Origin of the sequence: Tissierella sp. (assembly GCF_032104385.1) — a bacterium.
Classification (GTDB): Bacteria; Bacillota; Clostridia; order Tissierellales; family Tissierellaceae; genus Tissierella.
The window spans coordinates 236,459-294,129 of sequence record NZ_DAMCHJ010000001.1 but is presented as its reverse complement, the minus strand read 5'-3'; the positions used below and the strand labels follow the sequence as shown (position 1 = coordinate 294,129).

The window sequence follows — 57,671 nt, the reverse complement described above, 5'->3', positions numbered from 1 at the left end:
CTTGAGTACTACTTACTAGTTCTGCATTGGTATTAAATACTGCATATTCCATTCTGGTTAAATTAGCCATAGTAGATACTATATTAGTTAAGCTGCTTTTTAAGATTTTTAAATTAATCATATCATTCACCAGCCATATCTAGCAATAAAATTGCCATATTTGTCAACGAAGACAAGTAAATTATATCACATTAACTCAATAAAACAATTGAAAAATTTCTAAAAATCTGAAAAAATAGGGAATATGGTAAAAGATATTTTTTATATAACATTTTGGCATGATTAATGCAAAGATATGATGATATAGGTAATATTTGATGAAAATTTATTTGTAAGGGGGAGAATTATGGATAATCCATTAAGTTTAGAGGGTAAAGTAGCAGTTATTTCAGGAGGAGCCTCTGGTATTGGGCTAGGAACAGGAAAATTATTAGCTGAATATGGTGCAAAAGTTATATTGCTTGATGTTAATCAGGAAAAAGGAGATATGGCAGCTAAAGAAATAAGAGATGAGGGTAATTTTGCTATCTTTAAAAAATGTGATGTAACCAATGATGAAAATTGTAAAAATACTATTAAATCAATAGAAGAAGAATTTAGCAGAATTGACATACTATTTAATAATGCAGGTGTTACTGTTAGAAAGACAGTAGTAGATTTAACAGAAAAAGAATGGGACTTTGTAATTGGTGTAGGGCTTAAAGGAACATATTTATTATCTAAATATACAATACCAATTATGGCTAAAAATGGAGGGGGAAGCATAATAAATACCGGTTCAGGCTGGGGACTAAAAGGTGGAGATAAGGCTGCTGTTTATTGTGCTGTAAAGGGTGGAATTGTAAATTTAACTCGAGCAATGGCAATTGACCATGGACCACAAAACATTAGAGTTAATTCTATAAATCCAGGGGATACAGACACAGCTATGCTAAGAGATGAAGGAAAGCAGCTTGGAGAAAAAGAGATAGATGCTTTCCTTGTGGAATCAGCTAAGGGTAGACCCCTAGAAAGATTGGGAACACCATTAGATATTGCAAAAGCAGTACTATTCTTATGCAGTGATTTGTCAACTTGGATTACTGGAGCCGCTTTAGTTGTAGACGGTGGCGGAATTGCATAATAAAATTTAGGAGGTAGAAGTATGACGATACGTGGATTTAAAAATCATCCCTATATTCCAAACTCAGATTCAGAAGTTCAAAGAGAAATGCTAGAAAAAATAGGTTTAAAATCTTTAGATGAATTACATGCTGAAGTACCACAGGAATTAAAATTAAAAAGACCTTTGAACTTGCCAAAACCTTTTGAGTCAGAGTATGAATTAAAAAGGGGTATAGATAAAATTTTAAGGAAGAATATATCATCAAAGGAATATTTAAACTTTCTAGGGGCAGGATGTTGGCAACATTATGTACCAGCAGTTTGTGATGAGATAAATAGCAGATCCGAATTTTTGACCGCTTATGCTGGAGAGCCATATAATGACCATGGTAGATTTCAGACATTGTTTGAATATGAATCCTTACTGGCTGAACTGCTTGACATGGATGTTGTAAATGTGCCCACTTTTGATTGGGCTCAAGGTGCTGCTACATCCCTTAGAATGTCATCTAGAATTACTGAAAGGTCAGAAGCTTTAGTTGTAGGCACTATAAGTGCTGACAGGTTAATGATAATAAAAAATTATTGTGATCCAGGAGTTAAAATTACTTTAATTGATTATGATAAAGAAACGGGAAAAATGGATTTAGAGGATTTAGAAAGAAAGATTTCTGATAATACTGCAGCAGTATATTTTGAAAATCCTTCATATTTAGGATTTATTGAAGATCAAGGAGCTGAAATTTCCAAGATAGCCCATGAAGCAGGTGCAATATCAGTAGTTGGTGTTGACCCAAGTAGTTTAGGAGTTATAGCACCACCATCATCCTATGGCGCAGATATTATATGTGGGGATCTTCAACCTTTAGGAATGCATATGAATTATGGTGGAGGACAATCAGGATTTATTTCTACTAGAGATGAAGAACGATTTGTAATGGAGTATCCATCTAGATTATTCGGTGTAGCTCCAACTATAAAAGAAGGAGAATATGGATTTGGAGATATAGCCTATGAAAGAACCTCCTTTGGGAATTTGAGAGAGAAGGGGAAGGAATACGTAGGTACACAGACTGCTTTACTTGGCATTACGGCAGGAGTTTATTTATCTTTAATGGGACCTAAAGGAATGGCTGAATTAGGACAAAATATTCTCCAAAAATCTTTATATACAATTGAAGAACTATCTAAAATTAAAGGTGTTAAAGGCTCAAGATTTAATAATATAGGGTTTAAAGAATTTGTAGTTGATTTCAATAATACTGGAAAAACCGTAAAAGAGATAAATAAAAAATTACTAGATGAAGGTATATTTGGTGGCAAGGATTTATCTGAAGAATTCCCTGAATTAGGTCAATCGGCTTTATACTGTGTTACTGAAGTTCATTTAAAGGAAGATATTGATACTTTAGTAAATGCTATTAGAAAAATCGTCGAAAGATAATCTATAGAAAGGATTGATTAAATGAAGAGGATAAATAGAAGCTCTAAGATTAGAGATTTTCATCAAGCGAAATGGAATGAGCCAATTATATTTGAATTAAGTCGTAAGGGTGAAAGGGGAGTATTGGTTCCTAAAGCAGAAGAAGCTATAGTTAATCAAGTAGGAGATGGATTGTCTAAGCTTCCTTTATCTATGAGAAGAAACGGATTGCCTAATTTGCCAGAAATAAATCAGAAAAGAGTTTTAATGCATTATTTAAGGCTTTCTCAGGAAACTTTAGGTGGAGATATAAATGTGGAGATTGGACAAGGAACTTGTACAGTAAAATATAATCCTAAGATTAATGATAAAATTGCTAATACTGAAAAAATGACAGCACTGCATCCTTTACAAGATGAAAGTACAGTTCAGGGCATATTAGAGATAATGTATAAAACGGATTTAATGATGAGGGAAATTTCTGGTATGGATTATTTTAGTTTCCAACCTGGAGGAGGTTCTCAAGCTACTATGACAATGGCTTCCATTGTTAGGATGTATCATAGATTAAGAGGAGAAGAAGAAAAAAGAGATGAAATAATAACTACTGTATATTCTCATCCTTCTGATGCGGCGGCTCCAGCTCTAAAAGGATATAAAATAATTACAATTATGGCTGACGAAAATGGACATCCTGATTATGAGGCTTTTAAGGCTGCAGTAAGTGACAGGACAGCTGCCTTTGTTGTAGCAAATCCTGAAGATACTGGTATATTCAATCCAAGAGTAAAGGAATTTACAGATTTAGTGACTAAGGCCGGAGGATTAAATTGCTATGATCAGGCTAATGCCAATGGACTTTTTGGTGTAGCTAGGGCAAAGGAAGCAGGATTTCATATGTGCTATTTTAATCTTCATAAATCCTTTGGAACACCACATGGATGTGGAGGGCCAGGCTCTGGTGCAATAGGGGTAGTAGAAAAATTAAAGCAATATTTACCAAAGCCATTAGTTGGCTATGATGGCAAAAAATACTTTTTAGATTATGATTTAAAGGATAGTATTGGAAAAGTGAAGGCTTTTTATGGTACACCGCAAGTTGTTCTTAAAGCATATGCTTGGATAATGAGTTTAGGAGCAGAAGGATTATATGAAGTTGCTAAGGTAGCATCTCTTAACAATGTTTATTTAATTAAAAGACTATTAGAGCATAAAGGAATAACAGTTCCCTATAAAATAGATACTCAAAGAGTTGAACAGGCTAGATATACTGTTGAGAAAATAACTGAGGATACAGGAATTACTTCTGCTGATATATCCCGTAGAGTAATGGATTTTGGCATGCATATATGGTCTAGTCATCATCCGTATTATATTCCAGAGCCAATTACTTTAGAGCCAACAGAAACACCTTCTAGGGAAGATTTAGATGAGTATGTAGATACGCTACATCATATATTTAATGAGGCTTATGAATCTCCAGAAATAATTCATAAAGCCCCTCACAATAGTACTATCCATCAAGTAGATGAATCAAGCCTTGATGATCCGGAAAAATGGTGTCCATCTTGGAGGGTTTATCTTAGAAAGACAAAAGAAGATTAATTAGGTACTGCATTATGAGAACTATTGGACTAATTATCAATCCTGTGTCTGGAATGGGTGGTAAAGTTGGCCTAAAGGGAACTGACGGTAGAGAAATTTTGGATAAAGCAATAAAGCTAGGGGCTGTGAAAGAAGCCCCTAGTAAAGCCGTTAAGGCTTTAAAAAAGCTAGAGCCCATTAAGGAAGAACTGTTGATACTAACTTCTTCTTTTGATATGGGAGAGAATCAATGTAAACTTTTAGGTTTTGATTATGAAATAATTCATAAATCCACCCAAAAAACTAATGCTTTAGATACTATAAAGGCAGCTAAATTAATGGAGAAAAGAGGTGTAGAATTAATTATTTTTGTAGGTGGAGATGGTACTGCTAGGAATATATATGAGGCTATAAATAATAGAGTAGTCGTACTTGGTATTCCCGCGGGAGTAAAAATTCATTCTCCAGTCTATGGAAATACACCAGAATCTGCTGGAGAATTAGCTTTATTATATCTAAAGGGTGATAATCTTAATGTAAAAGAAGAAGAGGTTATTGATATAGATGAGGAAGCTTTTAGAAATGATATAGTAAGAACTCAACTTTTTGGTTATCTGAAAATACCCTATAAAAAAGAATTATTGCAAAATAAAAAGGCTCCTACTCCTTTGATAGAGGAAGCAAGTCAAAAAGCTATTGCCTTAGATATTATAGATAATATGGAGGAAGAAATATATTATATTATAGGACCAGGTACAACTACTAGAGCTATTATGGAAACATTGAATCTCCCTAGCACTTTATTAGGTGTAGATATTGTTAAGGATAAAAAGGTAATTAAATTAGACTGTAATGAAGAAGATATATTAAATATTTTAGATGATAACAAAGGAAGGTTAATCATAACTCCAACAGGGGGGCAAGGATATCTTTTAGGAAGAGGTAATCAACAAATAAGCCCCAAGGTACTTAAAATAATTGGAAAAGATAATATTTTAATAATAGCTCCTAATTCTAAAATAGTTGATTTAAGAGGAAATCCTCTTTTAATCTATACAGGAGATGAAACAACTGATAAAAAATTAGCAGGATATTATAGAATTAAGGTTGGATACAAAATGGATATTATATATAAGGTTTCAGGAGTATATTGAAACCTTATTTTGTAAGAAGAACTTTCAGAAAATTGGGAAAATTGACAGAATATTAACAAACTTAAATTATAAGGAGGTAATATGATGGCAATTATTAAATTAACACCTATATTTTTATTAGCAGGTTTAATGATATCTGGTATGGATTTAGTTATGGCAGCACCTTTAGCTACAATTTATGCTGGATTCATAGCTGGATTTACTGAAAAACATAAATATGATGAAATAATGGAAAATGGTTTTAAAGCTGTAAAGGAAATGATTCTTGTATTTTTCATTTTAATGTTTGCATATGCAGTGGCAGAAACCTTTATGGCTACAGGAGTCGGGGCATCTATTATAATAATCTCTTTGAAACTTGGAGTTACCGCAAAGACTGTTGCAATAGTAGGATTTGTAGTTACATCACTTTTATCAATAGCTACTGGAACCTCTTGGGGAACCTTTGCATCTTGTGCTCCTGTATTTTTATGGCTCAATCATATAGTAGGAGGTCATGTCCTACTTACAGCAGCTGCCATAGCTGGAGGATCCTGTTTTGGAGATAATATTGGTTTGATTTCAGATACTACAGTTGTTAGTTCAGGATTACAAAAAGTTAATGTAACAGATAGAGTAAGACACCAAGGGGTATGGTCAGGATTAGTTCTTTTGATATCTGGATTAGTAATATATTTGGTTAGTATTTCAATGGGATTACCTAATACAGTAGGTAATGCTGCTGATGCCATTAATTCTATACCAGCAGAGGTATTTGAAAGATTAGCAGAAGTTAGACCTGCTGCAGTTACATTATTAGAGCAGGTAAAATCAGGAGTTCCTTATTTTATGGTCATACCTATGTTTCTTGTAATAGCTATAGCATTCAAGGGAGTTCCCACAATGATTTGTCTTGGTATAGGAATTATATCTGCATTAATTTTTGGATTAGCTGCCGGTACAGTAGGTTCCCTAAATGAATTTTTGGAATTAGTTCAGGCTGGATTTGAGTCAGCAGGCAGCTGGTCAGTTGTTATGATGCTTTGGATAGGTGCTTTTGGCGGTATTATGAGTAGTATTGGGGCTTTTGAACCAATATCTAATTTTGTACTTAAAATATCAAAATCAGTAAGACAACTAATGTTCTATAATGGTGTTCTCTGTATAATTGGTAATGCTGCTTTGGCTGATGAGATGGCGCAAATAGTAACTATTGGACCAATAATAAAAGAAATGACGGATAAAAATGTAGAGGCATCGGAAGAGGATATGTATAAACTTAGACTACGGAATTCAGCTTTTTCCGATGCAATGGGAGTATTTGGTTCTCAGCTTATTCCTTGGCATTGCTATATGGGATTTTATGTAGCAATATGTATGGCAGTTTATCCTTTGCAAGAAATTACGGCTTTGGATATTATTAAATATAACTATATGGCAATAATAGCTGTATTTTCAATGTTAATTCTTACATTGACAGGGCTTGATAGGTTTATTCCATTATTTAATATACCATCGGAACCGCAGGTAAATCTTAAAAAGAAGAAGCAAAAAGTAGAGTTGTAAACTTTCACAGATTAATTTATATTCATATTTAGTATATTTAAAAGACCTCTGAAAATTAAAATTTTCAGAGGTCTTTATGTATAATTCAATATTATTTTAAAATAATATTGACAAAGCAATTAAAGAAGAATAAAATATAACCACACCCCCCTGGTGGGGGGATAAGGAAAGGAATGATATAGTGACAGTTAAAAAAGTAAATATAGATATAGTCGGTATGACCTGTGCAGCTTGCTCTAATAGAGTAGAAAGAGTATTAGCAAAACAGGAGGGAGTATTATCTGTAGTAGTAAATTTATTGGCGAACAAGGCAAATATTGAATTTGATACGGATAAGATTAAGCCAGAAGATCTAGTTAAAGTTATAGAAAAAACAGGATATAATGTTCCATTATTGAAAACAACATTAATAGTTGAAGGAATGACTTGTGCAGCTTGTTCTTCTAGGGTGGAAAAGGTATTAAATAAGCAGGAGGGCGTAGTCAAGGCTACTGTAAATTTGTCTACTAATAAGGCTGTAGTAGAATATCCATCTGGTGTAATAGATGAGGATATTTTAGTTAAAATCATAGAAAAGGCAGGGTATAAGGCAGAGGTTGAGATAGAAAGAGATTTAGATAGGGAGAGAGAATTAAGGGAAAAGGAAATTAAATCTTTGAAAACTTCTTTTATCATTTCAGCAATGCTTAGTTTGCCTTTATTTTCAGCTATGTTCTTTCATATGGCTGGAATCCATACCATTTTAACTAATGGATGGTTTCAACTAATACTTGCAACTCCTGTACAATTTCTTATAGGTTATAGATTTTATAAAGGAGCATATAACTCTTTAAGAGGTGGAGGAGCTAATATGGATGTTTTAGTGTCAATGGGAACATCTTCAGCTTATTTTTATAGTATATATAATCTTATAACAGGAGTTCATGAATATTATTTTGAAGCCTCTGCAGTCATTATAACATTAATCCTTTTAGGAAAAACCTTTGAGGCAGTTGCAAAGGGGAAAACATCAGAAGCCATAAAGAAGTTGATGGGATTACAGCCAAAAACAGCTAGAATTATAAAAGATGGAGTAGAGATGGATATTTCCATAGAAAAGATGGAAATTGGTGATATTGTAGTAGTTAGACCGGGAGAAAGGATTCCAGTAGATGGCACCGTTGTTGAAGGAAATTCAGCTGTAGATGAATCTATGATTACGGGAGAAAGTATTCCTATAGATAAAACTGTAGATGATGAAGTAATAGGTGCTACTATTAACAAATTCGGTACATTTAAGTTTAGGGCAACTAAAATAGGTAAGGATACTGTATTATCTCAGATAATTAAACTTGTTGAAGATGCCCAAGGTTCAAAGGCACCAGTTCAAAGATTGGCAGATAAAATAGCTGGAATATTCGTTCCTGTAGTTGTAGTTATTGCCTTAATAACATTTTTAGGATTTTATTTTATAGGAGGAAATTTTAATATTGGACTTATAAATGCAGTTGCAGTTCTAGTTATAGCTTGTCCATGTGCATTGGGTTTAGCTACACCTACGGCTATTATGGTAGGCACAGGTAAAGGTGCTGAAAATGGAATACTAATTAAATCAGGAGAGCATCTAGAAAGAGCACATAAAATGGATACAATAGTATTTGATAAAACGGGTACAATAACTAAAGGTGAGCCAGAAGTAACAGATATTATTTCTTTTAATGATATAGATAGAGATGAAATACTTAGAATAGCTGCATCGGTTGAAAAAGCTTCGGAGCATCCTCTAGGTTGGTCTATAGTAAAAAAAGGTGAAGAAGAATTATTAAGACTATCAGAGCCAGAAAAATTTATGGCAATTCCAGGTAAGGGACTTAAAGCTACCTTTGAAGGAAAAGAAGTACTTGTTGGTAATAGAAAGTTAATGGCTGATAATAATATTTCTATAACAAATGGAGAAGAAATTCTACTAAAATTAGAGCAAGAAGGAAAAACTGCAATGTTATTGTCCTTAGATAATAGACTATCGGGTATAATAGCAGTAGCAGACAAAATAAAAGAAACATCAAGAGATGCCATAGAAGAGTTAAAAAATATGGGATTAGATATATATATGATAACAGGAGATAATGAAAGGACAGCAAAAGCAATAGCTAAGGAAGTAGGGATTATCAATGTATTGGCAGAAGTATTGCCTGAGAATAAAGCAGAAGTAGTAGAGGAGATTAAATCCAGAGGTAAAAATGTAGGAATGGTTGGAGATGGTATCAATGATGCTCCTGCCTTAGCAGCGGCAGATGTAGGGTTTGCCATAGGTACAGGGACAGATGTAGCTATGGAGGCTGCAGATATTACCCTTATGAGGGGAGATTTATCTAGTATAGTTACAGCCATAAGGCTTAGCCATAGAACTATGAGAACTATAAAGCAAAATCTGTTTTGGGCATTTTTTTATAATAGTATAGGAATACCCTTTGCAGCATTAGGGTTTTTAGATCCAATGATTGCAGGGGCGGCAATGGCATTTAGCTCAGTATCCGTAGTGACAAATTCACTAAGACTAAAGAAGTTCAATTAACAATTAAAACATTAATTGATTTTAATATTTTAAAATTGCGTAAGGGCTTTTAGTTATTATTGAAAATTGATTAAAATGAGGAGGAATAAAAATGAAAAAAACATTATTAGTAGAAGGCATGTCCTGTGGACATTGTGAGAAGGCGGTAAAAAATGCATTAAAAGAATTAAATGGAGTATTTAACGTAGAAGTTGACTTATCGTCAAAAAAGGTAGAAGTTGAAGGAGAAGGTTTAAATGATATTCTTATAAAAGGAGCTATAGAGGATGCAGGATATGATTTAATAGAAATAAGGTAGAAAGTAGTGATTAAATGAACGAAGGCAAAAAGAAGGCAGCAAATAAATTAAAGACGGCTAGAGGACAGATAGACGGCATAATAAAAATGATAGAAGAAGATAGGTATTGTGTAGATGTTTCTACACAAATCCTATCTGCCATAGGACTTCTAAAAAAGGCAAATATAGATGTGTTAAACGGTCATATAAGATCTTGTGTAACTACGGCAATTTTAGAAGGTGAAGAGCAAGGTGAGGAAAAGATAGAAGAAATAATAAATATTATAGATAAATATATAAAGTAAAAATATAGAAATAGCTTGTGAACAACAAGCTATTAAAATTTTCAAAACACAATTTACAAAATATTCCTAAAAAAAACATTGTGTATAGGTATTTTTTGCCGTATAATAGTAATATTATTGCTATTGGGAGTGAAGAAATGTGAAAAATGAAATAAATGAAATTAGGGAAAAATTGCATAAGGAGATGGAGCTTAAAGAAATTACTAAAAAAAGTATAATTGAAATCTCCGAAGAATTAGATAAGCTTATTGTTCAATATTATTTAGAAGAAGAGAAAAGATTACAATAATAATTATGCAATAATTATGGTTTAAATTTCCCTATAAATAGAATTGTGATTAAATCAAAGGTCAAAAATGGTCAAACCCATATAGATACTTTCAGCTATTTTCCAGCAAAGGATAAGATAAGTTTATAGATATCCTTTATTAAGGAAAGTTGTTCTTTAGAGCTACCCTTTAGTATATTAAATATTTCCTTTAGCTCGTCATCAATAGACTTTTTATAATTATTATCAAAAGCCTCCAAAATAAGCATATTTTCCATATAATGGCTATGGCCATATAGAAGATAATCTACGGATATATTCAGACTACTGGCGATATTTGCTAAAGTGTCTAAGCTCATCTTACGATCGCCCCTTTCAATCTGGCCAATATAAAATGATGATAGCCCAACTATCTCGGCAAATTTTTCTCTAGATATTCCTAGCTTTTCCCTTTCTAATCTAATTCTCAATCCGATGTCTTTGTAATTTAATGTCTTTTTAATTTCATTCATTTTTGCCACCTCAATTATACTGTATACATTTATTGGTCTTAACTAAATTGGCTATGGGCATATAAATATAATTGCCTATTTGCATAAAAGGGATTGTATTAAGCATAACGGATATTATATAATAAATACAATAAAATTTAGTGGGGGTAAAAAAATGAATATTAGAAAAAATGATATAGAAGAGTTAAGAGAGTTGTTACATAAAGCAATAAAAAATAATGAATATGGAGAAATATTAAAAATAAGCAAAGAACTTGATGAATTAATAATACAATATATTAAAAATGAAAATAGAATGAAAGAAGAAAATAGAATGAAAGAAGAAAATAGAATGAAAGAAGAAAATAGAATGAAAGAAAAATTTTATGATATATAATAATTTATATTATATTGATTTTATTTAATAAAATGGGTATAATTAAGCTGAAGGTCAAAGAAAGTCAAGGATAAAATCGAATTATAAAAAGGGAGCAGATTATATGGAATATAAAGATTATTATAAGATATTAGGGGTAGAGAAATCTTCATCTCAAGATGAAATAAAGAAAGCATATAGAAAATTAGCAAAGAAATATCATCCGGATTTACATCCAGATGATGATAAGGCACAAGAAAAATTTAAGGAGATAAATGAAGCATACGAAGTATTAGGTGATGCAGATAGAAAGAAAAAATATGATACGTTTGGATCGGGTTATAATTTTACAGGGGGACAAGATTTTGACCCATCCCAATACGGATTTGGAAATGGAAGTTATACCTATACTACCTCTGGAGACTTTAGCGATTTTTTTAATATGTTCTTTGGTGGAAGTCAGAAGACTACTAGTAGAATGGGTGGTTTTGATTTAGGAAATTTATTTGGTGGCGGGAGAAAGTCTACGGGAAGACAAACGCCATCCTATGAATCAGAATTAAATATTACATTAGAGGAAGGGTATAATGGTGTAATAAAAAATGTGAATCTTAATATAAGTGGAGAGAATAAGGCTATATCCGTAAATATTCCAAAGGGGATATTGCCCGGGAAAAAATTGAAGGTAAAGGGTGAAAAATGGGGAATAAAGGGAAGTATTCTATTTGAAATAAATTTTGTAGAAGATGGGAAAAATAAACTTGATGGTCTGGATGTAATAACAAGGCTAGATTTATTTCCATGGCAGGCTGCACTTGGTGATAAAGTAATAGTATCTACTTTAGATGGAAAGATTAAAGTAGATATCCCTAAATTCATTTCATCTGGGAAAAAGATTAGGATACCTAAAAAGGGATATAAAGATATGAAAGGCAACCAAGGAGATTTATATATTGAAATGAACATAGTAATTCCACCAAGTCTTGCAGAAGAAGAAATTAAGTTATATGAAAAATTAAAGGAAATAGCAAGGAAGAATAATTGATAGCTGAGAATGTAGAATGAGGACTTGATATTTTGTACTATGGTTCAAAATGATAGAATTATTATCCTGTGAGTAGTCTTTTATTATCTCGAGCGGAGTTAAGTGTCTTAGATTTCAAAAATATACACAAATAATTCTCAATTAAATAAATGGAGGGATAAATATGGATTTAAACAAATTTACACAAAAATCATTAGAAGCAATACAAAATTCACAAAACGTGGCCATAAAAAATGGGAATCCAGAACTTCAAGAAATCCATATTCATTATGGCCTAATGATGCAGAATGATGGATTAATTCCAAAAGTATTATCTTATATGGGAGAAAATCCAGAGTTAATTACCATGGATGTAGAGAGAGAAGTAGATAAACTACCAAAACAATCTGGTAGTGGAGCATCCTTATATCCTAGTAGAATATATACCAAGATTTTACTCAATTCCGAAGAAGAGGCTAAGAAATTTGGAGATGAATATGTAGGGGTTGAGCATATTTATATATCACTTCTCAAGGAAAAGGCAACAGCCTCAGAGAGAATATTTAATAAATATAATATTAATCTTCAAAGATTTTTAGAAGCCTTGAAGAAAATAAGAGGAAATCAAAATATAACCTCAGACAATCCAGAATCTACCTATGAAGCATTAACTAGATTTGGAAGAGATTTAGTAGAAGAGGCCAAAGCTGGGAAAGTTGATCCAGTTATAGGAAGAGATAGTGAGATACGAAATGTAATTAGAATACTATCTAGAAGAACTAAAAACAATCCGGTTCTAATAGGAGACCCAGGAGTAGGTAAAACAGCCATAGTAGAAGGATTAGCCCAAAGGATAGTCAATGGAGATGTACCAGAAGGACTTAAGGACAAGACAATATTTGCCCTAGATATGGGAGCCTTAATAGCTGGTGCTAAATATAGGGGAGAGTTCGAGGAAAGATTAAAAGCAGTATTATCTGAAATTGAGAAATCAGATGGAAGAATAATAATGTTTATAGACGAACTCCATAATATAGTAGGTGCTGGTAGAACTGACGGGGCAATGGATGCATCAAATCTTTTGAAACCTATGTTAGCAAGGGGAGAGGTTCATACCATAGGAGCTACAACCTTAGATGAATATAGACAATATATTGAAAAAGATGCAGCCTTAGAGAGAAGATTTCAAAAAGTATTGGTCACAGAGCCTACAGTAGAAGACACCATATCCATACTCAGGGGATTAAAAGAAAAATATGAAATCCATCATGGAATAAGGATATCAGATGGTGCTGTAATAGCCGCTGCAACTCTTTCTGATAGATATATATCTGATAGGTTTTTACCTGATAAGGCTATAGACTTGATGGATGAGGCTTCGGCTATGATAAGAACAGAGATAGACTCCATGCCTGTGGAGCTTGATGAAATAAGAAGGAGAATACTTCAATTAGAAATAGAAAAGGCCGCATTAAAAAAAGAAACAGACGAAGCATCTAAAATAAGACTAGAAAAATTAGAAAAAGAATTATCAGACTTTAAGGAAAAATATGATGTGCTGAAAGCTCAATGGGAAGACGAGAAAAAGAATATATCTAGAGTCAAAGAGTTCAAGGAAGAAATAGATAGAGTAAAAAGGCAAATAGAAGAAGCGGAAAGAAAATATGACTTAGAAAAACTATCACAATTAAAATATGGCACTTTAGTTGAATTAGAGAAAAAACTACAAGAAGCAAATGAAAAAAATGAAAAAGATGAAAGAATGTTAAAGGAAGAAGTTACAGAAGAAGAAATAGCTGAAGTAGTAGCTAAATGGACGGGAATTCCAGTGTCTAAATTAGTTGAAACAGAAAGAGAAAAACTTTTATCTTTAGGTGAAATCCTTCATAGGAAAGTAATAGGTCAAGATGAAGCAGTGGTATCCGTAGTAGATTCTGTAATCAGGGCAAGAGCTGGAATGAAGCCCTTAAATAGACCTATAGGATCTTTTATATTTTTAGGTCCAACAGGAGTAGGAAAAACAGAACTATCTAAGGCCTTAACCTCATCTTTATTTGATGACGAAAGAAATATGATAAGAATAGATATGTCTGAGTATATGGAAAAGCATTCTGTATCAAGACTTATAGGAGCACCTCCAGGATACGTAGGTTATGATGAAGGAGGACAATTAACAGAAGCAGTAAGGAGAAAACCTTATTCAGTTATTTTATTTGATGAAATAGAAAAGGCTCACCCAGATGTATTCAATATATTGCTTCAAGTGCTAGATGATGGGAGGTTAACTGATAATCAGGGTAGAACAGTAGATTTTAAAAATACTGTTATTATAATGACATCTAATATAGGTTCTTCATATTTACTTGAAGGTATAAGACCAGATGGAAGTATAGATGAATCAGCAAGAGATAAAGTAATGGATGAAATGAGAAGAATTTTTAGACCAGAGTTTTTAAATCGTGTGGATGAAATCGTAATGTTTAAACCATTGCAGAGAGATGAAATATTTAAGATAATAGATTTACAAATAGGAGAGATTAGCTCTCGTCTAGAAGATAGACAAATTTCCATAGAATTAACAGAAGGAGCAAAGGAATTTGTCTTAAATAGAGCTTATTCAATTCAATATGGTGCAAGGCCAGTTAAGAGATTTTTACAAAAGCATCTTGAAACTGAAATTGGTAGAATGATTATTAAGGGAGATTTGAAAGATAAGGATAGGATAACAGTGTCTGTGGAAAATGGAGAATTGAAGATGAGTTCTATTGATTTTTCTTAATAAAAAATTAATTTTAAATGAGTTTCAAAAAGGCTTCTTTAATCTAATAATCCTTAGATAGAAGCCTTTGTTATTTTCCTTAATTGTATAAATTTTCAGTATTATATTATATAATATTAAAAAACATTATTAATCTTTATTATAATATGGAAAGGTAGGTAAATATAATGAAGAAGATTGTAATGATTACTCCTGGGAAAGTAACTTCCATTAATCTAGCCATTCAACTTGAAGGTATTTTTGGTGAATATACAGAGGTGAAATCTTATTGTTTAGAGGATGAGCTAGATTTTGATTCTGCAGATTCATTAGTTGTTCTTTCATCACCCAATACTATGGATAAAAGAATACAGAAATTGATAGATAATGGTTTAGAATATATTGTAGCACAAAGGGTAATAAATCATAGATATATATCTGAATTATTGAATTTACCTAGGGGTACAGAGGTATTATTAGTTAATGACAGACCAGAATCTAGTTATGAAGCAATGGTTCAATTACAAGCTTTAGGAGTGAACTATATAAAATATTATCCATATTATCCAGGTATAACTTCTTATCCAGAACTAGATATATCTGTTACAGTTGGAGAACCGCATCTTGTTCCTTTTGGAGTAAAGAAAGTAATTAATATAGGAACTAGGCAAATAGACATTGTAACAGTAGTTGATATAGCCAATAGACTTGGTTTAATGAAGGCTTTAGGTGACAGGCTTTCATCTCAATATATAAATCATATAATAAATTTATTAAACAGACTAAATGATACGGCTAAGGATATGAAAATTATTAGCAGTAGATTAGAAACAGTTGCTAATTGTTTAGGAAAGGCTATTATATACGTTGACAAATCTGGAAAGGTTATTGTCAGCAATCAAGAAATGAGTAATATATTAAAATCCCCTTATGAAGAAATTATTGGAAGAAATATTAAAGATATATTACCTCAAATAGTGAATATAGACAGCCATGATGAGGTAGATATTGTTAGAATTCACAACAAGGACTTATTTGTCACTTTGAAGATTATAAAAGGAAAAGGTAGTGAAGATGGAATTATATATACCTTTGAAAAAAGTGAAGAGATTGAAAAAAATGAACATGAAATACGTAGAAGGACATCTGAGAATGCTATTAGAACAAAATACTATACATTTGATGACATTATTTATAAAAGCAGCAATATGAAAATCCTAATAGATAAGGTCAAATCGTTTGCATCAACAGATTCTACTATTTTGATACAAGGAGAAAGCGGAACAGGAAAAGAACTATTTGCACAATCTATTCATTCAGCCTCCCATAGATCATCGGGACCATTTGTACCAGTGAATTTTGCTTCAATTTCAAGTAGCCTAATAGAGAGTGAGCTCTTCGGTTACGAAGAAGGCTCCTTTACAGGAGCAATGAAAGGTGGTAAAAGGGGACTTTTTGAAGAAGCACATGGTGGTACTATTTTTCTTGATGAAATAGGTGATGCTTCCTTAGATTTTCAATGCAGGCTATTGAGGGTTATACAGGAAAGGCAAGTGAGAAGGGTCGGAGGACTAAAAGAGATACCTATAAATGTTAGGATAATTGCTGCAACTAACAAAGACTTAGTATCTGAAGTTAAAAAAGGTAAGTTTAGAGCAGACTTATACTATAGATTAAATGTCTTACCAGTTAGAATGTTGAGTTTAAAAGAGAGAAAAGTAGATATATTAGTATTGTCAAATTTCTTTTTAGAAAAGTATAGTATGAATAAAATTAATAACATAGAGGAAGTCTTGGAAAAGGAAGCGGTTGATTTGCTATATGAATATGATTGGCCTGGAAACATTAGACAATTGGAAAATGCCATGGAATATATAGCCAATATTGCTAGAATGGATAAAAGATTGTCTATAAAAGAACTTCCTGAATATATCACAGATAGATGTGAAAAATTAGAAGGCTCTATATTAACCGATATTTTAGGATCAAATATAATATGGATGCTCAAAAAAATTATGGACTCTGATGGCTTGGGCAGACGAGCTTTAGCAGAGTTGGCAAAAGAAGAAGATATTGATTTGACAGAAGGAAAGATTAGAAACTTAATTAATAGTGTTGAGGAACTAGGTCTAGTTGAATCTAATACAGGAAGAAAGGGAACTGTACTGACGGAAAAAGGATATAATCTTATATCTTCAATTGGAGATTCTAGATAAATAGAATTTCTATTTTCGAGTAAGAATAAATTCAAAATCAGAAGAAAATAGGCAGTGTAATGGGAAGAAATTTTACCCTAAAAAGTACCCAATATTTATTAACCCTTGAAATCTTAATATTTATTCATTGGCATATAGTTTGCATATAATAAGCAGTAAGCTTATTATATAGAGGTGGTTAAAATGATTCTTGGAATAATGGGAGGAATGGGGCCTGCTGCTACTTGTGACTTATTTAAAAGGATAACTGACCTCACACCTGCAACTAGAGATCAGGAGCATTTGCATATTATAATTGATAGCAATGTAGGAATACCTGATAGAACTGCTTATATTTTAGGCATGGGCGAGGATCCTATGCCGGAAATGGTAAAATCTATCCGAAGGTTAGAAATGATGGGAGCAGATTATATAGCAATACCTTGTAATACAGCTCATTACTTTTATGATGAGATTATTAAATACACTAAAACAAAGATATTGAATATGATTTATGAAACGGGAGCATATCTAAAGGCAAACTTTGATTATAAGGACTATTTGCTTCTTGCAACAAAAGGGACTTATAAAGCAAAGGTTTATAGGAATATTTTTGCAGAATTTAATTTAAATATCATAGAACCAGATATTTCAGATCAAGAAACTATTATGGACTGGATATACAATGTTAAATCTTCAAAGTTTAATGTGGACCCTATAGAGTTTCAAAATATTGTAAATAGATATACTAAAAATAAGGAAATCCCCGTAATTTTAGGATGTACTGAATTGCCTATATTAGTAGAGAAAATAGGAGTTTTAGGAAAATATATAGACCCAGTTTCTATATTAGCTAAACGCTGTATAGAGCTTGTTAAGGTTGATTTATTTGTATCATAACAAAGGTCTTCTCTTTTTGGATTGATTTCAAAAAAGGGAAGACCTTTGTTTAATTTTATAATTTACCTGACTTGAATATTGAGATTAAAAGTAAAAATCCAGCTAATCCCGCACCTAAATAACCTATAATGCCTATTGCAGAAACTCCGTAAATATTTAATCCAATATTGGCATTTATAACTAGGGAAGAACTAATTAATAATCCAGCTACAATAACAGAGAAAATAATCCTATTTACCATTCTGTTTACTTCATTAAAATTTTCATCCATATTTTTAAGTTCTAAATTTAGCCTTAATCTACCTTCTAATCCTCTATCAATTAGTTGTAAAGCTTTCAAGGGTAAGTCTAAAGAAGCCTTACCAGCAGATATAATTTTGTTACCTAACAAAGTTATATCATAATCCTTTAATTTATCTTCTATTGTTTTATTTTTAAAATAAGGAATGGCAATATCCATGATATTTAACTCTTTATCCAGTTTACCCAGAACACCTTGGATGGTTAAAAGACCTTTTGCTAACAAAGTAATATCCTTTGGCATTATAATATTATTTTTTCTGCAAATAAGAATTACTTCTTCTAAAATCTTAGCTAAATCATAGTTGTAGATGGATTCATTTATATAAGTATTATAAATTAAATTTATATCCTGATAAAGCTTGTTTATGTCTACATTGCCTTTTCTAATACCTATGCTTAGAACAGAACTAGTCATTAAGTCTACGTTATCAGTTGCAACTCCTTCTAAAAATAGGTTGAATTTTTTCTTAATTCCCATATCTAGATTTCCCATTAAACCAAAGTCAATAAATCCAATTTTATTATTATGAATTAGAATATTACCAGGATGAGGATCTGCATGAAAGAAGCCATCTTCAAAAACTTGTTTAAAATAATTGTAAGTAAGTTTTTTGGCAATTTCTTTAATGTCATAGCCTTCAGTCAATAGTGTTGTAGTATCATCTATTTTTATACCACTAATAAATTCCATAACTAGAACATTAGAAGTGCAATATTTGTCATATACAATAATATTCTTAATATATTTAATGTCCTTATTATGTGAATTGAATTTTTTAATATTTTCTTTTTCATTTATAAAATCCAGTTCTTTCTCCGTAGCAACCTTTATTTCTTCAATAACAGCTTTAACATCTAAAACTTCATTCTTTGTTGTAAATTTAATAAAAGGAGCTAATTTCTTTAGAATAGCTATATCAGCTAAAATTTTTTCTCTTGCAAATGGACGTTGAACTTTTAGAGCAACTTCTTCTCCTGTTTTTAGTTTTGCTAAATAAACCTCAGCTAAAGAAGCAGAGGCGAGGGGAGTGGTTTTAAAACCTAAAAATATATTTGAGATAGTTTCATTTAGACTTGTTTCAATAATTTTTTTCATAATATTGAAATCTTCAGGTTTTACACTATCTTGAAGTTTTTCTAATTCCACTATATATTCTTTGGGCAATATATCAGGTCTTGTAGATAATATTTGGCCAATTTTAACAAAGGTTGGTCCTAATTCTTCTAAAACTAACCTTAACTCTGTAGGATTTCCAATTCCATTTTTAAAACCATGTTTAATAGCAACAGAAATAATCTCTTTAAATCTCAATCTAGTATAGTTATTTTCCATATTGAAAAATACCTTGAAAAATCAAGGTATTTCTTCCCCCCAAACTAACGGTTTTTTTCTAAATTATTAATTCTGGATTCCAAATTAGTTATATCTTCCTTAGTAGCTAGATTTAGTTCTTTTAATATATCTTTTAAATCAGAACTATTATTGGAAGTAGTTTCCTTATTATTTATAACTCTTTTTAATTCTTCATTTAATTCCTTGCCTTGTTCCATAGTTATTTTTCCCTTTTCTACCATAGCTTCTACCACTTCATTAGCCTTTTCATAGGTTAAAGCTAAAGTGCCAATACCGGCTAAAAAAACCTTTTTAAGTATTTCTTCCATAGAAATCCCTCCCACTATAAAACAATATACCCATGTTTATATAAAATATTCAAGCTTAGGTCATTATGTCCATAAGTATTCCTTGAATATCATTTAATCTTTTTAAGATATTAATTCTTTTGTTTTCCAGGTCTAGAAATTCCTGTGTTAGTTCGTCTAGTTCCTGATCTACTTTCTTAACTAATGAATAAACTCTGTGACGACCTCGTCTATCAAGGGAATTTTCTTTGAAAAATATATGAGAATTATTTACAGTTATATTCAAAAATTCTCTAACTAGCTTTTTATATTGAATTAAATCATCTATAAATAATTTATTGGACAATTTATCAGATTGAGTTTCAATTTTATCATATAAGGATTTTAGTTCAGTTCTAATCTGATCTTGCTCTAATTCATTTAACTTTAGTTTAAAAGTATCCTTTACAGCTTTTCTATCTACGGCTCGTGAAATTTCTATAGGAGAAATACCTTCTATCCCGGCTCTATTAATCTTATTCATAGCACACCTCCTGCCTCTCTATTATATAATATCGGCAGAAATGTGGAAATAAGTAATATCTCTATTAAGAAAATTAAAGAAGATGACGATAAATAAGATAGTGAAGAGTTAAAATTATAAGTAAATGGTTTTTAGTAAAAACTAGATTATTTTAATCTTTTTAACTATTAGTTTGTTAGTTGTTTTTATTATTCACTGCATTTATGAAAGGAAAAGATTAATGGAAATATTAAAAATAAACAATAAAGAAAATGTGATAAATAGATATGGGTTAACCCCGACCCTTCCTTATGATATAGAAGGGGTACTTGTAGAGAAGAATGGAAAGGATATAAAGATTCAAAAGACCATAGATAATAAAACAGTAGAATACTCTTTGAGATTAAAAGAGGAAATAGCATCAAGTGTAGGAGATAATATAACAGTTGAGAAAGAAAATATAATTTCTTCCAAGGTAGAAGAGAAAGAAGACATAAAGGATGAACATGAAGTAAGAAAAGCATCAGATATAATTAGAGAACTGGGCTTAGAATATACAGAAGAAAATATTAGAATGATAGAGTTTTTACTTAGTAGTGGAATACCTATTACAAAAGGAAATGTAGATTCTTATATACAATCAAAGGAATACTTAAATAAAATAATTGAAGGCATAGATACTAACTCCTTTGTAAAACTTTCTGATAGAGGAATAGACTTAGATGGTGAGAGCCTCCAAAAGATAGCTGAGGCATTGGATGATATAAAAAATGAAAACCCTTCTTTTTCCTTGAGAAAACTTTTAAGACTTGAGAAGGATTTGACTTATAAAGATGCAGAGGAAATAGCAAAAGAAATTTATGGACAGAAGATGGGTAAAGATGTTTACGATACAATAATAGCTTTAAATAAAGAAAAATTACCTATTACAAGAGAAAACATAGATAAAACCATAGAAGTAATATCAAAACTTCATAATTTAAAAGAATTGAAAGAGGAAACTTATATTAAAATATTCAAAGATGATATGTTATTTAATATAGATAATTTATATAAATTAAATAATTCCTATACTATAAACCCTATAGAAAATAATATGGCAGCAAAGAATTTTGAAGACTTTACTATAGCAAAGGAAACAACCATAGATGGATTAAAAGAAATTTTAAGCAATTTAAATTTAGATGGTAACATTGAAAATATTAATATTTTGAGAGAATTTATAGTAAATGATATGGTAATGGATGAAGAAAAATATAATAAGATCATTTCTATGAAAAAATCAGTAAAAGAATTAATAGAGTTATTAGGACACGAAGAAATAGCAAGACTGAATAAGAGGGATATAAATCCATTAGAAGAGCCTATAAATCAATTGGTAGAAGAGTTAAAGAAGGAAGATATTAAAGAACAAGACAAACCTTTGTATAATGAAGAAATTCAAGAGATAAAAAGAAATTTAGAAATTTTAGGAAAGATTAAAGATAAAGACCTTCTAATGTTAATAAAAAACGGAGAAGATTTCACATTAAAATCCATAAAGGAAATTATAGATACAAATATAGATAAAGAGCTGAGCATCGACTATAAAACTTTGGATAAGACTATCCATATATCCAATATATTAAATGCATTAGGGGATAAATTAAATATAGACACTTTGTCTTTTGCCTTTAAGAAATATGAAGGGATTACCCTAAATAACCTATATATGGCTCAAGAGGAAATAACTACAGGTGGAAAAGCTGTACCCACAGTCGATAGAATAAATGAGGGGTTAATATTTGAAGAATATCTTAGGGCAAGGAATAATTTAACTGTTAATATAGTAAAAGAAAGTATCAAAGATAGCCAAACTTTGGAAGCTATGCCGCTTAATGAATTGAACAGCTATATAGAAAAGAAAATTAATAGGTATAAAGAGAGTCAGAGGATGACTAAGGAAATAAAAGATATTAAGGGAAATCATGAAAAAATATTACCAATTATAATGAGAAATCAGCTTCCTATGACTTTGAAAGAAATTAAAGATATAAATTCTTTCTTAAATGGTGAAAAGGGGTTAGCTAATGTTTTGAGGGATGTGTTGGAACCTAATAACCCAAGATATACTGAGGAGTTGAAGGAAGGAATAAAATTGCTTCAAGAGAAAATCTCTACATCTATTAAGAATGGGGATACTAATTTTAAGGATAATTATAAAGAACTGATAAATTCTTTAAATAGCAATAATTCCTTTGATACTGATGAAAGACAAGAATCAAAAGAAGATGGATATATAAAGCTTCAATCTCAAATATCTAAAAGGGATATGGTATTTCAATTGCCTGTGCAAATAGATAATGAATATAGGAGTTTAAATATCATAGTACCTGATGCCGAAAAAGGCATTGATAAAAATAATATGAAGTTTTTTATAAGTCTAGAAACAGATAACATAGGTATAGTGGATATTGAGCTTAATGTAGTTGGAAACCAGGTTAAAATCAATATAGAGGAAGAAGGTATGTCTTTAAGAAATAATCTAAATTTACTGGATGAAGGCTTACAAAAACTTGGTTATACATTAAATAAACAGGTGATATTATGAAGAAAAGATTGATATCACGAAAACATATTGAAAAGGCATATAAGACCGATACATTAAGTGGTGATATAGACTTAAATCTAGAACCTATAGAAGAAAAAATTGATAAATTACCTAAGGAAATGTTTCAAATATTAGGAGAGATAATATCATTTATAGAAAATACAAATAAATTTGAGGGGGATAAAAACCATGAGAATCAATAATAATATACCAGCATTAAATACTCACAGATTATTAAATATGAATACTGAAGGTCTACAAAAATCGCTAGAAAGACTTTCTTCAGGTAAAAGAATTAATAGAGCATCAGATGATGCAGCAGGTCTTGCAATATCACAAAAAATGGAAGCACAGATAAGAGGACTAAGACAGGCTTCAAGAAATTCACTAGACGGAGTATCTCTAATCCAAACAGCAGAAGGAGCATTAAATGAAGTACATGAGATGCTTCAAAGGATGAGAGAACTTAGTGTGCAAGGTGCCAGTGGAGTTTATGCAGAAAAAGATTTAGAGGCTATAGCTAATGAGATGCGAGAATTAACTGAACAGATTAATATGATAGGAAGAGATACAGAGTTTAATGGTATTCCTTTACTTAAAGGAGATTTAAAGACTACTTCTGGCGATGCTGTAGAAAAATTAAGACTTCAAATAGGTGCCAATAAAGAACAATTTATTGATGTGGAAATGAAGGAAATTAATGTTATGGTTGGAAGTGGGGATAAATTAAATATCTTAACGGATATTATCAAGGAAGATGGTGGGAAATTTAAAGTTGAAGATGGTTCATTAAAGGCAACAAACTTTGAATCAGCTATTACAAAATACAACGATGCTATAGAAAAGGTATCTAAAATGCGTTCCCAGCTTGGTGCAATTCAAAACAGACTTGAGCATACCATAAGAAATGTAGATAATACAGCGGAGAATTTAACAGCATCTAAATCTAGAATTGAAGACTTAGATATGGCTAAGGAAATGAGTGAATTTACTAAACTAAATATATTACAGCAGGCAGGTACATCTATGCTAAGTCAAGCAAATCAACTGCCACAAACAGTGCTTCAATTACTACAAAGATAGGAGTGACAAATAAATGGAAAGTATTACTCTAGAGAAAAGGGTAATGTCAACAAATGATTGGGGACTAATAGCAATGCTTCATGAAGGATTAATGGAGAAATTTGAAAGATCTTCTGAGGCTATAAAAGAAAAGAATTATGATAAGTTAAACATACTTATCAACAATTGCCGAGAGATATTAACAGAATTGTTAGTAACATTTAGAGAAAAAGACGAGTTATCCACAAACCTTAGATCTCTTTATTTATATACTAACAAACTCATAACAGAAGGGGAAATAAAGAAAGATACTAATCTTTTTGAGAACGCAATAGATGTAATAGCTCCAATATACATGGGTTTTAAGGGGCTAGAAACAAAAGGAGAACCAAATATAGTGTCAGGACTTACTTATGGAAAAGGAAATCTGGAAGAACATAGTGTGAAATTAGGTAAAACCTTTCAAGGATAAACAAAAATATAGAGCTGGATTTTATACCAGCCCACAAAAAAACTGTGGTATATATACCACAGTTTTTATTTTATGTAACCGTGCACCCAGCTTTGGCAATCCTGTTCCAAGCGTTACCCAAACAGTTAACTCAGATCAGGCTTCCCTACGGCACACGAAAAGTTTCACTTACCGCTGCTTCCTTCCGGATCTGACGGGGTTCATGAGTTTCCGTTGCGTAGGACCAAATCGTCACTGCCACTTATTTGGGGCAGACCTCACAATAGAGATGCCTAGACTGGGAATTCAATCCTGCTATAGCGGATTGCAGGTTATAGGGCACCGCTACCTCCCCATCTAGCACGGTAAAAATTTCTAATGGCGGAGAGAGAGGGATTCGAACCCTCGAGACGCTTTCACGTCTACCCGCTTTCCAGGCGAGCGCCTTCGACCAACTCAACCATCTCTCCATAGTTTATTGTCTCACAGGATTATATTATAACTAAAATTTAAATATATGTCAACAGCTAAAAACAAAGACTATATAAAATAGGTGTAATCTCATGCACAATCTGATATAATATAATATATTATAAAAATGTAGGTGGATAATATGTATCAAGCTTTGTATAGACAATATAGACCAAAGACTTTTGATGAAGTTTTAGGTCAAAAGCATATAACAATTACATTAAAAAATCAAATGCAAAAGGAAAATATTGGGCATGCATATCTATTTTCAGGTACTAGAGGGACGGGAAAGACTTCCACGGCAAAGATATTTTCTAGAGCTGTAAATTGTCTAGCTTCAATAGATGGCAATCCATGTAATGAATGTGAAATATGTAAAGGGATATTAGATGAAAGTATAATGGATGTTATAGAAATGGATGCGGCTAGTAACAATGGTGTAGATGATATTCGGGAATTGAGAGAAAAGGTAGTATATCCTCCGTCTAGGGCAAAATATAAAGTATATATAATAGATGAGGTACATATGTTATCGAAGGCTGCTTTTAATGCATTATTAAAAACCCTTGAGGAACCTCCTAAACATCTAATATTTATACTGGCCACAACTGAGCCTGAGAAATTACCTCAAACTATTCTTTCAAGGTGTCAAAGATTTGATTTTAAAAGGATAACGACAAGAGATATAGTAGATAATATGAGGGATATCTGTAATAATTTGGGATTAGATGTAGAAGATAAGGTTCTTAATCTAATAGCAAGAAATTCTGATGGAGCCATGAGAGATGCTTTAAGTTTACTTGATCAGTGTGTGTCTTTTGGAGATGGAAAGATTACTTATTTAGATGCTATTAGTATTTTAGGAATAGTAAATTCAGATATTATAATAAATATTACACAAGATATAATAGATAAAAACTTAGAAAATGCATTAAAATCTATAGATGAGGTTATTCAAAATGGTAAGGATATTCATCAATTTATTAAGGATTTAATAAGTCATTTTAGAAATTTAATGATAGTTAAAACGTCAAAAGATCCTTTAGAATTAATAGATATAGACGAAGAAACACTAGAAAGATATTCAAATCAAATTAAGGATATTAACATAGAATTTATACTTAGAAGCTTAGATATTCTTGGGATGGCAGATGAAAGAGCAAAATGGTCTACACAGCCAAGGGTAATCCTCGAAATGGCAGTTATACAATTAATAAGATTAGAAGATGAGCTTTCCTTGGAGGAAAGGATAGAAAAGCTTGAAAAGGGAATTATACCCCAGAGAACTGTAAAGGAAGAACCCTTTAAATTTGAGAATAAGCCTCTTCATACCAATAAACAAGAAATACAAAAAGAAAAACAATCAATGCAAGAACCACAGGAAGTAAAAATTGAAAAAGAGATATTTATAGATAATGGGGAAGAATTAGAGTTTGAAACAATAGTTAATGAGTGGCAAAGAGTGCTTCAAGCAATAAAAGCTATAAAGGTTAATGTATTTGCATTGTTGATGGAAGGAGAGCCTATTAGTTATTCAAATGGTGTGCTTACAGTTGGGTATAAAGATAATTTTGGTATTCATAGAGCAGCAATTAGCACTCCTACAAATGCAGAAGTTGTAAATCAAGGAATTTCAACATATTTCAAGAAAGATATAGATGTAAAGTTTGTAATGATAGGCGATAAACCTATAGATAAAAAAGAAAAAAATAATAGTAAGGAAAAAGCCATAAAAGAAGTTATAGACTTCTTTGGAGAAAACATAGTAGAAATAAAGTAAGGAAGGAGAATTTAATATGGCAAAACGTGGATTTCCAGGAATGGGTGGCAATATGGGTAATATGATGAAACAAATGCAGAAGATGCAAAAACAAATGGAGGATATGCAAAAACAACTTGAGGAAACAGAAGTTGAAGCAAGTGCAGGTGGAGGAGCTGTTACTTGTAAGGTAAATGGAAAGAAGGAAGTATTGGCAATTACCATAGATGAAGGAGTAGTAGATCCAGAAGATGTTGAAATGCTGCAAGATTTAGTAATGGCGGCTATAAATGAAGCTCTTAGAAAAGCAGAGGAAATGATGACAAAGGAAATGGGGAAACTAACTGGGGGTATGAATATTCCAGGATTGTTCTAATAGAAGGAGAGTAATATAATGGAGCAGTATGCACTACCAATAGCAAACTTAATAGAGCAGCTATCAAAATTACCAGGCATTGGTAGAAAAACTGCTCAAAGACTTGCATTTTATATTTTAGAAATGGAAGAAATAGAAGCAGAGAAGCTATCAAAGTCTATAACTAATGCAAAGGAAAAAATAAGACTTTGCAGTATATGTTGCAATCTAACAGATGATGACCCTTGTAATATATGTAGAGATACTATGAGAGATAAGTCTATAATCTGTGTACTAGAAGGGGCTAAGGATATTATAGCCATGGAGAAATCTAAGGAATACAAGGGACAGTATCATGTACTGCATGGAGTTATATCTCCAATGGATAATGTTGGTCCAAATGATATAAGGGTAAAAGAGCTTTTAGACAGATTATCTGATGGAGTAGTTGAAGAAATAGTCCTAGCTACTAATCCAACAGTAGAAGGTGAGGCTACAGCCTTATATTTATCAAAGCTTATAAAACCATTAGGGATAAAGGTAACAAGAATAGCTCATGGAATTCCAGTAGGGGGAGATCTTGAGTATTTTGATGAGGTAACTTTAGCCAAGGCTATGGATAATAGGAGAGAGATATAAGGATTAAAATATATTTGTCCCTCTAAAATAAAGTTCTTCAACAAGTAAATAAAGTTCTTCAAAGCAGGAGAAATCTTAGATTAAATTCCAAGAAACCTCCTGCTTTTTTATATCCCTTTTCCCTATGGTTTTTTATCAGACTTTTAATTAGAACAGGAAATAGATATAAGACTTAAGTTCGGTAAAGTTATTTTTTAACCTAAAATCATTTGAATGTAAATACTTTAATTCAGTACGAGATGATTGGTTATAAGAATATAAGTGATTTTATATGTTATACATTGTAAAATAAATGTATATGGTATGGATTGTTAAATAACGTGAAGTAGAGATTATTTACTTATATTTTAATGTTTCAGCTAATGAGATTATTGGTGTATCAAATATCACAACATCAAATAATGTAGTAATTAGAAAGAGTTATCAGGATGATACAAACATGGTAAGATTTATGACAAGGATATGTATGTAATCATTCTAAATGATGATAAGGCTGATGTTTGGTTAAATATTCACTGTATTGGAAATGTGTTGTTGGGTTACTTCTTATTTTAAACTATGGGAGGTCAAAATGAAAATACAAATAATAGAAGAAAATAAAAAAGATTTTTTAGACTTATTATTATTAGCAGATGAACAAGAAAACATGATTGATAAATATCTGGAAAGAGGTATTATGTTTGCAGTATATGATAATGATTTAAAAGGAATCTGTGTAGTAACTAAAGAGGCGGATAGAATCTATGAACTAAAAAATATTGCTATTTATAAAGAATTTCATGGACATGGATATGGACAGAAATTGATTGGGTATATTTTTGAATACTTTAAAAATGATTGTGATATTATGTATGTAGGAACAGGCGATAGCCCTTTAACACTACCTTTTTACCAAAAATGCGGATTCGTGGAGTCTCATAGAATTAAAGATTTCTTTATAGATAATTATGATAATCCAATTTATGAGTGTGGAAAGCAACTAATTGACATGGTATATTTGAAAAAAGAATTTTAAGTACAGAATAATTCTACCTCTCTTTTTAAAAAGGTATGTAGTTTTTTGTTAATTATATCTTTGCTCTAAAAATAAATAATAAAAGCTTACCATACATTGTCAAAGTAGTTTATTTTCTATATTATAATAATTAGATTTAGTAATAATATTGAAAAAATTTATATTTAGGAAGGTAGACAATGAAAGAAAATAACTTTGTTTACTACTTAGGTGATGAACGTGGATTAATAAGTATTGCCAGTGAATGGCTTATTATTAAATTTTCAGATGCAGTTGTTAATAAAATCCAGATTACAAAAGGCTAAAGGATATTATATAAGGTAGAGAAAAATATATTTTGGAGGGTGATTTTATGAGAAGAAAAGATAGAGAAATGAATAAAGAATTCGGTTTAGAAATCATAGATAAGTCAAGATATGGAATTATTTCTATGATTGATGAAGATAATGAACCTTATGGTATTCCTCTTTCCATTGTAAGGGATGAAGAAAACTTATATTTTCATTCAGCTATGGATGGCAGAAAGGTACAGGCATTAGAGAAAAATCCCAATGTTAGTGTAGCGTTTATAGGTGAAGTAAAGGTGCCGGAAAACTATACCAAAGAGGAATTGGATGAAATAGTGAAGGATGAATCTAAGGCAGTATTGCTTATTAGTAGTGTTTTTACTACCCAATATGAATCAGCAGTTGTAAAAGGCAAAGTAAAGTTAGTAGAAGATGAGGAAGAAAAGATTAAAGCTATGAAACTTATATGTGAAAAATATACTCCAACAAAGATGAGCTATTTTAATATGGCTATTAAGGCTGGATTAAAAAGAACTAATGTATATAAAATAGAAATAGAAGAAATTAAAGCAAAAAGAAAAAAATATGATAGACATGGTGAAGAAATGAAATGGGGAAGAATGGAGTAATATTATAGGTAGCTAATAAGATGTATAATGATATAAGGGAAACATTTCATATTAATTATAGTAGGAGGGGTTTTTATGGCTGCTTTTGAAGATTTTATGAAATTAGATATTAGAGTTGGAGAGATTACTAAGGTAGAAGATTTTAGAAACGCAAGAAAACCTGCCTATAAGCTATGGGTTGACTTTGGAGAAGAAATAGGAATTAAAAAATCTAGTGCTCAAATAACCGAGTGTTATGATATGGATGAACTTGTAGGTAAGCAAGTTTTAGGAGTAGTAAATTTTCCACCAAGACAAATTGCAGATTTTATGTCAGAAGTATTAATATTAGGAGTTTATTCATCACAAGGGGTTATATTAATTAAACCAGAACGGTCTGTTAAAAAAGGCGATAAATTAGGTTAAATGATAATCCTTTTATAAAATATATTAGTTTAAATGTGTCATTGTTAGAATTAGTGACTATATATCCAAAGGTTATATAAAGTATATAGTTACTAATGAAGAAACCAATTTAACCATTTCAAAGATATGGGGGGGACGGTTATGAAAATAAATAAAGCACCACTGATTTTTAAAATGGCACGTTTTCCAGCAATAATGACTATAATCTCTTTTATTCTGTTTATAGCAATATATTTATTTGTAACTATGACAGCAATTGAACCTTATTATTTTATGGGTTTAGTATTTGCCATACCCTTTGTGTCCTTTGGAATAATTACTTTTTTCTCTGTAACAGGAAGATTGAAAATTATTACTTCCTCTCTAATAACAAGTATCCTGATTTTTGTCTTGGGTTTTGCAATGTTATTTGTGTTTCTTTTCATAACTTTTGATGCAGCAACAACTACAACAACGGATATAAGTAAATATGAAAGGGTTTTAAAACTAACGGGATATCCAAATAACTTATTAACAGAATATTTTCCTAATAAAATTCCTGATAACGCAAAAGATATTATATTTAGTTATAATCCTGCTTTTTTACAGGGTGGAGAAATGTTCGGTTTAAAGTTTAAAATAGATATAAACTTTATTAATAGTTATATTAATGAATTGTCACAAAAAGCCAAATGGATAGGAAAATCAAGTGAGAATCAAGCCTTATCATCTTAATGATTGGAATCATGGGGAGTTAAGTCTTGTTGCTATCAGTAAAAACAGGGATGAAATAATATTCCTTGCAGAGGATTGGTAAACAATTTATTTTTTTATATAAATATTTAATTCATATGTTTAGATAGTTTCTATCAGTAAAGTATTATTATTAAAATTTTTAGGACAGGAAGGTAACTACTTAATGGAGGATTTGTTAGAAAAAATAAAAATAAGAAAAGTAATATTAATTTACATTAGTACAATGATATTTACTTTTATGATTTTACAAATGCCTTTTTTTAAAAATATTTATTTTAAATGTTTTAATTCTTATTTGGGTTTATATTATATTTTCTAAAGAGAATATATCAGTAAAAAGTGAAATAATTTATTTGATAAAAAAAGTAAATTATAAAAAAATAGTTCAATTATATATTTTAAATTTAGGTATCTACATTGGAATTGGTCTTTGTATATTCATTGGAGATAAGTCCTTAATAAAAGTTCCTTCCAATATATTTATTATTTTTGGAATAACTTTAGCACCCATAGTTGAAGAATTCATATTTAGAGGTGTGATAATGAGTAGGTTGAAAATTAGATTGGGTATTATTCCAGCAATTTTTATTTCTTCAATAATATTTGGAATAGTACATTTTGATTTCAACATATTTGGAAGATTATTATTTGGAGTTTTAAGTGCTTTATTATATATTCAAACTAAAAATATTATAAACTGTATTATTTTTCATGGGTTGAATAATGGAAGTATATTTATATTTCCTATTATATCCCAATATACTAATTTTTCAATAAATATGGATAGTGAGTTTAAAACCAATGTACTGATATTTATAATTTTCAGTTGCTTTGTTTTATCAGTAGTACTTAATATCATTTATATAAAGAATAATTTACCGAGAAAGGATAGTAAATTGTCATAATGTTTTTAACAAGGATATAAACATATTTTTAAATTATTAAAAAGAGAGTTTCAAAAATCAAAAGATTGCATACTTAAGGGTATGCAATCTTTTTTGGATAAAAAAACATATTATAGGGAATAATTATTGTTCAATAAAATAATATTAAAATGCTAGGGAGGATGAAGATGATAGATTTAGAAAATATAGAGCCAAAGGAAGTATTTCACTGGTTTCATCAGTTAAACCAAATTCCAAGGTGTTCAGGTAATGAAAAAGAAGCAAGTGATTATTTAGTGAACTTTGCAAAGGAAAGAAATTTAGAAGTATATCAGGACGAAATTTATAATGTTATCATAAAGAAACCTGCATCAAAGGGATATGAAGACTCTGACCCTGTAATTATTCAAGGACATATGGATATGGTTTGTATAAAGGGAAAGGATTCTAATCATGATTTTACAAAAGACCCTATCGAAATGATAGTAGAAGGGGATATTATGAGGGCAAATAATACTACTTTAGGTGGTGATGATGGGATTGCAGTTGCTTATGGTATGGCAATATTAGACTCTAAGGATATAAAACATCCGCCACTTGAAGTTTTAATTACTACTAATGAGGAAACAGGCATGGATGGAGTACATGCTTTATCAAATGAACATCTATCGGGGAAGACTCTTTTAAATATAGACTCTGAAGAAGAGGGAATTTTTTTAGTAAGTTGTGCAGGTGGAGCCAATAAGATTACTACATTTAAACTTGAAAAAGAAAAGCAAAGAGGAAGTGGATTAGAAATTAAGATATCAGGCCTTAAGGGTGGACACTCTGGCATGGAGATAATTAAACAAAGAGCAAATGCTATTAAATTACTGGGAAGAATCTTAGTAAAATGTAATTATAAAACTAATATAAGATTAGCTAAAATTCAGGGTGGTACTAAGCATAATGCTATACCAAGTGATGCAAAAGCAGTTGTTTTAGCTGAAGATATAGATAGTGTCAAGAAGATAGTAGAAGATCTTACAAAAGATTTTAAGGAAGAATATGGTGTAGAAGACAAGGGATTAAATATAGATTTAACGGAAGTAAAGGTAGAAGAGATATATTCTAAAGAATTAAGTGACAATTTAATAGACTATATTATGATGGTTCCAGATGGAGTTCAATATATGTCCAAAGATATTGAAGGGCTGGTACAGACTAGCTTAAATAACGCTATTATTGAAGAAAGGGATAATAGAATTGAAATAATAGCTTCTGTGCGTTCCGCATCCAGTAGCTCCTTAAGGGAAATTTTAAATATACTTTCAGTTATTGCAAAGAGAACTGGTGCAAAATCAGAGGAAAAAGGTGCATATCCTGCTTGGCAGTTTGATAAGAACTCTAAAATTCGTGAAAAAGCTGTTAGAGTTTACGAAGAATTATTTAATAAGAAAGCAGAAGTAAGTGCCATACATGCAGGACTTGAATGTGGTCTTTTAAAGGAAATATTACCAGATACTGATATGATAAGCTTTGGACCAAATTTATATGATGTTCATACTGAGAAAGAACATTTAAGTATTTCTTCAGTTCAAAGAGTCTGGGGATTTCTTATAAAATTACTTGAGGATTTAAAATAGATAGATATAGGAGGAGTTTGTAATATTGCCATTTGTTTACCAGGCATTGCATCTGATTTAAAATAGATAGATATAGGAGGAGTTTGTAATGTCAAATGCTTCAAGGAGATTATCTAAGCAAGCATATGGTGGGGTAAAGGGAGAGGATTATGTTCCATTTATACCAACAACTGAAGTTATGCCTGAAGCAACTGGGTACTCAATCATTATGGGTATTATATTTGCAGTAATATTTGCTGCAGCAAACACCTATCTAGGACTTAAGGTAGGGCTTACTATTTCTGCTGGTATTCCAGGAGCCATTCTTGCAACAGGATTATTGAAATCAATATTTAGAAGAAATAGTATATTAGAAGCAAATTATGTGGCATCTCTAGCTGCCGTGGGAGAATCTATAGCAGGTGGTATTATATTTGTATTACCGGCTATCATCCTAATAGGATTTAATCTCTCTCTCATTACAGTTGCCTTAGTCACTGTTATTGGTGGGATTATGGGTGTATATTTTATAACTCCCGTTCGTAAATATTTAATAGTACAAGAGCATGGAAATTTAATATATCCAGAATCTATGGCTCAGGCGGAAGTTTTAGTAAATGCAAATCAAGGTGGGCAAGGATTTAAATCCGTATTAAAAGGTCTTGGGGTAGGTCTTGGATATAAGATTTTATCTGGAGGATTTGGGTTATGGAATGAAACAGCTTCATATACAATAGCTGCTTATCAGGGAACAATGGTGGGAATGGATACCTTAGCATCTCTTTTAGGAGTTGGTTTTATTGTTGGAACAGGAACATCCATATTAATGTTTGCTGGTTCTGTTGTAGCATGGCTTGGACTCATTCCATTAATAAAGTTTTTTGGAGTCTATGCAGCTACTCCTATATTTCCATCTAATATGTTAATTTCTGAAATGTCAGCTACAGAGATTTGGGCTAACTATATTAAGTATATAGGAGCTGGAGCTGTAGCCATGGGAGGATTTATTTCATTGGCAAGATCTTTGCCAACTATTATTACATCCTTTAAAGAAGCTATGGGTGGTTTTGGTAAAGGTGAAAAATCCTATGATAGAGTAAATGAAGAAGCACCTATTGTTTGGGTATTGGCAGCTGCTATATTTGGGTTTTTACTGACATGGATTATTCCATCAATAGGAGCAGGTATAGTAGGTGCAATTCTTGCAGTCCTATTTTCTTTCTTTTTTGCAGTAGTATCAGCTAGAATGGTTGGAGTAATAGGAGCCAGTAACAATCCTGTGTCTGGAATGACTATTGCAACTCTTCTTGTCATAGCTTCAGTATATAAAGCAATGGGAGCCACAGGTAATGAAGGTATGAGGAAAGCTCTACTATCTGCTGGTATAGTCTGCGTTGCAATAGCTGTAGGTGGAGGAGTAGCTCAGTCTTTAAAGGCAACATATATAATAGGAGGTAGCCCAAAGAAAATTCAACATGGTATGTTCATATCATTGACTATAGCTTCATTTATGGCTGGAGCTACTGTATTACTTTTGCATAGTGCATATGGAATAGGTTCTGAGCAGGTAACAGCTCCTCAAGCCACACTTATGAGGTTGATTGTAGAAGGTATTATGACAGGACGGCTTCCATGGACACTTGTAATCATAGGAGCTATAATAGCATTATTTTGTGCTCTTTCAGGTCTTCCTATTCTACCAGTTGCATTAGGTATTTATTTGCCAATATCTTTAAATAGTGCCATTTTTTTTGGAGGCATCATACGTAAACTGGTAGAAGTCAGATTTAAAGATAATGAAATTGATAGAGATAATGGAGTAGAAAGAGGTACTTTAATTGCCTCAGGTCTTGTTGCTGGAGATGCTCTTACAGGTATAATAGTTGGTGTTTTTGCTGCCTTAAATATTAGAATTGATTTTCTTTCTGGGATAATTCCAAATGAAATTTTAAAGAATTTAGTCAGCATAGGAATATTTATAGCACTTGCTATTTGGTTGTATAATTATTCTTGTACATTTAAAAGGAATAGTGAAAATGCTTAAAAATAATAAAGAAAATATTGTTGAAAGCAACCATAATGAAGATAAATATAATTTTGTATTATATGTCCCAGAAATTATTCATAAGGATTGGAAAATAGTAGATGGAAAAGTATTATTAAACTTTGAAGTTAAAAATCCAATTACAAAGTTTGCTGGATTTCTAGCTAAGAAAAAGCCTAAGAGAGATATACAATTTGATAATATGTGTACTTCTGCATGGCTTTTAATAGATGGGAAAAATTCCATATATGAAATAGCTAGAATCCAAAGTCAAAATACGAATGATGAATTTAAGGAAGATTTGAGAAGACTTATAGAATTTATAAAATATATATCTAAACACCGATGGATTAGATATAAGGGAGTAAAAAAAAGAGAAGAAATCAAATAGATAATCTAATTGACAAACCCCTAAAAAACAAATATACTTTTATTTATAGTCGTTAGTCTTTTTTGAGAATAACGGCTATAAATAAATATAGGGGGTAAGTGAATTGAATAAATTAAAAAAAATCATATCTTTATTTTTAGTTTTAAGTCTTATGATTTTTACTGCAGCTTGTGGAAAAACAGAAAAAACAGAGGATACATTAAATGCTAATGTTTCTAGTCAAGAGGAAGAAACCAATAATAATGAGAACAAAGAAGAAGTAGTACTTTTGGTTTATAGTGGTGCAGGATTAAAAAAACCTATGACGGAAATTGCAAAGGTTTTTGAAGAAGAGAATGGTATAAAAGTAGAATATGTATTTGCAGGTTCTACTCAATTATTGAGTCAAATAGAGCTTTCAGGAAAGGGAGATGTATTTATAGTAGGCTCTAAGAAAGCTTATGAAACATCATTGGAAAAAGAACTTACATATCCTTCTAAGGATGTAGCATATCATAATCCTATAATTGGAGTTCCAAAGGAAAATCCAGCAAATATAACCAGTCTTGAAGATATGGCAAAATCAGGTGTAAAGGTTATATTAGGTGATGAAAAGGCTAATGCTATAGGACAAACTAGTCAAAAACTAATAGAAAAAACAGGTTTAACAGGTATCAATGATAATGTAGTAGCTAAAACAGCAACGGTAAATGAAATATTAGTACATTTGGAATCTAAAAATGCAGATGCAGCCATAGTTACAGAAGATGCTGCCTTTGGGAATGAAAATATAGAAACCATAGCAATTCCAGAAGATATTAATATACAACAAATAATCCCAATAGGGGCAATTAAAACTTCTGAGAATCTCGAAGAAGCAAACCTTTTTGTTGATTTTGTTAGCTCAGATATGGGAAAAGAAATATTTGAAAAGTATGGATTTCCTTCTGTAAAGTAAATATAAGGATTGATTAGATATGTCAAATAAATGCTTTTCATATTTATTAGTATTTGCACTATCAATAGTTTTAATATTTACATTTACTCCCCTCGTACTTTTAATGATACGGGGGGTTCCTAATATACATCAATGTATTCAGTCAAAAGAAATACTATTTTCTATAAGATTAAGTCTTATTACATCTACCATATCTACATTAATATGTTTGTTTTTTTCTATACCTGTAGCCTATGTATTAGAGAGAGTAGACATAAAGGCTAAAAGGCTTATACAAATATTAATATTTTTGCCAATGTCTTTACCCCATATGATATCTGGCGTGGCATTATTACTTTTTTTAGGGAATTTAGGTATAGGGAAATTTCTATCTAAGCTTGGTATAGACTTTGTCTTTAATCCAAAGGGAATAGTAGCAGCTCAAGTTTTTGTAAATCTTCCTTTTATGGTTAATATGCTAAGAATAGCAATAAAAGAATCGGGATATAAAATAGAATTTATTGGAAGAACATTAGGATGTAACAGATGGCAAACATTCATATATATTACTGTTCCATTAATAAAAAATAGTCTAGTTTCTTCTTTAATCATAGTTTGGTCAAGAGCATTAGGAGAGTTTGGAGCAGTAATTATGCTTGCAGGGGCTACAACCATGAAAACAGAAGTAATGCCTACATCCATATTTATGAATATGTCAACTGGGGATTTAGATATTGCCATTGGTACAGCTACTATACTTATATTTATATCTATAATATCCATGTTATTAGTTGAATTAATTCAGAAATCAAAGTCTGTTTAGATAAAGGGGAATACTATGCTAGAGATAAAAGACATAAAACTAAAATTAGGTAGATTTGCTTTAAATAATATAGATCTAAAAATAAATATAGGAGAGTATTTTGTAATTCTTGGGCCTAGTGGGGCAGGAAAAACGGTCTTATTAGAAACTATTGCAGGACTTTATACTCCAGATAAAGGATATATTTTGCATAATAATAATGATATACTTCTTCTTCCACCAGAAAAAAGAGATATAGGCTTTGTATATCAAGATTATGAATTGTTTCCTCATATGACAGTAGAGGATAATATAATATTTGGACTTAAAATAAGAAAAATGGATAAAAAGATTATATCAGAAAAATTATATAAATTAGTATCAATGTTAAAAATAGAACATCTTTTGAAAAGATATCCAAGTAAGCTTAGTGGTGGAGAAAAACAGAGAGTAGCCTTGGCGAGGGCAATAATCATATCACCTAAGATATTGCTTTTAGACGAGCCTTTAAGTGCCTTAGATATAATGATTAAGCCAACACTTCAACAAGAAATAAAAAATATACATAAAGAATTTGTTCCTACAATAATACATGTTACCCATGATATAGATGAAGCTATATTTTTAGCAGATAGAATAGGTATAATGAATGATGGTAATTTACTTAAAGTATTTGAAAAAGAAGAGATAGATAATGGATTAGGACAAGATTCTATATTAGAGTTTTTAAAATAATAATGAAAAGGTGGGATGGAAATGGAGTTTTATATACAATTACAACAAAAGCTTAAAGAAATTGTAAAACAGAATAATTTATATGATGAGAACATTTTTATTACTACAAATACATTAACACCAGAAGAAGCCATTGGAATAACAGAAAGAAAAGACTTTCCTCTTTTAAATGGAAAAGAAGTACTTATAGAGGCCAAGTTTTTGGATTCTGTAGGACAAGCTTATACAGATTCACCAACAGTGTTTAATGGAAGTATAAAGAAGGTTTTAGAATTAGACTTATCTGATAATAGAAATAAGGTTTTATTTATTGCAGCATTAAATGCCATTTTAAAGCATTTAAAACTTATTGAAAATACTATTCATTGTAAAGATGAAGAACCAGAACAATGTGGTAAAGAAGTAGTAAAATATATTCAAGATAAATTTGGAAATGTGAAAATAGGTATGGTAGGTTTTCAACCAGCAATAATCGACAATCTTAGAAGAAAATTTTCTATAAGGGTATTGGATCTAGATCCTAAAAATATAGATAAGGTAAAATATGATGTTTTAATAGAAGATGGAAAAAATAATATGGAAGAAGTAGTTAATTGGGCAGATATTTTAGTAGTCACAGGAAGTACTATAACCAATGGTACCATAGTAAACTTTTTAAAATTAAAAAAACCCATATTATTCTATGGAACTACCATAGCAGGAGTGGCATATTTAGAAGGATTAGATAGAATTTGTTTTTGTTCAAAATAATATCTATGTATAATAAATAATTAGTTAGAACCCTGGAAGTATTTTATGCAAATACTTCTAGGGTTTATATTATCTAATTTTTTCATCAAAAAAAGTATCAATTAGATTTTCAGCTAATTTTTTTTCCATAGTTGACTGGATAATTAAAAAAAAGATTATTGAATAGAGTATTGAAAACTCTGAATCTTCCTTAAGATGAATTTGTTCTTTGAATTCATCTATTTTTTTAATTATTTTATTAGAGAAATTATCATATGACTTAGACTGAATTTCTAAAAAGTTCTCATATAAATCTTCAATTTCTGTGCCATTAATGTTTTTTAAATCTACCTTTTCAGAAATTGGAGATAATAATGAATGGATATCTCCTATAGATAATATCTGCTTCATATGGTAGGTCAAAATCAATAGCATCATATGTTCCTTAGAATATTTTTTCTTTACAGGAGAAGGAATGATATTATTTTTTGCATAATTATTAATCATAGTTTTAGTTAAGATTTTATCATCTTTTGTTCGTTTGAAATCATTTAGCTTATCTTCCATAAAATTAGTTACTTGATCCATATATAAATCTATATCAGGAATCTCAGAAATACTAATTGTTTTAAAACAAGAAGATTTATGGATTAAGTCTAATAATTGTTTTTTATCAAATTCCAAAATTATCACCTCATCAAATTTAAAACTCTATCCTGCTATTTTCATTAATTATGATTATCTTTAATTATATGGTACTAAATACTAGATATCAATGATGAAATATAAAAAAGGTATTGAAATGTTAATGAGTTAAATATATAATATACACATAACTATACATAGTATTTAAAACTATATAAAACAATACTGATAACGTGAGGAGTGATTTTATGAATTCTAGAATCAAAGACCCATTTAGTGCAATGTCTCATTTAATAGGTGCTATCCTATCTATAATTGGATCGGTAGTATTGATTTATTATGCTAAACAAAAACATAATTTATGGTATATGATTTCTTTTATTATTTATGGAATTAGTCTTATTTCTCTATATACGGCAAGCACAGTATATCACTGGCTACTACTTTCAGATGGAGACAAACTAATTTATAGAAAAATAGATCATATGATGATTTATGTTTTAATTGCTGGAACATATACACCTATATGTTTGATATCTTTACATGGGCCTTGGGGTTGGAGTTTATTTATTGGGATTTGGACTATTGCAATGGGAGGGATAATTTTAAAATCCATATCTATGGATATACCACGATGGATATCTACAGCTATTTATATTATTATGGGATGGATTGTAGCCATTGCACTTTTTCCACTTAAAAAAGCATTATCCTTGGCTGGTATTAGTTGGTTAATAGGTGGAGGAATACTTTACACAGTAGGCGCTATTATTTATGGACAAAAATGGCCTCAGACTAGTTGTAAATGGTTTGGATTTCATGAACTATTTCATTTATTTGTAATGGCAGGAAGTGCCTGTCATTTCTGGATGATATATAAATACGTTTTATAAATGGGAACTTAAAAGGGGCGTATTTACGCCCTTTTTTGTAATTAAACTTCTAGGAGCTACAAATAGTCCGCAAATTCAAAATGGCATGAAAGTTGCAACAAAATGACAATAAAATAGATAAAGGATATTATGCCTTTAGGAATAGTGGGGAGATGATATATTGAGCAATTACATACTTAGAAGATTAATTACGGGAGTATTTCTTGTATTCGTAGTAACAGTACTTGTATTTAGCATGCTTCATCTTATGCCAGGGGATCCCATAGATCTATTAGTTGATAGAAAAGTTCCTCCAGAAAGACGCCAAGCATTGAAGGTGGAGTTCGGGCTTGATAGACCTTTACCCGAACAGTATTGGAAATGGATAAAGAATATAGTGACAAAAATGGATTTTGGTATTTCTCTTAGAAATAGACAGCCCGTTTGGGAAATGATGAAGATGCGTATACCCATTAGCCTTAAACTATGTGGTTGGACTCTTCTTATGGAAATATTAATAGCGGTACCTTTAGGACTGTTTTGTGCCTATAAAAAGGATACATTTTTTGATAGGTTTACAGTAAATATAACACTTCTACTAACAGCTATTCCTGGTTTTTGGATTTCAGTTTTATTGATAATAGTATTTGGCGTAAAACTAAAGTGGTTTCCTCTTAGTGGATATGAAACAGGAAAATATTTTATTCTTCCTATTGCTAGTGGAGTTATAGGAAGTGTAGCAGGCACTATAAGACTTACTAAAAGTGAAGTTTTGGATGTTTTTCGTGAGAAATATGTACTTACTGCTTATGCAAAAGGTCTTTCAGAGCGTACAGTAATGATAAAACATGTACTTCGTAATGCCTTGATACTTGTAACTGTTTTGGTATTCATGTCTATTCCTTGGCTTATTTCTGGTGCAGTTATCACCGAAAGGATTTTTGCAATACCAGGCATGGGAAGTCTAATGATAAATTCTATAATTCAACAGGATTATGCAGTTGTACAAGGTTGTGTACTTGTGATTTCATTACTTACTGTATTGTCTAATATAATTAGTGATATTGTAATAGGACTGTTAGATCCAAGGATAAGAGTTTCCATTTCAGGAGGTGAGCGTTGATGAATAGCAGTCCAGCTAAGGAATTCTTTCATTCATGTTGGAAGAATGTTAACTTTATGATAGGTATAATAATTCTTGTTAGTGTTATTATATTAGCTATTTTTGCAGAAAAGGTTTCTCCTTTTCCTTTTGATGAAGCACATAAGGATGCTATACTGCAAGCCCCTAATGGAACCTACTGGTTTGGAACCGATGACTTTGGGCGAGATATGTTTAGTCGTATAATTAATGGAACACGTATAACCCTAAAAGTTGCATTTCTAGGAGCAGCTATTCAGCTTACACTAGGGGTTACCATAGGCCTTATAAGTGGATTTTTTGGCGGGGTAGTTGATAAGGTGCTGATGTTTATAGTAGATATTACTTGGTGTATCCCTGGAACTATTTTAGCCTTAGCAGTTGTGACTGTATTGGGAAAAGGGCTTACAAATTCTATTATAGCTATATCTCTTGTAAATTGGGCAAGTTATGCAAGGACAGTACGTGCAAAGACTATGGCCCTAAAAAACATGGCATTTATAGAAACAGGTATAGCTTTTGGTGAAAAACCCATATCTTTAATGTTTAGATATATATTACCCAATGTTGTTCCATCCCTTATAGTTTTAGTATCTATGAATCTTCCAGGAACTATAATGTCTACTACAACTTTAAGTTTTTTAGGACTTGGCTCTCAGCCACCTTCTCCTGATTGGGGTCTTGCTATTGCACAAGGCATGAAATACATTAGTCGCGCACAATGGATGAGTATCTTTCCAGGTCTTGCGTTGGTATATACAGTATTTGGATTTAATTTATTAGGGGAGGGACTGCGTGATTTGCTTGACCCAAGGCTCAAATCTCAGTAAGGAGGTAAAATGATGAGTGAAGAATTACTAAGACTTGATAATTTGAGTGTAGAATATAAAGTTAAGGGAGGATATCTTTCTGCTGTAAAAAATGTGAACCTAACAATAAATCGTGGTGAAATATTTGCAATAGTTGGTGAATCAGGCTGTGGAAAGTCAACAATTGCACATAGCATAATGAGACTTCTTCCCGATCACAATGAAATTATAAGGGGAAATATATATTTTAAAGGTGAAAACTTAAATGATATGACTAGTAGTCAGATGGAAAAAATTCGTGGAAAACATATTGGTATGATATTTCAAAATCCATTAGATTCTCTTAATCCTGTATATACTACAGGAGCACAGGTGGCGGAGGCGATATACATGGATAATAAAAATCGTCTAGAAGTTTGGCAGCAGGTGGTAAGACTATATAAAGATGTAAAAATGCCAGATCCAGAGAAACGAGTTCATAGTTTTCCTCATGAACTGTCAGGAGGAATGAGGCAAAGAGTTATGATAGCTATGATGATTTCTAGGAATCCTGAGCTTTTAATAGCAGATGAGCCTACAACAGCTTTAGATGTTACAATAGAAGCACAGATACTTGAGATAATTAAGGAACTTAAAAGAGAATTTTCCACATCCATAATGCTCATAACTCATAACTTTGGATTAGTTGCTGAAGTTGCAGATAGGATAGGTGTTATGTATGCTGGAGAAATGATAGAGCAAGGAGATGTATTTGAGATATTTGAAAATCCTATGCATCCATATACAAGACTTTTAATGAAGGCATTACCAAGAAAAACTAAGGCTGAAGGAAGACTTCAAACCATAGATGGAACAGTGCCTAGACTTACAGATATAAAACCCGGTTGTCGATTTGCCAATAGATGCCCTTATGCAAAGGAATTATGTTTTAATATTGAACCAAGGACTAAAAATGTCAGCAAAAACCATTTCTTTCGCTGCCATTTTGGAGAGGAGGTAATTTAATGGAAAAAACTATAAATGAGCCTACGATAGTTATAAATGGTCTAAAAAAGTATTTTTCAGTATCAAATACCTTTTTAGGGAGAAAAAAACAAATGGTTAAAGCTGTTGATGATATTACTCTAACTATTAATAGGGGTGAAATAGTCGGTCTTGTTGGAGAATCAGGTAGTGGAAAAACGACTCTTGCTCGAGTAATACTTAATTTGACTAGACCAACAGAAGGCTCAGTTATGATAAATGGTATAGATATGATGCACGCTACTAAAGATGAAGAGAAACAACTTCGTTCAGAGGTAGCGGTAGTATTTCAAGATCCGGCATCAAATCTTAATCCTAGACAAACTGTGGCGAGTTCCATTATGCGACCTATGATACTTCATGGAAAAGGAAAGACAGAAGCTATGAAGAAAGCAGAAGATGCTCTTGATATGGTAAAAATGGATAGGAGATACCTAAATAGTTATCCTCATCAACTTTCTGGAGGGCAACTTCAACGAATAGCAATTGCTCGAGCTTTAGTCCTCCAACCTAAAATAATGATTTTAGATGAGCCTACTTCTGCCCTTGATATTTCTGTTCAGGCGCAAATACTCAATCTGCTTTTGGATTTGCAAGAAAATATGGGATTAACTTATTTAGTAATAACCCATGACCTTAATGTTATACGTTATATAAGTGATAGAATAGCAGTTATGTATTTAGGAAAGCTTGTAGAATTTGGACCTACTGATGAGATAATTGGTAACTCTAAGCATCCTTATACTAATGGACTTATGGCGGCTTCACCAATACTTGACCCTAAATTTAGGGGACAGAAAAAAGAATTAATGGGAGGGGATCCGGGTAGCCTTATAGATTTACCAAAAGGTTGTCGATTTAGCTCACGTTGTAGTAAGGTAACTGAACATTGCAAAAATACTTTGCCTGGGAATTACAAGATTACTTCTAATCATCAAGTATCATGCTTTATGTATGAAAAGGAATTACCAAAATTAATTTATTAAATTAATTTTGGTGGAATTGGTTCATATATAATTTTCTAGTTTAATGCTAGATAATTATACATTTATGATATGAACGCTAATGCATTTATCTAAGAATATTATATAAGGAGGCACAAAAAATGAAAAAGAAGTTTTTGAGTTTATTTATGTCGATTATTATGGTATTTAGTATTGCTACAGGTTGTTCAAAAGAACCGGTTTCTAGTAGAGGGTCCAATGATATTTCGTCTAATCAGGATGGTGGTCGCAAGACATTGGTATTGCATGACAGTGAGTGGATGGGAACAGATTTATTTCGCTGCTCTAGTTGGTATACTTCCCAAAATTTGATTTCCGATACATTTTTAATTCAAGATCCACAAGATCCATCTAATTTACTTCCTAATATATGTTCTGATTATAAGGTAAGTGAAGATGGAATGAGTTTTCGTCTGACATTTCCAGAAGGTATGAAATTTGCTGATGGTACCCCTTTGGGTCCTGAAGATTTTATTGCATCCATAGAATATGGTCTTGAGGACAGTGATGGTGATGGTGAACCTGATTCGGACTGGGGCTATGGTTATAGCAATATTAAGTCTATGGAAGTAGATGGGCGTGATGTTATTTGTTATCTTAGTGAATATCGTTCAGATTTAGAATATTTTTTAACACAACCATTTATGGGGATTATTAGCAAAAAACAGCTAGAAACCATGTCTCGTGATGAGCTTCTTTGGGGAGCTTTACCTTATGGACAGTTTTATGTAGATGAATTTGTTCCAGGTTCACATGTTATACTTAAGCCAAATCCGTACTATATGACTTGTAACCCATTAGTGGAGAATAAAGGTCCATCTAGGCTAGAGTCAATTACTGTTAAAATGGCTGATGTAGAAGCCTTTACTCTTAATACTGCCATAAGAGAAGGAGATATTGATATATTAACTGGAATTAATATGGAACAATATGCGGAACTTTCCCAAGTTGAAGGTGTAACAATATTAAATGATACATTTCCAAATATTGAATACTTTGAGCTAAATAAAGATAGTAAACATCTTAATGATATTCGAGTTCGTAAAGCCATTATGAAGGCTCTTGATCGTGATTCTATGGAAGCTATGTGTCAAGGTTCTTTTAAGCCTGAATATGCTATGATTACATCTGCAATGCAGAATTATAATCAAAAAGCTGAAGAGTATTTCAAAGAAAATCTTTCTAATGATATAGATGGAGCAAAGGCGCTTTTAGCTGAAGTAGGATATAAATTGAATAGTGATGGATTTCTTTATAAAGATGGTGAAAAGCTTAGCTTCAATTTCCTTGCTCGTTCTTCAGGAACAAGTGTAACTGTTGCTCAAGAAATGCAGCTTCAACTTAAAGAGATTGGTATTGATATGAATATTGAGACTATTGACTGGAACTATATCTATGAAAAAATAAGTGCTGATGATTATGATGCAGGTATAGAAACTCTTCAATGGGGAGAACCAATTCTCATATTAAACTATTGCTATTATGATCCTAATAGTAAAACTGAGGAAGATTTCAAGGCTTATAAGGACATGGTAAATAAATGTGTTAATGAACCAGACTCAAATAATCGTACTCAGTTAATTGGTGATATTCAAATGAAAATTTTTGAAGATTGCTCAATGGTTCCTCTATATTCTGATATAGAATATTGTGCTTATCGCAATGATATTGAAGGTCTTATAGTAACAGAAACAGGTGGTATCTATTATAATGATATAAGGTAAATATATTTTAAAGGAGTAATCTCATATGAGATTACTCCTTTAATTGCTAGTTTTTCTTCTTAACTTATCAGTAAATTTAGGATAAGATAAACGCTATAGTATAGGCATTATAGTATTAAAGAACGTGAACAATAAAATAGACTGATATATTTACAATAATAATAGGAAGTGATATAATGTTCTTTATTAGAACAAATATTATTCTAACCCTAAAAGCCAAGTAACACTCACATTTAATACTTGAGATAATCCTATTAATTCAATATCAGTAATAATTCTTTTTTGCTGTTCTAACTTAGAAATACTAGCCCTATCAATATAAATTGCCAATGTCTCAAGTTTTACTGATAGTTCTTTTTGAGTCATTTTATTTTGTAATCTTGCAGCTTTTACTCTAAAGCCTGCGATATTACGTTCCTTGGAATCTAATACTAATTTCATAATAAATCACCTTCTGTTCGTTATTGGAACAATTGTATTTTATCCGAAGTTGTACAATAATATGTTCTAAAGAAGAACGCGTTATAAATTGGGAGGATTTTACTAATGTATAAAGGGAATTTTGAAACTAACAAGGTAATTCAAATTATAATAAATCAGGAATATAAGATTCATTATAGTAGTATTGGTAATGGGAGAGCTTACAATTATATTAAAGAACTTAATATTTTAGAAAACTTATCTATAGATTCAACTATCCCATATACCTCGGGGGATTATTTTATATATATTGATAGGTTTTATATTTATGGGCAAATTTATTACATAATTACAATTAGTTCAAATTCCTCTAAATGTTATAGTTGTAGTAAAGTGTTAATAGATGATGTTACAGGTTTATATAATAGGAGTTATTGGGAACAGATTAATGGTGAAGTTCAAAATTATCTTAGTTTCAAAGATTTATTTTTAATACTAATTGATATAGATAATCTAAAAAAGATTAATGATAGTTATGGACATCTAGAAGGAGATAAAGCTATTAAAGTGGTTGGACAAGCTATTCAAAAGAGTATAAAAAGGAATGATATTGGCATACGATATGGTGGAGACGAATTTATAGTTTTACTTTTGAATCAAGATAAAGATAGAGCAGATAAAGTCATTAAAAAAATTCGAAGAGAAATTTATAAACAATCAGTAGAAGAAAATATAGATATCCAAGTTAGTACAGGAATAGCTTCAAATGTCAATTCCTGTGATATAGAAGATATTATAAGAATAGCAGATAAGGATTTATATAAAGAGAAAAAATTAAAGAAAGGTGAAAAACAAGAAGAAATTCATAAGTTTAAAGAATTGAAGAAACAGATTGAGAAAATAAGAAATGATCTCAATCAGCAAATTATTAAAAAGGACAAGATGGAAATATTTGAACTGAGTCAAAGGTTAGACAGATTGATTATGAAATACTTGAAAGACGTATAGGATAAATATTTATTAAATTTATATTGATTGTCTTAAAGCAAGAAAGTTTATTATTTATATTAGAAACTTTAAATATGAGAAGAATTAGTAGGACGTATAAAGAATATAGTAGAACATATTTATTTGTATATGGAAGATAAAAAACCATAAGTACATATTTTACTTATGGTTTTTTATTTGTTTAAATGAGTGGTAATTAACAAAAGATTTCATTAAATAAAAGAAAAGTAATGATTGAAACCAACATTTTTCAATATGTTTGTGATAGCTTCAAACAAACATTCAACTTGTAATCCAGCAATAATTGAGCACTTTTCCAATTGACGTCACTAAAGTTAAATGATATACTAAAATAAATGTTTGAAACAAACTTTACTGAAAATAAATTATATTATGAAAAGAAGGTGAAGGGATGAAGAAATCAGAAAGGCACCAGTTTATACTTGACTTTTTAAAGGAATCACCATATGTAGATGTGGCTTATCTAACAGAAACCTTAAATGTATCTGAAATGACAATAAGGCGAGACCTATCTAAGTTGGAAGAGGACAAGCTTTTATTGCGAGTTCATGGAGGTGCAAGAAGAATACCCACCAATAGATTTGAAGCACCGTTGAATAGTAGACTTTTGAATAATCATAGTGAAAAGAAAGCTATAGGAAGATATGCTGCTGGATTAGTTCAAGATGGTGATGTAATTGCCATGGATGCCAGCTCTACAGTTTACCATATGGTGGAATATCTGCAAGATAAAAAAATTACTGTTATTACAAATAATATTAGTATAGCTATGGGCTTTGCTAAAAGTGAATCTGTGGAAGTTATATTATTAGGAGGTAAGCTGAGAAAATCTTCACTTTATGTTTTTGGATATGACACATTAAATATGATGGAAAATTACAATACCAATAAAGCATTCTTTTCATCAACATCACTAAATATAGAAAATGGTCTAACAGACTCAAGTGTAAATGAAGGAAAAACTAAAAAGAGTATGGTTCTTTCAGCTGATGAATCCTTTCTTCTAATGGATACATCAAAATTTGGAACTAGATCTTACTATAATGTAATTCCATTGGAAAAATTAAGTCATATTATAACTAATGAATCTAACCGTAAAGATATAATAAATTATTTTAACTTTTTTAAAGAAAAGAATATTCAAACACATATTTGTGTTTAATTAGTTTATGAATAGTAAGGAGGAGTTTGATGTCAAAGGTTAATGAAATTATTAAATTGTTAGAATTGGAACCATTGGAAAGGGAAGGTGGTCTTTTTAAATCTACTTATCGCTCTCCAGGGAAAGCTGATGGCAAAGATATGGGTTCAGCTATATTCTTTATGCTGACTGGTGGAGCATATTCACATCTTCATCGTTTACCTACAGATGAAGTTTATCACTTCTATTCGGGAGATCCTGTGGAATTGTTGGAATTGTTACCAGATGGAAGTTCTAATCGAGTAGTGCTTGGAGGGGATATTTTAAATGGACAAAAAGTACAATATGTAGTAAAGGCAGGTATTTGGCAAGGTTCTCGCCTTATAGATGGTGGAGAATATGCATTGATGGGCACAACTATGAGTCCAGGTTTTGAGGAAAGTGACTATGAACATGCTGATAATCCAAAGGAATTAATAGAAAAATATCCAGAAAAAGAGGATTTGATTATGAAATTAGTAGGGGAAACAAAATATTATTAGAAGGCAGTATGACCCTAAAGTGGTTTTAATACATATATTCATCTGCTGGAGGTGAGATTTAAAATGTCCTAGTTTTTCGAAAAAATCCCTAATTTAAAATAAAGACAAATAACGGAGGTTTGAAAGATGAAACGTAATTTAATTTTATTTTTAAGCATGATATTAATAGTAAGCTTAGTTCTAGGTGGGTGTCAAAACAATAAAACTGAAAGTGTAGATAAGAGTGATTCTCCTAAGAAAATTGCATTTGTAACGGGGACAGGTGGATTAGGAGATAAATCATTTAATGATCTTGGATATGAAGGGATATTAAAATTAAAAGAAGAAGGTATTATTTGTGATGTTGCAGAACCAAAAGCAATTTCCGATTTAGAAGGTATTATTAGAAACTTTGCTGATACTGAAGAATACGCATTAATTGTTGCAATGGGTGGAGATTCAGTAGACTCCGTAAATGCTGTAAGTCTAGATTATCCAGAACAACCAATGCTTATAATAGACGGATTTGCTAGTACAGATACTATTAAGTCAGTCATATTAAGCCAAACTGATACTGCATTTTTAGTAGGTGCTTATGCAGGACTTATGGAAAAGGAAGGAAATTTGCCAAATGCCCAAGGGAAAAATACTATTGGTATAGTTGGAGGAATGGATATACCTATAATAAGAAGTTTGGTAGCAGGATATGAAGCAGGTGCTAGATATGTAAACCCTGATATTAAGGTTTTAGTTACTTATGTTGGGGCATGGAATGACCCTGGTAAAGGTTCTGAACTTGCTCAAAGTTTATACAGCCAAGGTGCAGATATTATTTTCCAAGCAGCAGGTGGGTCTGGATTAGGTGCTTTAGAAGCATCAGAAAAGGTTGGTCTTTATGCATTAGGTTATGATGGAAATCAAAATAGTTTATATCCAGATAATATATTAGCATCTGGTATAAGAGGTTTAGGAGATATGGTATATAATACTGCAAAGGATGCTTTAAATGGAATATATAAAGGTGGAGATTTTTCAGTTGCTATGAAGGATAACCCTATGACTTCACAATTAACAATGATTGATTCTAATTTAAATACTCCTGATGAAATACTTGAAAAACTAGAAAAGATAAAAGAGTTTTTAATTGAAGCTAAGGTTGAAATTCCATCTGAACCATCGGAAGTAGATGCATATATTAATGCAGTAGGTTCATTTGAAGAATAACTTTTATTAAAGAGAGTTTATGGGAGGGGAAGTCCCTCCCTGAACCTATAGAAAGAGAGGTAGACTTCTTTGGATAAATTTGTTGAGATGAAAGGAATTAGAAAGGTATTTGGAAGCAATGTAGCCTTGGACTCAGTAGACTTTTACTGTAAAGAAGGAGAAGTTCTCTGTTTATTAGGTGAAAATGGTGCTGGAAAAACTACTCTTATGAAAATCTTATATGGAATGTATAAAAGCGATGAAGGAGAAATTCTTTATAGAGGCAAACCAATGAATATTAATAGTCCAAGAGTATCTATTTCTATGGGTATTCAAATGGTGCATCAGCATTTTCTATTAGTTGATACTATGTCTGTTGTGGATAATGTCATGATAGGAAAGGAACCAGGAAAATATCTTCATTTCAATCGAAAAGAGGGAAGAAAAATTGTAGAAAAGCTTTCAACGGATTTTGGATTAAAGGTGCCTTTAGATAAATTAATTAAGGATATTTCCATAGGGGAAAGACAAAGAGTAGAAATAATAAAGGCCCTATATCAAGGGGCAGATATTTTAATTTTAGATGAACCAACTGCAGTATTAACTCCTCAAGAAGTTGAAGATTTATTTAAGGTAATAGATAATCTTCGCAAAAGTGGAAAGACGATTATTATCATTACCCATAAGTTGAAAGAAACCATGGCTATATCAGATAGAATTTATGTACTACGCCAAGGGAAAATGATTGGTGAAAGGCTAGTAGAAGAAACTAATATAGATGAACTAAGTGAGCTGATGGTAGGACATAAAATATCTAAGAGTGAAAAGAAAAAGTTTGAATCCAATGAAACATTATTAAAATTTGAAGATGTAAGATTTAAAGACTTTCAGAAAGTAGAGATTTTAAAAGGAATTACATTTGATATTAAGAAGAGGGAAATATTAGGCATTGCAGGAGTAGAAGGTAATGGGCAAGGAGAAATAATAAATGTCTTATTTGGTTTGCAAAATGACTGGACAGGAGATATTTCATTAGAAGGTAATTCTATTAAAGGTAAAGAAACAAATGAATTAATAGAATCTGGCATTTCTTGTGTCCATGCAGATAGACAAGCCTATAGCATAGCACCAGATTTGCCAGTTCCATATAACTTTCTCATGGGTTTTCAAGATAATGAGAAGTTCGTGTATAATAAATTTTTTATTAACTGGAAAAAGGTTAGCAAAATATCGTCAGATGCATTAGAAACCTATGATGTAAGACCAAGGGATATCAATAGAAATCTCCATGAATTTTCCGGTGGAAATCAGCAAAAATTTGTAGTGGGTAGGGAAACAATGAGAAATCCAAAATTAATGATTGCTGCTCATCCTACTAGGGGTGTGGATATCATGGCTACATCCTTTATTCATAAAGAATTAAATCGCCTAAAAGAAAATGGTGCTGGGATACTGTTAATATCTTCTGATTTAGATGAATTACTGGAATTAAGTGATAGAATAGCTGTATTATATGATGGTAAAATTGTAGAAATAAAACCTGCAGAAGAATTTTCATTAATGGAATTAGGAAGATTAATGGGGGGAGGTAAAAATGATGAAAGATAATTTGAAAAAGATAAACTTAGCACCGCTATATTCCCTATTACTGGCTTTTATCATCGGCAGTATTATTATATTAGCTAGTGGCAACTCGCCAATAGAAATATATGGGATGCTTATAAAAGGAGCCTTTGGTTCACGTAAGGGTATATTACAAACGTTGCTGCAGTCTACTCCTCTTTTATTTTGTGGTTTATCGGTATTTTTCGGATTAAAGGGCGGAATTTTAAATCTTGGAGTAGAAGGGCAGCTCTATATGGGTGCCTTATTTAGTTCTCTAGTAGCAATATATATAAAAGGATTACCTGCTCCCTTACATATAATTATTTCTATAGTATCAGGCATGATCGGAGGCATGATATGGGCATTTTTACCTATATGGTTAAAAATCAAAAAAGGTGCTCATGAAGTTGTTACTGCACTAATGATGAACTACATTGCAATTTTACTATTGGATTATTTACTTAATTATCCAATAAGAGAAGAAAATAGTTCCGTTGCGCAGACTGCTATAATACAGCAGACAACTCAATTGTCACGTTTATTTGCAAAAAGTAAAGTAACTATAGCCATATTTTTAGGTATTGCATTGGCTATTGGGTTAAATTACTTATTAAAGAAAACTGTATTAGGTTATAAGATTACCATGGTAGGCTCAAATCCTTTAGCAGCTTCTTCCAGTGGTATTCATGTAAATAAGATAATGATAACTACTATGTTGATTTCTGGTGTATGTGCTGGTTTGGCAGGGACAATGGAAGTTTTAGGTTCCTATTATAGACTGATTCAAGGTTTCTCCTCAGGATATGGATTTGAAGGTATTGCAGTGGCTGTACTAGGGACATCTCCTATTAGTGTTATATTTAGTTCAATTATTTTTGGTGGACTTAAAGCAGGAGGAATTATGCTAAATTTTGGTACCAATTTATCAGTTAAATTTATAACAGTATTACAAGGTATTATAATCCTGTTAATTTCTGCACCAATGCTTATTCCAAACTTTAAAAACCTATTAAGTAAAAAGATGGGGCAAAAGGAGAGATAGCTATGGAATACTTAATTTCTATTTTAAGTGCAACTTTAAGATTGACTACACCTATAGCCTTTGCCACTTTAGGGGCTGTAACCATGGAACTTTCAGGAATCAATGCTTTAGCTACAGAAGGCATTATGTTATCAGGTGCTTTTGGTGCAGTAATAGGTAGTTGGTTATTTAATAATCCTTGGATGGGTATTATATTCGCCATATTATTTTCTGTAATAGTGGCTTTAATAAGAAGTTATCTTTGTATTGAGCATCAGGCTAATCATACTGTAAGTGGTGTAGGTGTTAATATTTTAGTAAGTGGATTTACTGCCATGCTATTAAAGATAATATGGAATATGGATGGAAAAAGTGATGTAGTTAAAAACTTAAATCCTTGGTCTATTCCATTTATTAAAAATATTCCTATAATTGGAGATGTTTTTGGCAAACAAAACCCATTGGTTTATTTGCTTTTTCCTACATTGGTTATAGTATGGTATTTAATAAAAAAGACAAGTTTTGGACTTCGTCTAATGACTGCAGGAGAACATCCAGAGGTTTTATCCAGCTTAGGCTTAAGTGTTTCAAAGTATAGATATTTAGCAACAATACTAGGAGCTTCACTTATAGGAATGGGTGGAGCATATCTATCAATTGGTCAATTATCCTTTTTCTCTCAGGATATGACTAGTGGTAGAGGATATATGGCCTTGGCGGCGTGTGTTTTTGGCAAGTGGAGTCCAGTAGGTGCTTTTGGAGGAGCATTATTATTTGGATTTGCTGATGCTATGCAAATGCGTTTACAAACCTCTGTAAGATATACTCAATTTATTCAAATGATACCTTATATTTTAACAATTCTAGTATTAAGCAGTTTTGTAAAAAAATCCGTTCAACCACCTGCTGCCTCAGGAAAACCCTATAAGGAGCAGCAATAATTGAAAAGTATAATAAATTAGACTAGTGAGGAGGAATTAATATGAGAGTTGCAATTGTTGGAGCTGGATTTATAGCAGGGGTTCATGTTGAGGAATTAACAAATCTAGGACATGAAGTAGTAGTTGCTATAGGTACTAATATCTCAAGAACAGAAAGCTTTGCAAAAAAATGGGGGATTCCTAAATTTAGTATTAATTTTGAGGATGCTCTAGCATCAGATATAGACGTAGTGCACATATGTACTCCACCTACATTACATTATGAAATGGTAAAGGATGCATTAAATAGTGGTAAACATGTAGTATGTGAGAAACCTCTATGCTTAGACCCTAATGAGGCTAAGGAACTGATGGAACTTGCTAATGAAAAAGGACTTGTAAATGCAGTTAATTTTAATGTTAGATTTCATGATGCTTGTACTAAGATTAAAGCATATATTGCATCAAATGAATTAGGAAATATTAATTTAATTCACGGCAGCTATCTTCAAGAGTTTCATGCTTTACCAGCTGACTATTCTTGGCGTTACAAGGAGGACTTAGCTGGACCTATGAGAGCTACATCAGAAATTGGTTCCCATTGGATAGATTTGGCTCGTTATTTAACGGGTTTGGAGATAATTGAAGTAAGTTCTAACTATGGTAAATTTAATCCAACTAGATATTTAAAAGATAATATAATGTATGAAAACGAAGAAATAGGTTCTCAAAAGATTCAGGTAAATAGTGATGATTGTGCTATTGTTTCCTTGCGATTTTCCAATGGTGCAGTTGGTAATATGCTTCTTTCTGAAATATCTCATGGAAGGAACAATAAACTATCAATAGAAATCAGTGGGACAAATAAAAGTATTTGGTGGAATACTGAAAAGCCATATACGATAAATAAGGCAGGAAAGTTTACAGGGGTAAATATGGAAACCAATGCATTTGGCGGCGGTTTTCCAAGTACATTTAAAAATTTCTTTACTGAAGTTTATAAAGATATTAATTTAGGTTCAATTAGTGAATGTCCTAAATATCCAACATTTAGAGACGGATATATTAATTCTAATGTATGCAATGCAATTTACGAAAGTGCAAATAATAATTCTATTTGGATAAGGGTGTGATGAGATGAAAATGGATGGAAAAGTAGTTTTAGTTACTGGTGCAGCTAATGGTTCGGGAAAGGTTATTGCAAAAAGATTTTTATCAGAAGGAGCAATAGTGGCAGCTTGCGATATAAAAGAACCTACTTGGGATGCTGGAATATATGAAGATAAAATTATAAGATTAGCCTTTGATGTTTCTGACGAGGAAGCTGTGAATAAGGCGGTAGAACGAGTTAATGAACAAACAGAAGGTATTTCCATATTAGTAAATAATGCAGGAATTTCAACTGAATCAGATTTAAAGGATACTTCACTGGATATTTGGGAGAGAATCTTTGCTGTAAATACTCGTGGTACATTCTTATGTACAAGAGCTGTTGTTAGAAATATGCTGTCAAAAAACATTGAAGGAAGTATTGTTAATATTTCTTCCATAGCGGGGAGAAATGCCTTCCCAGGATCTAGTGCCTATTGTGCTTCTAAATCAGCTGTAATTGGATTAACACGCTCCTTAGCAGTAGAGCTTGGTGGAGAAGGTATAAGGGTTAATGCCATATGCCCTGGATCAGTAGAAACTGATATGATTAAAGGAGTCATTGAAAGCATCTCTGCTAAAACAGGAATGAGTCTTGAGGAAACACGTAAAATGATGGAAAGTGGAATACCATTAAAGAGATTTCAAACGCCAGAAGATATTGCAGCTATGGTAGTTTTCTTGGCTTCAGATGAAGGGAAAAATATAAATGGAGAAGCAATTAACATAGATGGGGGAGTAGTTCGCTGTTAATTAAAATACATTTATAGGAGGTAGCATATGCTTTTACAAAAGGTAAATGAATCCGTTAAGTATATTGAAAGTATTACAGAATTAAAACCAAAGATAGGTATTATTTTAGGTACTGGATTAGGTGAGTTTGTTGACAGGCTAGAAAATCAAGTAATTATACCCTATGAAGACATACCCAATTTTCCTGTATCAACTGCACCAGGACATAAGGGCAGATTAGTTATTGCTGAATCTATGGGAAAAACAGTATTCTGTATGCAAGGAAGATTTCATTTCTATGAAGGCTACTCTATGGAAGAAGTAACTTATCCAATTAGAGTTATGCAAAAAATTGGCATAGAAAAGATAATAATCACAAATGCATCTGGAGGTCTTGACCCAAACTTCTCTCCTGGAGATTTAATGGTCATAGATAATCATATTAATTTCATGGGATACAATCCTTTAATAGGAAAAAACCAAGATGATTTTGGACCAAGGTTTGTAGATATGAGCAAACCTTATGACCCTGAATTAATTCAAATAGCCCATAAAGCAGCGAATAATATTGGGATGGATTTAAGACAAGGAGTTTATGTAGGCTATACTGGACCAAGTTTTGAAACAGCAGCTGAAATCAAACTATTCCATTCCTTTGGAGGAAGTGCAGTAGGAATGTCTACAGTTCCAGAAGTAATAGTTGCTAATCATGGTGGTTTAAAAGTACTAGCAATTTCATGTATAACAAATTTGGGAACAGGTATATTAGATATTCCGTTATCAGTTGAAGAAGTATTTGAAACAGCCACAAAGGCTGGCGAAAGGTTTAGAAACCTACTGGAAAACATACTAAGTTTAATATAAATTCAAACATAGGGGGACTAAATTTGATAGATACAATAAGATATGAAAAGGGAAGTATATACATTATTGATCAAACAAAATTACCTACAGAATTAGTGGTAATTGAAATTGATAATGTAAAAGAATGTTGGGATGCTATAAAAGAATTAAAGGTTAGAGGAGCTCCTGCCATTGGTATTGCTGCAGCCTATGGAGTAGTAGTAGGAGTTAAAGATATAGATGAAAATGATTTTGAAAATTTTTATAAGGAGTTTAAAAAGATTTCAGATTATTTAGCTAGTTCTAGACCTACTGCCGTAAATTTATTTTGGGCATTAGAAAGAATGAACAAAGTAGCTTTAGATAATAAGGAGTTATCAATAAGTGAAATTAAATCTGCTTTAGAAAAGGAAGCAATATTAATTCACAGAGAAGATGAAGAAACCTGTAGAAAAATAGGTGAAAATGGACTTGAAGTGTTAAAGGACGGAATGACAGTTCTTACTCACTGTAATGCAGGTAGATTAGCAACTGCTAAATATGGCACAGCTTTAGCACCAATATATATTGCTAAAGAAAGAGGCATGAATATAAAAGTATTTGCCGATGAAACTAGACCATTGTTACAGGGATCAAGGTTAACTGCTTTTGAACTACAAGAAGCAGGTGTAGATGTAACTCTTATAACTGATAATATGGCGGCTATGGTAATGGGAGAGGGTAAGATAGACCTTGTCATAGTTGGATGTGATAGAGTGGCAGCCAATGGAGATACTGCAAACAAAATTGGAACATATGGAGTAGCATTATTAGCTAAGGCTCACAATATTCCATTTTATATTGCAGGACCCTTATCAACCATTGATTTAGATGCAGCAACTAAAGAGGAAATCCCAATAGAAGAAAGGGGAGCGGAGGAAATCATAAATGGATTTGGGAAACAAACAGCACCTTCAGGTATT

The 57,671-nt window shown here is 31.5% G+C and carries 58 protein-coding genes, 1 tRNA gene and 1 other RNA gene (1 of these 60 cut by a window edge); 51 read left to right on the top strand and 9 right to left on the bottom strand.

What is annotated here, in order from left to right; all coding sequences use genetic code 11:
• Positions 1–121 carry the beginning of a sigma 54-interacting transcriptional regulator gene (locus RT714_RS01360; protein WP_313755820.1) on the bottom strand. Its footprint begins 1,592 nt before the window's first position, so only the first 121 of its 1,713 coding nucleotides appear in the window; the start codon lies at positions 119–121; its stop codon lies off the left edge, out of view.
• A gap of 225 nt (positions 122–346) precedes the next feature.
• Here RT714_RS01360 and RT714_RS01355 point away from each other — a divergent pair, with 225 nt between their 5' ends.
• From RT714_RS01355 to RT714_RS01315, 9 genes are all read left to right on the top strand, one after another.
• On the top strand, positions 347–1,123 hold the full coding sequence (locus RT714_RS01355; RefSeq protein ID WP_313755819.1) for an SDR family NAD(P)-dependent oxidoreductase: 777 nt from the start codon (positions 347–349) through the stop codon (positions 1,121–1,123).
• A 21-nt stretch (positions 1,124–1,144) separates the two neighbouring features.
• A complete protein-coding gene (gene gcvPA / locus RT714_RS01350) occupies positions 1,145–2,548 on the top strand; it encodes an aminomethyl-transferring glycine dehydrogenase subunit GcvPA (RefSeq protein WP_313755818.1) in 1,404 nt (467 codons plus the stop codon).
• 21 nt (positions 2,549–2,569) lie between these two features.
• A complete protein-coding gene (gene gcvPB, locus RT714_RS01345) occupies positions 2,570–4,132 on the top strand; it encodes an aminomethyl-transferring glycine dehydrogenase subunit GcvPB (RefSeq protein ID WP_313755817.1) in 1,563 nt (520 codons plus the stop codon).
• Between the two features lie 14 nt (positions 4,133–4,146).
• On the top strand, positions 4,147–5,265 hold the full coding sequence (locus RT714_RS01340) for an ATP-NAD kinase family protein (RefSeq protein ID WP_313755816.1): 1,119 nt from the start codon (positions 4,147–4,149) through the stop codon (positions 5,263–5,265).
• 84 nt (positions 5,266–5,349) lie between these two features.
• Positions 5,350–6,810: a Na+/H+ antiporter NhaC family protein gene (locus RT714_RS01335; RefSeq protein ID WP_313755815.1), complete on the top strand. Its 1,461-nt coding sequence runs from the start codon at positions 5,350–5,352 to the stop codon at positions 6,808–6,810.
• 181 nt (positions 6,811–6,991) lie between these two features.
• Positions 6,992–9,364: a heavy metal translocating P-type ATPase gene (locus RT714_RS01330; RefSeq protein ID WP_313755814.1), complete on the top strand. Its 2,373-nt coding sequence runs from the start codon at positions 6,992–6,994 to the stop codon at positions 9,362–9,364.
• A 91-nt stretch (positions 9,365–9,455) separates the two neighbouring features.
• Positions 9,456–9,662, top strand: a complete 207-nt coding sequence (locus RT714_RS01325) for a cation transporter (protein WP_313755813.1) — start codon at positions 9,456–9,458, stop codon at positions 9,660–9,662.
• A 14-nt stretch (positions 9,663–9,676) separates the two neighbouring features.
• On the top strand, positions 9,677–9,946 hold the full coding sequence (locus RT714_RS01320) for a metal-sensing transcriptional repressor (protein WP_216543881.1): 270 nt from the start codon (positions 9,677–9,679) through the stop codon (positions 9,944–9,946).
• Positions 9,947–10,085: 139 nt separating this feature from the next.
• Complete coding sequence (locus RT714_RS01315) at positions 10,086–10,235, top strand: aspartyl-phosphate phosphatase Spo0E family protein (protein WP_313755812.1); 150 nt, start codon at positions 10,086–10,088, stop codon at positions 10,233–10,235.
• 95 nt (positions 10,236–10,330) lie between these two features.
• On the opposite strand, the gene RT714_RS01310 is transcribed toward RT714_RS01315, so the two are convergent.
• Positions 10,331–10,726: a helix-turn-helix domain-containing protein gene (locus RT714_RS01310; RefSeq protein ID WP_313755811.1), complete on the bottom strand. Its 396-nt coding sequence runs from the start codon at positions 10,724–10,726 to the stop codon at positions 10,331–10,333.
• A 154-nt stretch (positions 10,727–10,880) separates the two neighbouring features.
• On the opposite strand from RT714_RS01310, the gene RT714_RS01305 reads away from it, so the two are divergent.
• The 5 genes from RT714_RS01305 to RT714_RS01285 all read left to right on the top strand — a co-directional run bounded on the left by RT714_RS01305 (position 10,881) and on the right by RT714_RS01285 (position 17,958).
• On the top strand, positions 10,881–11,102 hold the full coding sequence (locus tag RT714_RS01305; protein WP_313755810.1) for an aspartyl-phosphate phosphatase Spo0E family protein: 222 nt from the start codon (positions 10,881–10,883) through the stop codon (positions 11,100–11,102).
• A gap of 103 nt (positions 11,103–11,205) precedes the next feature.
• Positions 11,206–12,126 carry a DnaJ C-terminal domain-containing protein gene (locus RT714_RS01300; protein ID WP_313755809.1) on the top strand — a complete coding sequence of 307 codons (921 nt, stop codon included), beginning with the start codon at positions 11,206–11,208 and terminating at the stop codon, positions 12,124–12,126.
• A 163-nt stretch (positions 12,127–12,289) separates the two neighbouring features.
• Positions 12,290–14,884 (top strand): ATP-dependent chaperone ClpB, encoded by a 2,595-nt coding sequence (gene clpB, locus RT714_RS01295; RefSeq protein ID WP_313755808.1) that lies wholly within the window; start codon positions 12,290–12,292, stop codon positions 14,882–14,884.
• Between the two features lie 167 nt (positions 14,885–15,051).
• Positions 15,052–17,079 carry a sigma 54-interacting transcriptional regulator gene (locus tag RT714_RS01290; protein ID WP_313755807.1) on the top strand — a complete coding sequence of 676 codons (2,028 nt, stop codon included), beginning with the start codon at positions 15,052–15,054 and terminating at the stop codon, positions 17,077–17,079.
• Positions 17,080–17,262: 183 nt separating this feature from the next.
• A complete protein-coding gene (locus RT714_RS01285; protein ID WP_313755806.1) occupies positions 17,263–17,958 on the top strand; it encodes an amino acid racemase in 696 nt (231 codons plus the stop codon).
• A 55-nt stretch (positions 17,959–18,013) separates the two neighbouring features.
• Here RT714_RS01285 and RT714_RS01280 read toward each other — a convergent pair whose 3' ends face one another.
• Genes RT714_RS01280 through RT714_RS01270 form a run of 3 tightly spaced genes read right to left on the bottom strand, consistent with a single transcriptional unit; the run spans position 18,014 to position 20,425 of the window.
• Positions 18,014–19,594, bottom strand: a complete 1,581-nt coding sequence (locus RT714_RS01280) for an AarF/UbiB family protein (RefSeq protein WP_313755805.1) — start codon at positions 19,592–19,594, stop codon at positions 18,014–18,016.
• Between the two features lie 44 nt (positions 19,595–19,638).
• Positions 19,639–19,923, bottom strand: coding sequence for a hypothetical protein (locus tag RT714_RS01275; protein ID WP_313755804.1), 285 nt, complete (start codon positions 19,921–19,923; stop codon positions 19,639–19,641).
• A 55-nt stretch (positions 19,924–19,978) separates the two neighbouring features.
• Positions 19,979–20,425 carry a YaaR family protein gene (locus tag RT714_RS01270; RefSeq protein WP_313755803.1) on the bottom strand — a complete coding sequence of 149 codons (447 nt, stop codon included), beginning with the start codon at positions 20,423–20,425 and terminating at the stop codon, positions 19,979–19,981.
• 220 nt (positions 20,426–20,645) lie between these two features.
• Here RT714_RS01270 and RT714_RS01265 point away from each other — a divergent pair, with 220 nt between their 5' ends.
• The 4 genes from RT714_RS01265 to RT714_RS01250 are packed head-to-tail and all read left to right on the top strand — an operon-like array spanning position 20,646 to position 24,528.
• The gene (locus tag RT714_RS01265; protein WP_313755802.1) at positions 20,646–22,994 is read left to right on the top strand and encodes a DUF6240 domain-containing protein; all 2,349 of its coding nucleotides are present in this window, start codon (positions 20,646–20,648) and stop codon (positions 22,992–22,994) included.
• A complete protein-coding gene (locus tag RT714_RS01260) occupies positions 22,991–23,197 on the top strand; it encodes a hypothetical protein (protein WP_313755801.1) in 207 nt (68 codons plus the stop codon). The genes RT714_RS01265 and RT714_RS01260 overlap by 4 nt, the downstream gene beginning before the upstream one ends.
• Entirely contained in the window at positions 23,184–24,077 is an 894-nt protein-coding gene (locus RT714_RS01255) for a flagellin (RefSeq protein ID WP_313755800.1), read from the top strand. Before RT714_RS01260 ends, RT714_RS01255 begins: the two co-directional genes overlap by 14 nt.
• Positions 24,078–24,090: 13 nt before the next feature.
• Positions 24,091–24,528 (top strand): flagellar protein FliS, encoded by a 438-nt coding sequence (locus RT714_RS01250; protein WP_313755799.1) that lies wholly within the window; start codon positions 24,091–24,093, stop codon positions 24,526–24,528.
• 78 nt (positions 24,529–24,606) lie between these two features.
• On the opposite strand, the gene ffs is transcribed toward RT714_RS01250, so the two are convergent.
• Both ffs and RT714_RS01240 read right to left on the bottom strand, forming a co-directional pair.
• An RNA gene (gene ffs / locus RT714_RS01245) (signal recognition particle sRNA large type) lies at positions 24,607–24,873 on the bottom strand.
• 13 nt (positions 24,874–24,886) lie between these two features.
• Positions 24,887–24,977 (bottom strand) — tRNA-Ser (locus RT714_RS01240).
• Between the two features lie 143 nt (positions 24,978–25,120).
• On the opposite strand from RT714_RS01240, the gene dnaX reads away from it, so the two are divergent.
• The 16 genes from dnaX (at position 25,121) to RT714_RS01160 (ending at position 38,928) form a co-directional block, all read left to right on the top strand.
• Positions 25,121–26,758: a DNA polymerase III subunit gamma/tau gene (gene dnaX, locus RT714_RS01235; protein ID WP_313755798.1), complete on the top strand. Its 1,638-nt coding sequence runs from the start codon at positions 25,121–25,123 to the stop codon at positions 26,756–26,758.
• A 16-nt stretch (positions 26,759–26,774) separates the two neighbouring features.
• The gene (locus RT714_RS01230) at positions 26,775–27,113 is read left to right on the top strand and encodes a YbaB/EbfC family nucleoid-associated protein (RefSeq protein WP_313755797.1); all 339 of its coding nucleotides are present in this window, start codon (positions 26,775–26,777) and stop codon (positions 27,111–27,113) included.
• A gap of 18 nt (positions 27,114–27,131) precedes the next feature.
• Positions 27,132–27,731: a recombination mediator RecR gene (gene recR / locus RT714_RS01225; RefSeq protein WP_313755796.1), complete on the top strand. Its 600-nt coding sequence runs from the start codon at positions 27,132–27,134 to the stop codon at positions 27,729–27,731.
• A 571-nt stretch (positions 27,732–28,302) separates the two neighbouring features.
• Positions 28,303–28,746 carry a GNAT family N-acetyltransferase gene (locus tag RT714_RS01220; protein ID WP_313755795.1) on the top strand — a complete coding sequence of 148 codons (444 nt, stop codon included), beginning with the start codon at positions 28,303–28,305 and terminating at the stop codon, positions 28,744–28,746.
• Between the two features lie 179 nt (positions 28,747–28,925).
• Positions 28,926–29,051, top strand: coding sequence for a hypothetical protein (locus RT714_RS01215; protein ID WP_313755794.1), 126 nt, complete (start codon positions 28,926–28,928; stop codon positions 29,049–29,051).
• A gap of 47 nt (positions 29,052–29,098) precedes the next feature.
• Positions 29,099–29,662 (top strand): pyridoxamine 5'-phosphate oxidase family protein, encoded by a 564-nt coding sequence (locus RT714_RS01210; RefSeq protein ID WP_313755793.1) that lies wholly within the window; start codon positions 29,099–29,101, stop codon positions 29,660–29,662.
• A 75-nt stretch (positions 29,663–29,737) separates the two neighbouring features.
• Positions 29,738–30,067, top strand: coding sequence for a tRNA-binding protein (locus RT714_RS01205; protein ID WP_313755792.1), 330 nt, complete (start codon positions 29,738–29,740; stop codon positions 30,065–30,067).
• A 141-nt stretch (positions 30,068–30,208) separates the two neighbouring features.
• The gene (locus RT714_RS01200) at positions 30,209–30,781 is read left to right on the top strand and encodes a hypothetical protein (RefSeq protein ID WP_313755791.1); all 573 of its coding nucleotides are present in this window, start codon (positions 30,209–30,211) and stop codon (positions 30,779–30,781) included.
• Positions 30,782–31,155: 374 nt separating this feature from the next.
• Positions 31,156–31,707 carry a CPBP family intramembrane glutamic endopeptidase gene (locus tag RT714_RS01195; protein WP_313755790.1) on the top strand — a complete coding sequence of 184 codons (552 nt, stop codon included), beginning with the start codon at positions 31,156–31,158 and terminating at the stop codon, positions 31,705–31,707.
• 167 nt (positions 31,708–31,874) lie between these two features.
• Positions 31,875–33,311: an aminoacyl-histidine dipeptidase gene (locus tag RT714_RS01190; protein ID WP_313755789.1), complete on the top strand. Its 1,437-nt coding sequence runs from the start codon at positions 31,875–31,877 to the stop codon at positions 33,309–33,311.
• A gap of 88 nt (positions 33,312–33,399) precedes the next feature.
• Positions 33,400–35,334, top strand: coding sequence for an OPT family oligopeptide transporter (locus RT714_RS01185; RefSeq protein WP_313755788.1), 1,935 nt, complete (start codon positions 33,400–33,402; stop codon positions 35,332–35,334).
• The gene (locus RT714_RS01180; RefSeq protein WP_072974987.1) at positions 35,327–35,725 is read left to right on the top strand and encodes a PqqD family peptide modification chaperone; all 399 of its coding nucleotides are present in this window, start codon (positions 35,327–35,329) and stop codon (positions 35,723–35,725) included. The genes RT714_RS01185 and RT714_RS01180 overlap by 8 nt, the downstream gene beginning before the upstream one ends.
• 103 nt (positions 35,726–35,828) lie before the next feature.
• Positions 35,829–36,662, top strand: a complete 834-nt coding sequence (gene modA / locus RT714_RS01175; protein WP_200778158.1) for a molybdate ABC transporter substrate-binding protein — start codon at positions 35,829–35,831, stop codon at positions 36,660–36,662.
• A 19-nt stretch (positions 36,663–36,681) separates the two neighbouring features.
• Complete coding sequence (locus RT714_RS01170; RefSeq protein WP_072974984.1) at positions 36,682–37,464, top strand: ABC transporter permease; 783 nt, start codon at positions 36,682–36,684, stop codon at positions 37,462–37,464.
• 15 nt (positions 37,465–37,479) lie between these two features.
• Positions 37,480–38,178: an ATP-binding cassette domain-containing protein gene (locus tag RT714_RS01165; RefSeq protein WP_313755787.1), complete on the top strand. Its 699-nt coding sequence runs from the start codon at positions 37,480–37,482 to the stop codon at positions 38,176–38,178.
• Between the two features lie 21 nt (positions 38,179–38,199).
• Positions 38,200–38,928 carry a Rossmann-like domain-containing protein gene (locus tag RT714_RS01160; protein ID WP_313755786.1) on the top strand — a complete coding sequence of 243 codons (729 nt, stop codon included), beginning with the start codon at positions 38,200–38,202 and terminating at the stop codon, positions 38,926–38,928.
• A 69-nt stretch (positions 38,929–38,997) separates the two neighbouring features.
• Here the strand turns inward: RT714_RS01160 and RT714_RS01155 are convergent, their stop codons facing one another.
• Positions 38,998–39,591 (bottom strand): DUF1836 domain-containing protein, encoded by a 594-nt coding sequence (locus RT714_RS01155; RefSeq protein WP_313755785.1) that lies wholly within the window; start codon positions 39,589–39,591, stop codon positions 38,998–39,000.
• A gap of 209 nt (positions 39,592–39,800) precedes the next feature.
• Between RT714_RS01155 and RT714_RS01150 the strand changes: the two genes are divergently transcribed.
• The 6 genes from RT714_RS01150 to RT714_RS01125 all read left to right on the top strand — a co-directional run bounded on the left by RT714_RS01150 (position 39,801) and on the right by RT714_RS01125 (position 46,125).
• On the top strand, positions 39,801–40,445 hold the full coding sequence (locus RT714_RS01150; RefSeq protein ID WP_313755784.1) for a hemolysin III family protein: 645 nt from the start codon (positions 39,801–39,803) through the stop codon (positions 40,443–40,445).
• Positions 40,446–40,605: 160 nt separating this feature from the next.
• A complete protein-coding gene (locus tag RT714_RS01145; protein WP_313755783.1) occupies positions 40,606–41,547 on the top strand; it encodes an ABC transporter permease in 942 nt (313 codons plus the stop codon).
• Positions 41,547–42,395, top strand: a complete 849-nt coding sequence (locus RT714_RS01140; protein WP_313755782.1) for an ABC transporter permease — start codon at positions 41,547–41,549, stop codon at positions 42,393–42,395. The genes RT714_RS01145 and RT714_RS01140 overlap by 1 nt, the downstream gene beginning before the upstream one ends.
• Positions 42,396–42,407: 12 nt before the next feature.
• Positions 42,408–43,379 (top strand): ABC transporter ATP-binding protein, encoded by a 972-nt coding sequence (locus RT714_RS01135; RefSeq protein ID WP_313755781.1) that lies wholly within the window; start codon positions 42,408–42,410, stop codon positions 43,377–43,379.
• Entirely contained in the window at positions 43,379–44,383 is a 1,005-nt protein-coding gene (locus RT714_RS01130; RefSeq protein ID WP_313755780.1) for an ABC transporter ATP-binding protein, read from the top strand. Before RT714_RS01135 ends, RT714_RS01130 begins: the two co-directional genes overlap by 1 nt.
• A gap of 119 nt (positions 44,384–44,502) precedes the next feature.
• Positions 44,503–46,125, top strand: a complete 1,623-nt coding sequence (locus RT714_RS01125) for an ABC transporter substrate-binding protein (protein WP_313755779.1) — start codon at positions 44,503–44,505, stop codon at positions 46,123–46,125.
• A 198-nt stretch (positions 46,126–46,323) separates the two neighbouring features.
• On the opposite strand, the gene RT714_RS01120 is transcribed toward RT714_RS01125, so the two are convergent.
• The gene (locus RT714_RS01120) at positions 46,324–46,566 is read right to left on the bottom strand and encodes a helix-turn-helix transcriptional regulator (protein WP_313755778.1); all 243 of its coding nucleotides are present in this window, start codon (positions 46,564–46,566) and stop codon (positions 46,324–46,326) included.
• A gap of 105 nt (positions 46,567–46,671) precedes the next feature.
• Between RT714_RS01120 and RT714_RS01115 the strand changes: the two genes are divergently transcribed.
• From RT714_RS01115 to mtnA, 11 genes are all read left to right on the top strand, one after another.
• Positions 46,672–47,553: a diguanylate cyclase gene (locus RT714_RS01115; protein WP_313755777.1), complete on the top strand. Its 882-nt coding sequence runs from the start codon at positions 46,672–46,674 to the stop codon at positions 47,551–47,553.
• Positions 47,554–47,965: 412 nt separating this feature from the next.
• On the top strand, positions 47,966–48,736 hold the full coding sequence (locus tag RT714_RS01110) for a DeoR/GlpR family DNA-binding transcription regulator (RefSeq protein ID WP_313755776.1): 771 nt from the start codon (positions 47,966–47,968) through the stop codon (positions 48,734–48,736).
• Positions 48,737–48,765: 29 nt separating this feature from the next.
• Entirely contained in the window at positions 48,766–49,257 is a 492-nt protein-coding gene (locus RT714_RS01105; RefSeq protein WP_313755775.1) for a cupin domain-containing protein, read from the top strand.
• 126 nt (positions 49,258–49,383) lie between these two features.
• Positions 49,384–50,460 (top strand): BMP family ABC transporter substrate-binding protein, encoded by a 1,077-nt coding sequence (locus RT714_RS01100; RefSeq protein ID WP_313755774.1) that lies wholly within the window; start codon positions 49,384–49,386, stop codon positions 50,458–50,460.
• Between the two features lie 69 nt (positions 50,461–50,529).
• Positions 50,530–52,047 carry an ABC transporter ATP-binding protein gene (locus RT714_RS01095; RefSeq protein ID WP_313755773.1) on the top strand — a complete coding sequence of 506 codons (1,518 nt, stop codon included), beginning with the start codon at positions 50,530–50,532 and terminating at the stop codon, positions 52,045–52,047.
• Entirely contained in the window at positions 52,037–53,086 is a 1,050-nt protein-coding gene (locus RT714_RS01090) for an ABC transporter permease (RefSeq protein ID WP_313755772.1), read from the top strand. The genes RT714_RS01095 and RT714_RS01090 overlap by 11 nt, the downstream gene beginning before the upstream one ends.
• Positions 53,087–53,088: 2 nt before the next feature.
• Positions 53,089–54,006 (top strand): ABC transporter permease, encoded by a 918-nt coding sequence (locus RT714_RS01085; protein ID WP_313755771.1) that lies wholly within the window; start codon positions 53,089–53,091, stop codon positions 54,004–54,006.
• 41 nt (positions 54,007–54,047) lie between these two features.
• Positions 54,048–55,118 (top strand): Gfo/Idh/MocA family oxidoreductase, encoded by a 1,071-nt coding sequence (locus RT714_RS01080; RefSeq protein ID WP_313755770.1) that lies wholly within the window; start codon positions 54,048–54,050, stop codon positions 55,116–55,118.
• A 4-nt stretch (positions 55,119–55,122) separates the two neighbouring features.
• On the top strand, positions 55,123–55,887 hold the full coding sequence (locus RT714_RS01075; RefSeq protein ID WP_313755769.1) for an SDR family oxidoreductase: 765 nt from the start codon (positions 55,123–55,125) through the stop codon (positions 55,885–55,887).
• 27 nt (positions 55,888–55,914) lie between these two features.
• Positions 55,915–56,730, top strand: a complete 816-nt coding sequence (locus RT714_RS01070) for a purine-nucleoside phosphorylase (protein WP_313755768.1) — start codon at positions 55,915–55,917, stop codon at positions 56,728–56,730.
• A 23-nt stretch (positions 56,731–56,753) separates the two neighbouring features.
• Positions 56,754–57,671: S-methyl-5-thioribose-1-phosphate isomerase (gene mtnA, locus RT714_RS01065; protein ID WP_313755767.1), on the top strand; the 918-nt coding region annotated here is incomplete at its 3' end.

Excerpts from the sequence above, each read along its gene's own strand:
- RT714_RS01180 (WP_072974987.1), top strand. The coding sequence starts at position 35,327 with ATGCTTAAAAATAATAAAGAAAATATTGTTGAAAGCAACCATAATGAA.
- RT714_RS01300 (WP_313755809.1), top strand. The coding sequence starts at position 11,206 with ATGGAATATAAAGATTATTATAAGATATTAGGGGTAGAGAAATCTTCA.
- RT714_RS01305 (WP_313755810.1), top strand. The coding sequence starts at position 10,881 with ATGAATATTAGAAAAAATGATATAGAAGAGTTAAGAGAGTTGTTACAT.
- RT714_RS01165 (WP_313755787.1), top strand. The coding sequence starts at position 37,480 with ATGCTAGAGATAAAAGACATAAAACTAAAATTAGGTAGATTTGCTTTA.
- RT714_RS01220 (WP_313755795.1), top strand. The coding sequence starts at position 28,303 with ATGAAAATACAAATAATAGAAGAAAATAAAAAAGATTTTTTAGACTTA.
- RT714_RS01100 (WP_313755774.1), top strand. The coding sequence starts at position 49,384 with ATGAAACGTAATTTAATTTTATTTTTAAGCATGATATTAATAGTAAGC.
- RT714_RS01265 (WP_313755802.1), top strand. The coding sequence starts at position 20,646 with ATGGAAATATTAAAAATAAACAATAAAGAAAATGTGATAAATAGATAT.
- RT714_RS01135 (WP_313755781.1), top strand. The coding sequence starts at position 42,408 with ATGAGTGAAGAATTACTAAGACTTGATAATTTGAGTGTAGAATATAAA.
- RT714_RS01355 (WP_313755819.1), top strand. The coding sequence starts at position 347 with ATGGATAATCCATTAAGTTTAGAGGGTAAAGTAGCAGTTATTTCAGGA.
- RT714_RS01070 (WP_313755768.1), top strand. The coding sequence starts at position 55,915 with ATGCTTTTACAAAAGGTAAATGAATCCGTTAAGTATATTGAAAGTATT.
- clpB (WP_313755808.1), top strand. The coding sequence starts at position 12,290 with ATGGATTTAAACAAATTTACACAAAAATCATTAGAAGCAATACAAAAT.
- RT714_RS01160 (WP_313755786.1), top strand. The coding sequence starts at position 38,200 with ATGGAGTTTTATATACAATTACAACAAAAGCTTAAAGAAATTGTAAAA.
- RT714_RS01090 (WP_313755772.1), top strand. The coding sequence starts at position 52,037 with ATGAAAGATAATTTGAAAAAGATAAACTTAGCACCGCTATATTCCCTA.
- RT714_RS01340 (WP_313755816.1), top strand. The coding sequence starts at position 4,147 with ATGAGAACTATTGGACTAATTATCAATCCTGTGTCTGGAATGGGTGGT.
- RT714_RS01105 (WP_313755775.1), top strand. The coding sequence starts at position 48,766 with ATGTCAAAGGTTAATGAAATTATTAAATTGTTAGAATTGGAACCATTG.
- RT714_RS01085 (WP_313755771.1), top strand. The coding sequence starts at position 53,089 with ATGGAATACTTAATTTCTATTTTAAGTGCAACTTTAAGATTGACTACA.
- RT714_RS01285 (WP_313755806.1), top strand. The coding sequence starts at position 17,263 with ATGATTCTTGGAATAATGGGAGGAATGGGGCCTGCTGCTACTTGTGAC.
- RT714_RS01255 (WP_313755800.1), top strand. The coding sequence starts at position 23,184 with ATGAGAATCAATAATAATATACCAGCATTAAATACTCACAGATTATTA.
- RT714_RS01250 (WP_313755799.1), top strand. The coding sequence starts at position 24,091 with ATGGAAAGTATTACTCTAGAGAAAAGGGTAATGTCAACAAATGATTGG.
- RT714_RS01185 (WP_313755788.1), top strand. The coding sequence starts at position 33,400 with ATGTCAAATGCTTCAAGGAGATTATCTAAGCAAGCATATGGTGGGGTA.
- RT714_RS01080 (WP_313755770.1), top strand. The coding sequence starts at position 54,048 with ATGAGAGTTGCAATTGTTGGAGCTGGATTTATAGCAGGGGTTCATGTT.
- RT714_RS01170 (WP_072974984.1), top strand. The coding sequence starts at position 36,682 with ATGTCAAATAAATGCTTTTCATATTTATTAGTATTTGCACTATCAATA.
- RT714_RS01335 (WP_313755815.1), top strand. The coding sequence starts at position 5,350 with ATGGCAATTATTAAATTAACACCTATATTTTTATTAGCAGGTTTAATG.
- RT714_RS01075 (WP_313755769.1), top strand. The coding sequence starts at position 55,123 with ATGAAAATGGATGGAAAAGTAGTTTTAGTTACTGGTGCAGCTAATGGT.
- recR (WP_313755796.1), top strand. The coding sequence starts at position 27,132 with ATGGAGCAGTATGCACTACCAATAGCAAACTTAATAGAGCAGCTATCA.
- RT714_RS01215 (WP_313755794.1), top strand. The coding sequence starts at position 28,926 with ATGAAAGAAAATAACTTTGTTTACTACTTAGGTGATGAACGTGGATTA.
- RT714_RS01290 (WP_313755807.1), top strand. The coding sequence starts at position 15,052 with ATGAAGAAGATTGTAATGATTACTCCTGGGAAAGTAACTTCCATTAAT.
- RT714_RS01280 (WP_313755805.1), bottom strand. The coding sequence starts at position 19,594 with ATGGAAAATAACTATACTAGATTGAGATTTAAAGAGATTATTTCTGTT.
- RT714_RS01320 (WP_216543881.1), top strand. The coding sequence starts at position 9,677 with ATGAACGAAGGCAAAAAGAAGGCAGCAAATAAATTAAAGACGGCTAGA.
- RT714_RS01125 (WP_313755779.1), top strand. The coding sequence starts at position 44,503 with ATGAAAAAGAAGTTTTTGAGTTTATTTATGTCGATTATTATGGTATTT.
- RT714_RS01260 (WP_313755801.1), top strand. The coding sequence starts at position 22,991 with ATGAAGAAAAGATTGATATCACGAAAACATATTGAAAAGGCATATAAG.
- gcvPA (WP_313755818.1), top strand. The coding sequence starts at position 1,145 with ATGACGATACGTGGATTTAAAAATCATCCCTATATTCCAAACTCAGAT.
- RT714_RS01140 (WP_313755782.1), top strand. The coding sequence starts at position 41,547 with ATGAATAGCAGTCCAGCTAAGGAATTCTTTCATTCATGTTGGAAGAAT.
- gcvPB (WP_313755817.1), top strand. The coding sequence starts at position 2,570 with ATGAAGAGGATAAATAGAAGCTCTAAGATTAGAGATTTTCATCAAGCG.
- RT714_RS01275 (WP_313755804.1), bottom strand. The coding sequence starts at position 19,923 with ATGGAAGAAATACTTAAAAAGGTTTTTTTAGCCGGTATTGGCACTTTA.
- RT714_RS01210 (WP_313755793.1), top strand. The coding sequence starts at position 29,099 with ATGAGAAGAAAAGATAGAGAAATGAATAAAGAATTCGGTTTAGAAATC.
- dnaX (WP_313755798.1), top strand. The coding sequence starts at position 25,121 with ATGTATCAAGCTTTGTATAGACAATATAGACCAAAGACTTTTGATGAA.
- RT714_RS01270 (WP_313755803.1), bottom strand. The coding sequence starts at position 20,425 with ATGAATAAGATTAATAGAGCCGGGATAGAAGGTATTTCTCCTATAGAA.
- RT714_RS01230 (WP_313755797.1), top strand. The coding sequence starts at position 26,775 with ATGGCAAAACGTGGATTTCCAGGAATGGGTGGCAATATGGGTAATATG.
- RT714_RS01200 (WP_313755791.1), top strand. The coding sequence starts at position 30,209 with ATGAAAATAAATAAAGCACCACTGATTTTTAAAATGGCACGTTTTCCA.
- RT714_RS01150 (WP_313755784.1), top strand. The coding sequence starts at position 39,801 with ATGAATTCTAGAATCAAAGACCCATTTAGTGCAATGTCTCATTTAATA.
- RT714_RS01310 (WP_313755811.1), bottom strand. The coding sequence starts at position 10,726 with ATGAATGAAATTAAAAAGACATTAAATTACAAAGACATCGGATTGAGA.
- RT714_RS01205 (WP_313755792.1), top strand. The coding sequence starts at position 29,738 with ATGGCTGCTTTTGAAGATTTTATGAAATTAGATATTAGAGTTGGAGAG.
- RT714_RS01190 (WP_313755789.1), top strand. The coding sequence starts at position 31,875 with ATGATAGATTTAGAAAATATAGAGCCAAAGGAAGTATTTCACTGGTTT.
- RT714_RS01130 (WP_313755780.1), top strand. The coding sequence starts at position 43,379 with ATGGAAAAAACTATAAATGAGCCTACGATAGTTATAAATGGTCTAAAA.
- RT714_RS01110 (WP_313755776.1), top strand. The coding sequence starts at position 47,966 with ATGAAGAAATCAGAAAGGCACCAGTTTATACTTGACTTTTTAAAGGAA.
- RT714_RS01120 (WP_313755778.1), bottom strand. The coding sequence starts at position 46,566 with ATGAAATTAGTATTAGATTCCAAGGAACGTAATATCGCAGGCTTTAGA.
- RT714_RS01325 (WP_313755813.1), top strand. The coding sequence starts at position 9,456 with ATGAAAAAAACATTATTAGTAGAAGGCATGTCCTGTGGACATTGTGAG.
- RT714_RS01115 (WP_313755777.1), top strand. The coding sequence starts at position 46,672 with ATGTATAAAGGGAATTTTGAAACTAACAAGGTAATTCAAATTATAATA.